The following is a 49,917-nucleotide window of genomic DNA, read 5'->3' as shown; positions in this document are numbered from 1 at the left end:
AAGCCAGATCAACAGCCAGATCAACAGCCAAGATCAACAGCCACATCAACAGCAGAGGGTTGGCTGTGCTGATCTTCGTCATTCCAACGCAGCGCCATTTCGCCTATTGTCGATGCTCCCTTCCCCAAACCATTGGCAAACCCATGGAGAACGTCATTGTCATCACCGGCGGCAGCCGCGGTATCGGCGCCGCCACTGCGCTGCTGGCCGCCCGCCAGGGCTACCGCATCTGCATTAACTATCACGCCGATGACCAGGCCGCCGAAGCCATCCTCAGCCAGGTCCGCGCCCTGGGCGCCGAGGCCATCGCGGTGCGCGCCGACGTCAGCGTCGAAGATGAAATCATCCAGCTATTCCTGCGCGTCGACGATGAGCTCGGCCCGGTCACCGCACTGGTCAACAACGCCGGCACCATCGGCCAGCAGAGCAGGGTCGAGGACATGTCCGAGTTCCGGCTGCTGAACGTCATGAAGACCAACGTCGTCGGCCCCATGCTCTGCGCCAAGCACGCCCTGCTGCGCATGGCGCGCCGGCATGGCGGGCAAGGCGGGGCCATCGTCAACGTATCATCGGTCGCCGCACGCCTGGGTTCGCCCAACGAGTATGTCGACTATGCCGCCTCCAAGGGCGCGCTTGACACCTTCACCATCGGCCTGGCCAAAGAAGTGGCAGGCGAGGGCGTGCGCGTCAATGGCGTACGACCAGGCTATATCCATACCGGTTTCCATGCGCTTTCGGGTGACCCGGATCGCGTCAGCAAGCTTGAACCTGGCTTGCCCATGGGCCGAGGAGGGCATCCCGAGGAAGTGGCCGAGGCCATCCTCTGGTTGCTTTCGGACAAAGCCTCCTATGCCACCGGCAGCTTCATCGACCTGGGCGGCGGGCGCTGAGCGCCCGTCAAGGTTCCAGCAGCTCGCGAACCCGCTCTGCCAGTGCTTCCAGTTCGAACGGCTTGGTCAACACCAACGTACCTTGCAGCGGTTGGCCGTCGCTGAGCGCCGCGCTCTCATCGTAGCCGGTGATCAACAGCACCTTGAGGTCCGGGTAGCGCTCACGGCAGCGTTCGGCTACCTGGCGGCCATTCAGGCCGCCAGGCAGGCCGACATCGCTCAGCAGCAAGTCTGGCCGTTCGCCGCTTTGCAGGTGGGTGAGGGCAGACGGACCGTTCTCGAAGGCGTCCACCCGATAGCCCAGCTCTTCCAACACTTCGCCGATCACCAGGCGCAAGGCAGTCTGGTCTTCAACCAACAGAATGCGTTTGGCAGCCTCGCTGCTTCTTTGCAAGGGCGCGCGCGGAGGTTTACTGACTGGCGCCTGGGCTTGCTCGTGGTGGCGGGGTAACAGCAGCTCGATGCGGGTACCCTCGCCAGGCGCCGACAGCACCCGTAATTGCCCACCCGACTGGCGCACGAAGCCATAGGTCATGGACAGACCCAGGCCGGTGCCCTGGCCCATCGGCTTGGTGGTGAAGAACGGCTCGACTGCGCGCTCGACAACTTCAGCCGACATGCCGCTACCGTTGTCGACGATGCTCAGCCGCACGAACTCGCTGGCCGGCAGTTCCATTGCCACGGCCTGCTCGTCGTCAAGCAGCAGGTTGTCGCCGATGATCTCGATCACACCCCCGGCAGGCATGGCATCGCGCGCGTTGATGCATAAGTTGAGCAAGGCGCTTTCCAGTTGGGGAGGGTCGATGAAGGTCGGCCACAGCTGGCTGGCGAAGCGGCTGCTCAGGGTAATCGCCGGGCCGATGGTGCGGCGCAGCAGGTCTTCCATGCCAGCCACCAAGGTGGCCACTTGCGTGGAGCAGGGTTGCAGGGTCTGCTGGCGGGAGAACGCCAGCAGCCGGTGCACCAGCGACGAGGCCCGCTGCGCCGCGCTGCTGGACAGCTCCAGCAAGGGCGCCAGGGCGTCGAAGCGTGACTGGTCCAGGCGTTGACGCATCAACTCCTGGGCGCCCAGGATGCCGCCCAGCAAATTGTTGAAGTCGTGGGCAATGCCGCCACTGAGCTGGCCTACGGCCTCCATCTTCTGTGCCTGGCGCAGCGCCGCTTCGGCCTTGGCCAAGCGTTCCTGCTCCTGCACTCGCTCACTGATGTCATAGGCGAACAGAAACGCGCCCTGTACCTCGCCTATGGGGTCGCGCAAGGCGTTGAAGCGCAACTCATAATGACGCACCGCGGGGGGCTTGCCGAAGGTGCCGATCTCGATGAACTGCTCGCCTGCCAGGGCGCGCTGCCACATCGGCAGAATAGGCGTCTGGCCGGCGGTGCCATCCTCGAACAACCCGGGCAGGTAGTCGCCGATTTCGGGTGTCCTCCCGTACAGCAGGTGGAAGTCATGCCTGGCTTGGCGATTGACAGCGAGCCAGCGCAGGTCCTTGTCGACCACATGCACATTGACCACACTGTGATCGACCAGCTCGGCAAACAAGCGTCGCTCCGCCAGTGCGGCATTCACCCGTTGTTCGAGCTCTTCGTTCAGGCGCTGCAGGGCCTGCTCTGCACGCCGGCGCTCGGTGACATCCTTGAACAATACCGCTACCTGGCGTTTCTCGGCAGGTTCTATGCGAAAAGTGGTCACCGACAGCACGTGGCCCGTGGCAATCAGTTCCTGCTCGAAGTGCAGCGGTTCGCCGGTGCGAAGCACCGCGCCATAGCGGGCCACCCAGTCATCCGCCTCATCGGGCACCATCTCGCGCAGTTTTTGCCCGACCACGTTGGGGATGCCGGCGTGTTTGGCATAGGCTGCGTTGGCCAGCACGTGCACGTAGTCACTCAGGGGGCCATGGGGGCCATCGAAGAACTCGATGATGCAGAAGCCTTCGTCCATGGTGTCGAACAGTGAGCGATAGAAGTCCTGGTCGTGCGCCTGGTGGCTTGCAAGCCGTTGCTCCAGCAGTGTGTTCTGTCGCTGGAGGTCTTCGACTTGTTGGCGCAGTGAGTTCAGATCACGAGAAGGCATGCCTGCGTCCGGCCAATGAAAAGTCCTGACTTTAACGTGTTCACCTGCAGGCGAATAGCCACTCAGGGTGACTGGGCGGTGCTCCCCAGCAGCCGTTCAAGCGCCTGGGCAAGTGCTTGCAGATCGAAGGGCTTGGCCAGCAGTTCGGTGCGCCGGTGGGGCCGCGCATTTGCCGTACTGTGCGCAAGGTCATAGCCTGTGATCAGCAGCACCGCGGCATGCGGTGCAATATCTCGACAGGCGTCCGCGAGTTGGTAGCCATCGATACCCCCGGGCAGGCCGACATCGGTGATCAGCAAGTCTGGCGCAGGGGCTTCCTGCAAGGCCTTGTATGCCTGGCGGCCATCTTCGAATGCTTGAACTTCATGGCCCTGGTCCAGCAATACCTCCAGCATGACCAGGCGCAGGGCCGGCTCGTCTTCCACCAGCATCACCTTGCACACGCGCTGCTGAAGTGAGACCGCAGGTGCAGTCCCCTCGACGTGGGGGCAGGGTGAAGCGGCGGCGACGCTTTCATCGCAGGGGAGATACAGGTTGATGGCGGTACCCTGGCCAGGCGTGCTGTCGATGACCAACTGGCCACCGGATTGCCGCACAAAGCCGTAGACCATGGACAACCCAAGGCCAGTGCCCTGGCCGAGCGGCTTGGTGGTGAAGAAGGGCTCAAGGGCGCGCTGCATCACTGCTTTGGACATACCCATGCCGGTGTCTTCAACGCGGATACGCAGAAACCGGCCAGCGGCCAGGCGCAGTTGCCTGGCTTCGGCGCCTTGCACTTCGACATTGGCGCAACCAATGCTCAAGGTGCCGCCAAGCGGCATGGCGTCTCGGGCGTTGATGCACAGGTTGAGCAGCGCATTTTCCAGTTGCTGTGCGTCAATTCGGATGGGCCATTGTCCGGCATGCGTCTGGTCGTGATAGTCGACATAGGGGCCGGTGGAGCTGCTGATCAGGTCGTGCATGCCGGCCACCAGTTGCTGTACATCGACCCGTTGCGGGACCAGCGTCTGCTGCCGTGAGAATGCCAGCAAGCGCTGCACCAAGGCTGCGGCGCGTTGGGCATTGTGCCGGCTGAGTTCAAGCAGCTGCGCGGTGTCCGCCAGGCGTTGCTGCACCAGACGTTGCCCGGCCAGTTCCAGGGCGCCAAGGATGCTGGCCAGCAGGTTGTTGAAGTCATGGGCAATCCCGCCGGTCAACTGGCCGACCGCCTCCATTTTCTGCGCCTGGCGCAGTGCTTCTTCGGCCTGCTGCAGGCGTTCCTGTTCGGTCACGCGCTGCGTGATGTCATAGGCGAACAGGTAGCCGCCCTGAATTCGCTGCTGAGCATCGAGCCACGGGTGGTAGCGAATTTCGTAGTGGCGTGGTGCGTCGTCCAGCCCGAAGGTGACGGTGTCGATGAACGCTTCCCCCGCCAGTATGCGCGGCCATATCGGGGCCAGGCGGCCCATGATGTCGGGTTGACCGGTCAGGAACTGGGGTACGTAGTCGCCAATCTGCGGCACGAAGCCTCGGTAACGCTCGAAGGTTTCGCGCGCCGTGCGGTTGATGGCCAACAGGCGCATCCTGCGGTCGGCAGCAAACACGTTGGCCGGGCTGTTGTCGAGCAGTTCTCCAAGCAGCCTGTCATGCGCCTGGACGCTGTCTTCGCGCTCTGCCAGGCGTGCTTCCAGTTCTGCGACACGCGCTTGCAATTGTGCAAAGGACGCAAGCGTATCTGGCTGCATGACGAAGGCCTGATGATCGGATCGAGCAACTATAGTTGCCCCTCGGGCCCCTCGCTATCAGAACGAGCGAATGATCCGCCCGAGGGTTTCCATGGCCTGTTCGGCGCCGTCATGCCAGGGGCTGCCGTAGTTCAGGCGGATGCAATTGCCGAAGCGTCGGGTGGGCGAAAAGATCGGCCCGGGCGCGATGCTGATGCCTTGGGCCAGGGCCATGTGGAACAGCTTGAGGGCGTCCATCTGCTCGGGCAGTTCCAGCCACAGGAAGTAGCCGCCGGAGGGCTGGCTGACCCGTGTCTGCGCCGGGAAGTGGCGGGCGATGGCTGCCAGCATGTTGGCCTGCTGGCCCTCCAGCGCGTAGCGCAGCTTGCGCAGGTGGCGGTCGTAGCCGCCGTGTTGCAGGTAGTCGGCGATGGCCGCCTGAGCCGGCATGGAGGCACACAGGGAGGTCATCAGTTTCAACCGCTCGATCTTCTGCGCAAAGCGCCCGGCGGCCACCCAGCCAATGCGATAGCCCGGTGCCAGGCTTTTGGCGAACGAGCCGCAGTGCATGACCAGGCCTTGGGTGTCGAAGGCCTTGGCGGGTTTGGGCGCCTGTTGCGAGTAGTACAGCTCGGCGTACACGTCGTCTTCGATCAACGGCACCTGATGGCGCGCCAGCAACTCCACCAGGGCCTGTTTCTTGGCCTCCGGCATGCTTGCACCTACCGGGTTCTGGAAGTTGGTCATGCACCACACGGCCTTTACCGGGTGCTTTTCCAGGGTCTGCGCCAGCACCCCCAGGTCCATGCCCTCGCGCGGGTGCACGGGGATTTCCACGGCCTTGAGCTTGAGCCGCTCCAGCACCTGCAGGCAGGCATAGAAGGCCGGGGCCTCGATGGCGACCAGGTCGCCCGGCTGGGTCACGGCCTGCAGGCACAGGTTCAGGGCCTCCAGTGCGCCGTTGGTGATCAGCAGCTCTTCCATCGGCAGCATCAGCCCACCGACCATGTAACGCAGGGCGATCTGCCGGCGCAGCTGCGGGTTGCCGGGGGACAGATCGGTCACCACCATGCGCGGGTCCATGCTGCGGCTGGCACTGGCCAGTGAGCGGGACAGGCGTTGCAGCGGGAACAGTTCAGGGCTGGGAAAGGCTGAGCCGAAGGCAATGGTGTTGGGGTCCTTGATCGAGTCGAGGATCGAAAATACCAAGGCGCTGACGTCGACATCGGTAGACTCGCTCACCGGTTGCAGCGCCTGCGGCTCGCTGAACTGACGCGGAACGTGGGCGTTGACGAAATACCCGGAGCGCGGCCGGGCGCGGATCAGCCCGCGCCGTTCCAGCAGGTAATAGGCCTGGAACACGGTAGACGGGCTGACCCCGTGGGTCTGGCTGGCGTAGCGCACGGACGGCACGCGCTGGCCGGGGCCCAGCACCCCGGAGCGGATCAGTTCGGCAATGTCATCGGCGAAGCGTTCGTAGCGTTTCATTCTGGCCTTCTGTCCAAGCCTGGCAGGCAAGGTGGCGTGAGTGTAAAGGATCAGCGGTTCATGGGGGCGACGAAGCGACTGTGCGCCACGCTGCGAATAGTGGGGTCGTCTCGCTCGCTGATTTCAAAGCTCAGCGTCTGCGAGCTGCTGCTCGGGCGCTCGGCGAGCATCGCCACCGACACCGGCAGTTCGCTCATTTCGCCAGCAGGGATGACCAGTGCGCTATTGCCCTGCAGGGTGAAACCGTCAGCGTCCAGCAGGCGCAATTGATAGTGCTGGGTACGTTCGGTCTTGTTGATGACTTTGAGCAGGTAAATGTTCTCGATCTGGCCTTGGGCGTTTTCGCGGAACAGGCCGCGGTCCTTGATCACATCCAGCGATACCATCGGGCGCATCTGCAGGGCCACCACCAGTGCCCCGATCATGACCAGCAGTGCGGCAGCGTAGCCCAACAGGCGCGGGCGCAGCCAGTGCGTGGTACCGCCTTGCAGGCTGTGCTCGGACTTGTAGCCAATCAGGCCGCGGGCGTAACCCATCTTGTCCATTACTCCGTCACAGGCGTCGATGCACGCGGCACAGCCGATGCAAGCCATCTGCAAGCCATCACGGATGTCGATGCCGGTGGGGCACACCTGCACGCATAGGGTGCAATCGATGCAGTCGCCCAGTCCCTGGGCACCGACGTCACTGCCTTTCTTGCGCGGACCACGGGCTTCGCCACGACGCGGGTCGTAAGCGACCGCCAGGGTGTCCTTGTCGAACATCACGCTCTGGAAGCGCGCATACGGGCACATGTGCAGGCACACCGCTTCACGCAGCAGGCCGGCATTGATGTAGGTAGCGGCCGTGAAGAACAGCACCCAGAACAGTGCCACACCGCCCAGTTGCAAGGTGAGCAATTCTGCGGCCAGTGGCCGGATCGGGGTGAAGTAGCCGACGAAGGTCAGCCCCGTGAGCACGCCAATGGCCAACCACAGGCTGTGTTTGAGCGTGCGACGGGCCAGTTTGTTCAGGCTCCAGGGCGCCGCGGCCAGCTTGATGCGCTGGTTGCGGTCCCCCTCGGTAACCTTTTCGCACCACATGAATAGCCAGGTCCAGGTGCTTTGCGGGCAACTGTAACCGCACCAGACGCGACCGGCGTAGACGGTGATGGCGAACAGGCCAAAGGCACAGATGATCAGCAGCGCCGACAGCAGGATGAAGTCCTGGGGCCAGAAGGTGGCGCCGAAGATGTGGAACTTGCTGTTTCCCAGGTCCCACAGTACGGCCTGGCGGCCGTTCCAGTTCAGCCAGGCCGTGCCGAAGAACAGCACGAACAGGGCGCCGGCAAAGCCGATGCGCAGGTTACGGTAAAGCCCGGTAAAGCTGCGGGTATGGATGCCGCTGTCGGTGCGTCGTGCTTGGATGCTGGCTGGGGCGGTGGCGATCTCTGTAAAAGGGATTCTATCGTTCATGGTTCGGTGCTCATCAGGCCTCGATCAGGCATGAGCACTATGGCGCTGAAGCTGTTATCAGCACAGGTTCAGATTTTACGATAAAAACCATATCAGATTTGCCGCATAGCCCCGGCAGGCCTCATATCACCGAGCCTGGCGCGCTGGCCTTCAGATGCCTGCGGCTATCCACCGCACCCGCCACGGTCAGTGCATCGGCCTCGGTTTCGGTAATGGGCACGCGTTGGCCGGCCAGTATGGCCACCGACATGCGCAACTGCTCGTCGGTGATGATCTCGATATCCGGGCCTTCGCCCTCGATGCGCAGGCCTTCGCCGATCAGCGTGCAGCGGCGGGTGGTTTCGTCGATTTCAATGGGCATGGTGAGGTCCTCCCGGGGTGATTACAGGGTGGACCACGGTCAGGGGCCAGTTGCTGCATCAGCAAGCTGAGCGGCACTTTGCAGTACGTGTGACGGTCAACCTTGCATAGGGCAGGCCTGCTGACGTGGCAGGCGGATTCATAAAGCTCAAGCAGGGGAAACAACTGCGATGGACGTCATCTGGCAAGCAATCCAGGCGGAATTCGCCGATGTCACCGATGAGCGCGAGGTGACGCAAATCCTTGTGCGCTTGCTGATGGCTGCTGTGCTTGGCGCAGTACTGGGCTTCGAGCGCGAACACAAGGGCAAGTCTGCCGGGGTGCGTACCCATATGCTGGTGTCGCTGGGGGCCGCCCTGTTCGTTCTGTCGCCCAGTATGGCGGGGTCCGACGAACAGGCACTCAGTCGGGTGATCCAGGGCATCGTTGCCGGTATCGGTTTTCTCGGTGCGGGTACCATTCTGAAGGGTAACGGCCAGGACACCAGCCATGTGAAGGGCCTGACGACCGCTGCCGGGCTATGGATGACCGCTGCCATCGGTACGGCGGCTGGCATGGGACGCGAAGCCACGGCGCTGATCAGCACGGTACTGGCCCTGCTGGTACTGGGCACGATGCCGTTGCTGGTGGAGAAGGTCGAAGGGCAGGATGAGGAGAAGCAGAAGGAGGAAGAGGGCAGGAAGCACTGAGGGGAGCCGAAGCTCCCCTCAAAGCGTTGTTGCCTGCTCTTTTTTTATTATTGGGACCGGCCTTTTGTTGTTTTTGTCGGCTTGTCCTGGTGTTGCGGGCGACCCCCATGCGGGGTCAAGAGCAAACGTATTTTTTTGAGCGCTGACCTGCTTTCATCATTGCTGATCCGAACCTGGCTGCCGCTACCTTGAGGTAGTTTTATTGTTCTGTGCCAGACCGCGGGGCGAACCCCTGAAAAGCGTGTCGACTCCAAAAAAATCTGCTTGCTACGCCTCTGCCGTGTTGTTCTTGTTATGTCAGAGCCGTTACCTGTTGTTTTTATTGGGTATCGCGTTTTTTTTGTTGTTGTACCAGAGATATAGCAGGGTGCGTGCCAACTTTTGGAAACCCTTTAAAATCAATGAGTTAAGAATATTGGTCGACACCACCCAGCCTGAAATTCTGCCGATTTGTTTCCCTGTTACCCGATTTTTTGCTGTGAAATGTGCGGGAGGTAACACTTCACCCACACCAATGTGACACCCGTGTGACCTATCGTGCGCTGCACGCCCGTGCTACCCGCGACCCGTTGTCGCGGCCCAGCACGTCGCTGATGCGCTGGCCGGCGGCTATCAGCCGGCCCAGGTCGATGCCGGTTTCAATGCCAAGCCCCTGCAGCAGGTACACAACGTCTTCGCTGGCGATATTGCCGGTAGCACCCTTGGCGTAAGGGCAGCCGCCCAGCCCGGCTACCGAGCTGTCGAATACGCTGATGCCTTCGAGCAGGCTGGCATAGACGTTGGCCAAGGCCTGGCCGTAAGTGTCATGGAAGTGTCCGGCCAACTGCTCGCGCGGTACCTGGGCCGACACCACCTCGAACAGGCGTCGGGTGTCGCCTGCGGTGCCGGTGCCAATGGTGTCACCCAGCGAGACCTCGTAGCAGCCCATGTCGTGCAGGGCGCGGGCCACCGGGGCCACCTGCTCGGCGCTGACCTTGCCCTCGTAAGGGCAGCCAAGCACACATGACACATACCCGCGCACGCGCACGCCGTGGCTGCGCGCAGCGTCCATGATGGGTTCGAAGCGCTTGAGGCTTTCGCTGATCGAGCAATTGATGTTGCGTTGCGAGAACGCTTCGGAGGCGGCAGCAAACACCGCTACTTCCTTGACCCCGGCAGCCAGGGCGTCCTCGAAACCGCGCAGGTTCGGCGCCAGTGCGGCATACGTCACACCGGGGCGCTGCTGGATGCCGGCGAACACCTCGGCAGAGCCGGCCATCTGTGGCACCCACTTGGGGGACACGAAACTGCCCACTTCTATATAGGCCAGGCCCGCTTCGGTGAGGTCGTTGACCAGGCGTACCTTGTCGGCGACGCTGATGGGCTGGGCTTCGTTCTGTAGGCCGTCGCGTGGGCCGACTTCAACCAGGCGGACGTGTTTGGGCAAGGACATGGCGGGTTTCCTGTGGCGTTCAGCGGTTGTCTTTGTTGTTCAGGGTGGCGGCCAGGGCTTGTTCGCAGCGTTCCTGGGCGGTGTCCAGTTCCAGTTGCATCTGGTGGATGTCCAGCATCTGCTGCTCCAGCTGGGCGCGGCGCTCGGCAATCTTCGCCAGCATGCTGTTGAGCTGTTTGAGGTTGCCGCTGGTGGGGTCGTACAGTTCGATCAACTCGCGGCACTCGGCCAGGGAAAAGCCGATGCGCTTGCCGCGCAGGATGAGCTTCAGGCTGACCTTGTCGCGCGGTGAGTAGATACGTTCCAGCCCGCGACGCTCAGGGCTGAGCAGGCCCTGTTCTTCGTAGAAGCGGATAGCGCGGGTGGTGATGTCCAGTTCGCGGGACAGGTCGGAGATGCTGTAGGTCTGAGTGCTCATGCTCGGGCTCGGCGTGGGGTATGCGGATATCCTGAGGGCAGGTTGACGTATACGTCAAGAAGAGGCCGCCAAGGATTATTCCGACAACCCTGATCTGCGATACGCATTGGGCGTTTGCCCACTCAAGCGCTTGAACCACCGGGCGAAGTAGGTCGGGTCGGTAAACCCCAGGCTATCCGACAACTGCCCAATGCTCATCCGCGTGTAAATAAGGTTGCGTCGCGCCTCCAGCAACAACCGCTGGTGCACCACCTGCAATGCAGTCTGACCGCTCAGTGCCCGGCACAGCTGGTTCAGTTGCAAACTCGGAATATTCAGCCGCGCGGCAAAGTCTTCAACCGACAGATGCTCGCGGTAATGCGCTTCGACCAGGCGCAAGTATTGCCCCAGCAACAGGCGGTCACGTTCATCACGGTTACGCGGTGCCTGCCCTTGCTGCTGACGGCGGCTGATCCACACCATCAGCGCGGTCACCAACGCTTCCAACATCGCGGCGCGTGCCGGGGCATTGCCTTGGTACTCCCGCTGCAAGGTGTCGACCAGGCTGCGCAGGTGCACGCGGTCATGGCCCAACGGATAACACGCAGGCTGTGCCAGCACCGTCAGTGGCGCGCCCAGGCGCTGTTCCAGGTTCGCTACAAGGGCAGTACCAAAGGTCAGGACATAGCCCTGGATATCGGCGCTGAAGCGAAAGCCATGCACGGTCATCGGTGGCACGACCTGGATCGCCGCTTCGCCGATGGCACTGCGCACCCCCTCGATCTCCACCTGGGCCTGGCCACGCTGTACATACAGCAGCTGGAACAGCTCGGCATGCTGGTGCGGCTTGATCTCCCAGTGATGCAGGCGGCTGCGTGCCGGGATCGACTCGCAGTGCAGCAGGTCGGTGCCGGGCCAGGCCTGATTTTCGCCATACAGCTTGAACAACGGGACGCCGGGGAGGGTGGATTTCATCTGGGTTGGCCTGTCCGTTAATCGAACGCTTTTCGTAAAAGTGCAGGTTTTTTATGGAATAGCACACTTAAACGGCGTTTTCTGCCAGTAAAAATGCAATGGCAAACCCTAACAGCAGATGCCGCCCCGCTGCCAGTCCCAGGCCGGTATCGTCCGAACAGAGACAACAACAATGAAAACTCAGGTTGCAATTATTGGTGCAGGTCCGTCTGGCCTGCTGCTGGGCCAGCTGCTGCACAAGGCCGGTATCGATAACATCATCGTCGAACGCCAGACCGCCGAGTACGTACTAGGCCGCATCCGCGCCGGGGTGCTGGAGCAAGGCACGGTCGACCTGCTGCGCGAGGCCGGCGTGGCCGAGCGCATGGACCGTGAAGGCCTGGTGCACGAGGGGGTCGAACTGCTGGTTGGCGGGCGCCGCCAGCGTCTGGATCTCAAAGCCCTGACCGGCGGCAAGACGGTGATGGTCTACGGCCAGACCGAAGTCACCCGTGACCTGATGCAGGCCCGCGAAGCCAGTGGTGCGCCGATCATTTATTCAGCCGCCAACGTTCAGCCGCATGAATTGAAAGGCGAAAAGCCCTACCTGACGTTCGAAAAGGATGGCCGGGTGCAGCGGATTGACTGCGACTATATCGCCGGCTGCGACGGCTTTCACGGCATCTCGCGGCAGAGCATCCCGGAGGGCGTGCTGAAACAGTATGAGCGGGTTTACCCGTTTGGCTGGCTGGGCCTGCTGTCGGACACACCGCCGGTCAATCACGAGCTGATCTACGCCCACCATGCGCGCGGTTTCGCGTTGTGTAGCCAACGCTCGCAAACACGCAGCCGCTACTACCTGCAGGTACCTTTGCAAGATCGGGTCGAGGAGTGGTCTGACGAGCGTTTCTGGGACGAACTGAAAGCCCGTTTGCCCGCCGAGGTGGCGGCGGACCTGGTCACAGGCCCCGCGTTGGAAAAAAGCATTGCGCCACTGCGTAGCCTGGTGGTCGAACCCATGCAGTATGGTCACCTGTTCCTGGTGGGTGACGCGGCGCACATCGTCCCCCCTACGGGTGCCAAAGGCCTTAACCTGGCGGCCTCGGACGTCAACTACCTGTACCGCATTCTGGTCAAGGTGTACCACGAAGGGCGCGTCGACCTGCTTGCGCAATACTCGCCGCTGGCCCTGCGCCGCGTGTGGAAGGGCGAGCGCTTCAGCTGGTTCATGACCCAACTGCTGCATGACTTCGGTAGCCACAAGGACGCTTGGGACCAGAAGATGCAGGAAGCTGACCGCGAGTACTTCCTGACCTCGCCGGCGGGGCTGGTGAACATTGCCGAGAACTATGTGGGGCTGCCGTTCGAAGAAGTGACCTGATCCGTCATTGCGCAAACCTGGCACTCATGCAGGGAGCAAGGGCTGCATTGGTCAGCGAATGGCTTGCCGGTAATTACACCAAGGCTTGAAGTCGAGACTGCGTATGACCGACAGTGCTTCGCTGAATAGGTGATGGCAGGATGCATGACGATGAAATATCCCACCCCGCTGATCGGCGCTCTGTGCCTGCTGGTTACCAGTAACTGGGCCGGTGCCGACCAGGTATTGCCCGCGCCACCGGAACTGGCCTCCGGCTACCGCAGCGGTTTGCAGCCTGTGCACGCCAGCCGGCACATGGTCGCCGCAGCCAACCCGCTGGCCAGTGAAGCGGGGCGGGCGATGTTGCGTGCCGGCGGCAGTGCGATTGACGCCGCCATCGCCATGCAGATGGTGCTGACACTGGTCGAGCCGCAGTCCAGTGGGATCGGCGGCGGGGCGTTCATCCTGTATTGGGATGGCAAGCGCGTGCAGGCATTCGACGGGCGTGAGGCAGCACCTGCGGCGGTGACGGAAAAGCTGTTCCTGCAAGCCGATGGCACACCCATGCCGTTTCGGGTGGCGCAGATCGGTGGGCGTTCGGTGGGCGTGCCCGGGGTGCTGCGTGCCCTGAAACAGGCCCACGAGCAGCACGGCAAGTTGCCCTGGCACGACCTGTTCGCCCCGGCCATCGCCCTGGCACGCAACGGCTTCGCGGTTTCCGAGCGCCTGCACACGCTACTGGCCGGGGACCCCTACATTGCCCGCTCACCCGCAATGGCTCGTTACTTCCTGGATGAACAGGGCAGGCCGCTGGCCGTGGGTACAATTCTGCGCAACCCTGAGTTGGCACAGACCTTCGAGCAGATCGCCGCACAGGGGCCCGAGGTGTTCTACAGCGGTGAAATTGCCGAAGCCATCGTCGCCAAGGTGCGTGGCCATGCCAATGCCGGGTATCTGTCGTTGCAGGACTTGCAGCGGTACCAGGCCAAGGAGCGCGAGCCGTTGTGCGGTCCCTACAAGGCCTGGCAGATCTGCGGCATGCCGCCGCCCTCATCGGGTGGGGTGACCGTCCTGCAAACCTTGGGCCTGCTCGAAGCCGTGCAGCGCACCGCGCCGCAACGCGACCTGGCAGCGCTGCGACCGCTGGCCACCTCGTCCCCGGCCCGCCTGGAAGCCCCGCCGTTGGCCGTGCACCTGATTGCCGAGGCCGAACGCCTGGCCTACGCCGACCGCGCTCAGTACCTGGCCGACAGCGACTACGTGCCCGTCCCGGTCAAGGCCCTGACCGATTCTGCTTACCTGGCCAGCCGCGCGGCGCTGATCGGCGAGCACAGCATGAAGCGCGCCCGCCCGGGCCAGCCGCAAGGGGCGGACCTGACGCTTGCGCCCGACCGCTCGCCACTGCGCATCTCAACCTCTCACCTCAGTGCGGTGGATGACAACGGCCAGGCCCTGGCCATGACCACCTCGGTGGAGGCCGCATTTGGCTCGCACCTGATGGTCAAGGGCTTCCTGCTCAACAATCAGCTGACCGACTTCTCGTTCATCCCCCACGAGCACGGCAAGCCGGTGGCCAATCGGGTGCAGCCGGGCAAACGGCCGCTGTCGGCCATGGCGCCGACGTTGGTGTTCTCGCGTGCCACGGGCGAGTTTGTCGCGAGCCTCGGTTCGCCGGGCGGCTCGCAGATCATCGGTTACGTGAACAAGGCGCTGGTCGGCCTGCTGGATTGGCGGCTCGACCCGCAGCAGGCCGCCGACCTGCCCAACTTCGGCAGCCGCAATGCCGGCACCGAAGTGGAAGCAGGGCTGAGCAGCCCGGCGCTGATCCGCCAGTTGGCAGCGTGGGGGCATGAGGTGACACCGATGACCATGACCAGCGGCATGCAGATCATCCAGCGCAGCGGCGAGGGTTGGTCAGGCGGTGCCGATCCCCGGCGGGAAGGAGTGGCCCTCGGTGACTAGCCGTGATAGAACGCAGACTTGCCATTCAGTCGTTGAATATCTAGATGTCTATCAGCGTGAAATCGAATAGAGCTCTGTTCGACCTCGACCTGCTGCGCGCCATTGTCGTGGTGGCAGACTGCGGCAGCTTCACCACCGCTGCCGCGCGGCTGCATTCGACCCAGTCGACGATCAGCCAGAAGGTGCGCCGCCTGGAAGACATGGTCGGCCACCGCCTGTTGGTGCGGGGCAACCGTGACGTACTGCCGACCGACGCCGGGCAGACCTTGCTCGGCTATGCCCGGCACATGCTGGCCCTGAACGATCAGATGCTTGAAGCCCTGGCCGGGGCGATGGTGGGCACCACGGTACGGCTTGGCGTGCCCGAGGACTTCGTGGGCGGGCGTACCACCAATGCGCTATCGGCATTCAGCCGGCTGCACCCACAGGTGAAGCTCGAAGTGACCAGTGGCTTGTGCCGTGACCTGAGCCAGGCCTATGACAATGGCGAACTTGACCTGGTGCTGCTCAAGCAGCGGCGCAACAGCCGTGAGGGCGTGGCCTGTTGGCCAGAGCGTCTGCAGTGGATCGACAGTGCGCGCACGCCCGCCTTCGAGCTGGACCCGATCCCGTTGGTCACCTTTCCGCCACGCGGCCTGTACCGCGAGGACATGATCAACGCCATCGAAGGCATGGGCCGGCGCTGGCGTATCAGCTTTACCAGCTCCAGCCTCAGTGGCATCCAGGCTGCGGTCGCCGATGGCATGGGTATCAGCCTGCTGCCACCCAGGGCGGCCACCGGCGAGCACAGGGTGTTGGGGGCCGGGCAAGGGCTGCCGGAGGTCGACAGCTATGAGATCGTCATCGTGCACCGGCCGACGGCGGATGTGATGGTCAAGGCGCTGGCTGAGGTGATGACGCAGTTGCTGGCGGGCGGTGGGATCTGACGATCTGTGGTCGATGCGCTTGTACATGACCCAAAGCCCACACACACTTTCGACCAACCCGATTCAATGTCAGGCAACCCGTCGGATACGCCTTTTGCCAGCGCGGTCTCGGGTGTGGCTGAACAGGTCTTTCGGGTCGTCCTCCACCCACGGCACCAGGTCGATCTTGGTGCCCATCCCGCGCTTTTCGGCTTGCTGTAGTACGTACCGTAGTACGGTGTAGTCTTCGAGGGCGAAGCCCACCGAATCGAATACAGTGACCTGGCTGTCGCTTTGGCGGCCCTCGGTTTCTCCGCGCAGCACGCGCCACAGGTCGACCACCGGAAAGTCCGCCGGCAGCTGCTGGATCTCACCTTCGATACGGGTTTGTGGCTCGTACTCGACGAACACCCGCGCGTTGCGCAGCACATCGGCGTGCAGCTCGGTTTTGCCAGGGCAGTCACCACCCACGGCGTTCAGGTGCATACCGGGCTCCAGCATGTCGGGGGTAATGATGGTGGCGCAGGCCTTGTCGGCCGTTACCGTGGTGATGATGTCCACGCCTTTCACTGCCTCGGCTACCGAGCTGGCCCGGCGGATGGTCAAGCCGCTGTATTCCTTGAGGTTGGCGATAAGCTTGGCGGTGGCCAGCGGGTCGGTGTCGTAGGCGACGATTTCTTCGATGCCCAGGTGCTTGTGGAAGGCCAGGGCCTGGAATTCGCTTTGCGCGCCGTTGCCGATCAGCGCCATCTTGCGCGCGTTCGGGCGGGCCAGTGCCTGGGCTGCCATCAGCGAAGTCGCTGCGGTGCGCAGGGCGGTGGCGATGGTCAGTTCGGACAGCAGCACCGGGTAACCGGTGTCGACATCGGCCAGCACACCGAAGGCCATCACCGTATGCAGGTCGCGTGCAGTGTTGGCCGGGTGGCCGTTGACGTATTTGAAGGCATAGCGGCTTTTGTCGGCGACCGGCATCAGTTCGATCACGCCTACTTCCGAGTGGTTGGCAACGCGCGCGGACTTGTCAAACGCCTGCCAGCGTTTGAAATCGTCCCTCAGGGCAGCGGCAAGCTCGCCAATAAACGGCGCTACGCCAATGTCATGCACCAAGTCCGACATGGTTGGAACATCAATGAAATACGTCATGCTCTTGCACCTTGTTATTGTGCGCTTGCCCAGCAGTGCGGGGTCAGCGCTTGAGATTATCGAAGTGAAGCCGCATGAACATTTTGATGACAGGTTGCGCCAATCGGAAGCATACAGGTTGTCAGTTTCGTCAGGCTTCTGGACAATCTGCCAACCCAACGTAGCAATCTGATTATTTGGCAGGCTTATGGACACGATCGATCGGGAACTGATTGCACTGTTGCGGGACAACGCACGTACCCCTGTGCTGACCCTGGCGAAGAAGCTGAAGGTGGCCAGGGCAACGGTGCATAACCGCATCACCCGGCTTGAAGAGCAGGGTGTGATCATCGGTTATACGGTGCGTCTGCGCTCCGATGCGCTGGACCAGGGGGTGCGGGCAATCACCAGCATCGGCATCAGCGGCCACCATGCCGCAGAGGTCAAGCACGCGCTGCGCGGGCATCCCAATGTGGTGGCCATCCACACCACCAATGGCCGCTGGGACTTGATGGCAGAGCTGCGCGCCGACACCCTCGAAGCGTTCGACCGGGCGCTGAACGCCATCCGCTCGATCCCGCATATCGAGAACACCGAGACCAGCATCCTGCTGTCGACCTACAAGATGTGACCGCTGAGCCAGGCCTTTTGCCAGGTGTATTGCATAAAAAGCTGCTGGCCCTGCTGCTGTCGGCCTATGGCCTGCCGGCACTTCAAGGTTGGCGCTCAGCCACCGCTCGCAACGTACGCAACGTCACCACCGGCGTATCCACCACAAACCGGTTGGCCAGCCACCCTGGCACATCCCCGGCAGGGGCGGCTTGCAACTGGTAGGTCACCTCGGTCACCCGGTCACCCAGCGGTTTCATCTGCCACACACCACTCAGGTGCTCTACCCGGATCAGGCCGTCAACCCTGGGGATCCTGTCGGGATCGGCGCTCAGGTGGCGCACCAGGGTACCGTCGACCAGGCGTTCGCTGGTCACTTTCAGCACAATGTCCCGTGGCCTCGCCGGCCAAGGCAGCTGAGTGGTCAGGTACACCCAGGTGTTGTCACCCTCCACATCCAGCAGTCGCATCTGGTCACAGGCGTACAGCCACTTGCAGGCCACCCGCAGGTTATCCTGCAGGTCAGTGAGCGTGCGCAGGCTGGCTTTCATGGTGCTGACACCACGAAATTGCTGGTAGGGCGAGTCGCCTGCATCTTTCAGGTACACGCGAATGCCTTCGCGGTCGTAGGCCAGGTGCCAGTCATCGGCGGCCAGGGCAGAGGCGCACAGCAGCAAGGCCGCGAGCAGCAGGCAGCGGTTCATGGCCGGTACCCTGCAGGGGTGGGTGTTTCAGTATGCGCGGCAAACAGAAAGCCCGCCAGGTTGGCGGGCTTGCGGGCATCAGCCTGGGCTTAGCGCTTAGGGTTCAGTGTCAGGTGTACGTGACGGTTCACGTCCTTGTACAGCAGGTAGCTGAAGTTGCCTGGGCCGCCGGCGTAGCAGGCTTGCGGGCAGAAGGCGCGCAGCCACATGAAGTCGCCGGCTTCCACTTCGACCCAGTCCTGGTTCAGGCGGTAAACTGCCTTGCCTTCCAGCACATACAGGCCGTGTTCCATCACGTGGGTTTCTGCGAACGGAATCACACCGCCCGGCTGGAAGGTGACGATGTTCACGTGCATGTCGTGGCGCATGTCGGCCATGTCGACAAAGCGGGTGGTTTTCCAGCGGCCTTCGGTGCCCGGCATCTCGATGACGGTGGCGTTGTCGCGGTGGGTGACGAAGGATTCCGGTACGTCCAGGCCTTCAACCTTCTGGTAGTGCTTGCGCAGCCAGTGGAAGGTGACGTTGGACTTGCTGTTGTTGCGCAGGCTCCACTCGGCGCCCGGGGCCAGGAAGGCGTAGCCACCAGGTACCAGGGTGTGGTGTTTGCCTTCGACGGTGATGTCCAGTTCGCCTTCGACGATGAACACCACGGCTTCCGCATCGGCGTCCAGCTCAGGGCGCTCGCTGCCGCCTTCCGGGGCCAGTTCGACGATGTACTGGGAGAATGTTTCGGCAAAACCGGTCAGCGGGCGGGCGATGACCCACATGCGCATCTTGTCCCAAAAGGGCAGGTGGCTGGTGACGATGTCACGCATCACGCCTTTGGGGATGACGGCATAGGCTTCGGTGAACATGGCACGGTCAGTCAGCAGCTCGGTTTGAGCCGGGTGCCCACCGTGGGGGGCGAAGTACGAATGGTTCGACATGGACGATCTCGACTTGTTGTTCTCTCCCCATGCCTTGAACCGCACCGGCCGGTGCGGCGCAGGGGATGTGGCCACAGAATAGGGTCGAGTGCGTGGCATCCACAAATTAAATGTTGGAATACCCGGTATTTGATCACTGAATGCTGACCTGACGTCCAACGTGCTGTTCGGGCAGCTGGCCGCCGCGGCCGAACAGCTTGTGGCGCAGGGGGCCCTCGGTGTAGCTCAGCGGGTAGCGGCCGCGCCGTTGCAGCTCGGGCACCAGCAGGTCGACTACATTGGCCAGGTCGTCCGGTTGCACGGCGTAGGTCAGGTTGAAACCGTCGATACCGGTATGGTCCAGCCAGGTTTCCAGCTGGTCGGCCACCTCGCTGGCAGCGCCGATCAGCACGGGGCCGCGACCGCCCAGGCCAACGAACTCGGCGGCTTCGCGTACGGTCCAGCGGCGAGTGGGGTCGGCGGCGGTAAAGGCTGCCAGGGCAGCACGGCCAGCATCGTTCTCGACGTACTCGATCGGTGCATCGGGGTCGAGGCCGGCGAAGTCGATACCGGTCCAGCCTGACAGCAGCGCCAGGGCAGCGTCCAGGTCGACATAGCGGCGATAGTCGTTAAAGCGGGCCTCGGCCTCTTCCCGCGTGGGGGCGACGATCAACAGCGCCTGGGCGTAGATCAGCACTTCGTCACGGCCCCGCCCGGCCGCTTCGCAGGCCTGGCGGATGCCGTCGGCGTAGCGGCGCAACACCGTTGGCGTTGGCCCGCTGATGAACACGCATTCGGCATGCCGTGCGGCAAACTGCTGACCGCGTGCCGACGCACCGGCCTGGAACAACACCGGGGTGCGTTGCGGCGACGGCTGGCACAGGTGCATGCCGGGCACCTGGAAGTGCTCGCCCACATGGTTGATCGGGTGTACCCGCGAGGGTTCGATGTAGCGCCCACTTTCACGCTCCAGCAGCACGGCGTCGTCGTCCCAGCTTTTCTCCCACAGTTTGTACAGCACCTGCAGGTATTCCTCGGCCAGGTCGTAGCGTTGGTCGTGGCCCAGTTGACGCGCCAGGCCGAGGTTGCGCGCAGCGCTGTCCAGATACCCGGTGACGATGTTCCAGCCGACCCGGCCATTGCTCAGGTGGTCGAGCGTGGACATGCGCCGGGCGAAGGGGTAGGGGTGTTCGTAGGTCAGCGAAAAGGTGACACCGAAACCCAGGTGCTCGGTCACCCCGGCCATTGCCGGCACCAGCAGCAGCGGATCATTGACCGGCACCTGCACGCCACCGCGCAGGGCGGCTTGCGGGCTGCCTTGATAGACGTCGTAGATGCCCAGCACATCGGCGATGAACAGGGCGTCGAACAGGCCGCGTTCGAGCAGGCGGGCCAGGTCGGTCCAGTAGCTCAGGCGGTTGAACGCCACACTGGTGTTGCGCGGATGGCGCCACAGCCCAGGGGACTGGTGGCTGGCAGCGTTCATGCTGAAGGCGTTGAAGCGGATCGGGCGAGGCATGGTCAGCGCGCTCCGTTCAAGGCAACACAGAGGCCGGGTAGACCGCTTCGGCCACCTGTAGCTTGCGTGGAATCAGGCCCAGGCCCTGGAAGGTGTCAGCCAGCTTCTGTTGTTCGGCAACGATCTGCGGGGTGATAGCGACGGCGTTGTAGTTGCGCCGTTCGCTGGCCACTTCCAGCACCTGGGTGCTGATCCCCAGCTGCGGTGCCAGCAGCGCGGCCACTTCGGCAGGCTTGGCGTTGGCCCACTGGCTGACCTTGCCCAGCTCGGCAAAGAAGGTTTTCAGCAGAGCACGGTGCTGGTCGGCAAAGCTGGCTGTGGACAGGTAGAAGGTGCGGTTGTTGGACAGGCCGCTGCCGTCGCGCAGGTTCTTCAGCCCTGGCTGGCTTTCTGCGGCGGCGAGGAACGGGTCCCAAAGGGTTACGGCCTGCACGCTGCCCGATTGCAGGGCGGCCACGGCATCGGCGGCATTGTTGACGTAGGCGGGAGTAATGTCCTTGTAACTGAGCCCAGCCTGCTGCAGGGCGACGGCCAGCAGGTACTGGGCATTCCATCCGCGGCCGGTGGCCACGCGCTTGCCTTTCAGGTCCTGCACACTGGCCAGGTGGTCCTGCTCGCGCACGACCAGGCCGATGCCGCGTGGGTAGGGTTGTTCGGCGGCCAGATAGACCACAGGCTTGCCTGCGGCCTGGGCGAACACCGAGGGGGCATCGGCTGCGTGGCCGAGGTCGATGGCGCCGGTGCTCAGTGCCTCCAGGAGCTGGGGGCCGGCGGCGAACTCATGCCAGCTGACCTTCACACCTTGCGGTGCCAGGGCCTTCTCCAGGGCGCCGCTGCCTTTGAGGATGTTGATGCTGTTGAATTTCTGGTAGCCGATGCGCAGTGTCGTGGCGTCGTCGGCAATGGCTTCGGACCAAGGCAGCAGGGCGCTGGCGACGCTGGCCAGCAAGCCGCCGATCAGCAGGCGGCGTAGCGGGGAGAAAGCATGTTTGGGCATGGGCATTGCTCCTTGAATCGGGTGAGAGGCGATCTGCCCAGACTAAGGAGGTGGCGTTTGGCTTTCAATTTATATATTCCAGTTTGTTAGATTGTTTTGTTATTTTTATATCCTTTTGTTTGTATGGGCTTGGCGTCTATCCTTGCGGGAGCGGCCATGAACCGAGAAAGGCTTGCCGATGGCCAAGGCATGATGGCTACCCGACCAACAGCGTGCTTCCCTGCATGGCCGCGCTAACGGATAATCCCCCGCATTCCAATAAACAGCCTGTGAGTGGGTATGAGTGATTCCGTAGTCGGCCTCGGCCAGCCTGAAACCGAAGGGGTGCGCAAAACGCGCAAGAACAACCCTGAGAAAACACGCGAGGACATCCTCCAGGCCGCCATCAGCGAGTTCGTTCAGCAAGGGCTGGCCGGCGCCCGCGTCGACGCCATTGCCGAACGCACCGCCACTTCCAAGCGCATGATCTACTACTACTTCGGCAGCAAGGAGCAGCTGTATTGCGAGTGCCTGGTGAAGTTGTACGGGGATATCCGCAAGACCGAGCAGAGCCTGGACCTGGAGTCGTTGCCGGCTGAGCAGGCGATCCGCCGGCTGGTGGAGTTCACCTTCGATCACCATGACCGCAACGTCGATTTCGTGCGCATCATCTGCACCGAAAACATCCACTATGGCGAGTACGTCAAGCAGTCGCCGGCCATTCGCGAAATGAGCAGCCTGGTGCTGGAGGCCTTGGGCAACACCCTGCGCCGTGGCGTTCAGGAAGGCGTGTTCCGCGCTGGCATCGAGGTCATCGACCTGCACATGCTGATGAGCTCGTTCTGCTTCTACCGGGTGTCGAACCGCCATACGTTTGGCGAGATCTTCCAGATCGACCTGTCTGATGAGCAAATAAAGCTGCGCCACAAAGCCATGATCTGTGATGCGGTGTTGCGGTATATCCAGCTCGAGCCTCGTACCTGAGATTGCTCGAGCGCCTGGGCTGACTCGAAGCCTGGGTCACTCGCCCAGCCGTTGCTCGCGCGACGGCGGGTAGCCGAAATACGCTGCATAGCACTTGCTGAAGTGCGACACCGAGACAAACCCGCAGGCCACTGCCACCTCCATCACCGACAGGTCGGAATACTGCAGCAGCCGGCGGCTCTTGGTGATGCGCAGCTCCATGTAGTAGCGCCGGGGCGACGTGCCCAGCTGGGCCTGGAACAGGCGGTCGATCTGCCGCCGCGAGCGCCCGCTATAGGCGGCCAGCTGATCGAGGCTGAGGGTTTCCTCCAGGTTGTTCTCCATCAGCTCGACAATGGTGCGCAGGTGCAGGCTCATGGACTTCTTCGCTCCAGGACCCACCTGGCGGTAGCGCGCACCGGAGAATGACAGGATTTCCTCGACGCCTTCGGCCAGGCCATCACCATACAGCCGGCGCACCAGGCCCAGCATCAGCTCCATGGCGCCATTGGGGCTGGCGGCGCTGAGGCGGTCACGGTCGAGGGTGAAACTGGCCGGGGTGATGCGGGTTTGCGGGCTGCGCTCCGACAGGCTGGCCCGTTGCTCGGGGTGGATGCTGCAACCGTAGTCGTCCAGCACCCCGGCACGGCCAAGGAACCAGGCGCCGTTCCACAAGCCGCCCAAGGCCATGCCGTGGGCCGCGCAATCGTCCAGCAGGCGATCGAGTTCCGGGTACTTCAGGGGGGTGCGCAAGCCGCCACAGACCACCAACAGGTCCAGCTCCTTCAGCGCCGCGGCGGACAGCTCGGTGGCCACCAGTTCCAGCCCCAGGTCGCTGAGCACCCGGTCGCCGTCCAGCGACAGCGGGGTGAACTGGAAGCTGTCGGCACGTAGCAGGTTGGCCGTGACCAGTACGTCCATGGCCACCGTGAAACTGGCCATCGAGAAGTGTTCGAGCAGGATGAAGTCGACCCGATAGGGCGCCTGGGCATTGGCGCTGCTTGTTTTGAGCCGTAGCATGTTGCTGGTGCTGGTCTTTTGGCTGAACTGGCGTGGCGTGGGCACTCTGGACTCCGCTTCCTGGCTGGCCCGCAGAGTGTGGACGGTGCCCGGAGGAAAGACAATCTCCCCGGTGGCTGTGTCGTATTACAGGTCGTGTTCAGGCAAACCAGCCTGTCCTGGTGCTTTACCGCTATGCTGACCTCCCGTCATTGAGGATGCCGCTGATGAGATATGCCGCTGTAGTGTTGCTTAGCCTGTTGCCGTTGCTGGCCAACGCCCTGGAGCAGGGCGACAGGCTCGCCCCGTTCACGCTGCTCGACCAGTACGACCAGGCCTACAGCCTTGCTGCCGACACGCAGATTCTGCTGGTGGCGCGTGATATGGACGGTGCCAAGCTGGTCAAGGCGGCACTGGCCGAGCAGCCCAAGGGCTACCTGGAAGCACGGGCCGCTGTATTCGTGGCCGACATTCAGCGCATGCCTGCGCTGATCAGCAAACTGTTCGCGGTCCCGGCCATGCGCGATTACAGCTACCGGGTGCTGCTCGACCGTGATGGGCGAGTGGCCAGCCGTTACCCCGGGCAGGAGGGCCAGGTGCAGTGGTTGCAACTGCAGCAGGGCGTGCTGGTCAGCCAACGGGCGTTTACCGATGCAGCGGCGTTGAAGGCTGCACTGGAGAATGCACCACGGCAATGAGGCCCTATCGCCGCGCCTGCAAAGAGGCGCGGTGAGTCAAATCAATCTGAACCCTCAGCGCTTGCAGCAACCCAACCCAATACATGCCATTGGGAGAGCGCTCATGGAAATCGGTACGATCTGGATCATCATCGCGGCCTTGGTCATCCTGCTGGAGATCTGGGCCATCTGGCACATCATCGGCAGTGAACGGCGCGCCGAGCGCAAGATGCTGTGGATCGTTTTCGTGGTCTACGCCCCATTCCCCGGTTTGCTGTTCTGGGCCTGGCGCGGGCCGCGGGCGGTGAAGGGCAGGGCGGTGCTGCAGGAAAAATGACGGTTTGCGGCCTCGGGCGCGGGGGCGCCTGAGGCCGTCGAGGTTCATTTGGGCAGGATGTCGAAGCGTATGGCCGGCCCCAGCCCGTCCACCATCAGGCAGCCGTAGAACTTCACGGTGGACAGTACGCGCAGTTCCTTGAGCGCGTCATGGATGTAGTCGCGGACCAGCTTTTCAGCTTCCCGCTTGCGGTCAGCGAGGGTGGTGCCATTGAGCGTGATCATGCCAAGCAGCGTGGTTTCAATGTGCTCGACGGAGTCCAGGCCGAGCTTTTCCCGCAGGTGCAGACGTGCCTGTGCCGCATCGGTTTCATCGCGTGGAGCGTTGTGCGGCTTGATGGTATAGGCCAGCTGAAAATCAAATTTGCTCATCGGTTTTTCCTTGTTGGTTAAAGGCCTCCATGCCGGGCTTTGCAATCTTGGCTCTGTACGAAAAGCCCTGATACTTGTTCATGCTGCGTTGAAAACAGCCTCGGAATGCTCATGTACTCCAGTACAGTCGGGCGCGACCCCGGCCGTTCCTCGGCTGTTTTCGCCTTGCCTGACCTGCGTCTCAAGACTTTTCGTACAGAGCCTACGGCCTTACAGCCACTGCGCAAACACACGCGTGGTTTTGACATGACGATGCCTTGTACGAAATTTCCTACTTTATGCTTGACCTCGAGTTAGCTTAAGGTCCGATACTCCGGCGCTCTTTCAACCGAGCGAGGGCTTGTCGTGACCCCATCAAGCGCATTCCAGCTGAGCAACCCCGAAGGCCTCTACGACCCCAGTGGCAACGCCTACTCCCATGTCGCCGAAGTGCGCGCTGACAGCCGTCTGCTGTTCATCGCCGGTCAGGGTGGGGAGGATAGCCAGGGCCAGTTGTCACCCGTGTTCGCCGAACAGGCCCGGCAGGCGCTGGCCAACCTGGAGCGGGCCCTGGCGTCGAAAGGTGCCAGCCTGGCCCAGGTGTTCAAGCTGACCCTGCTGATTGTCGAGCACTCCGAAGCGCGCCTGCACCAATGGGTGGCTGAGGCCGACAGGGCCTGGGGAGCGCACATGAAACCGACCTGCACGCTGATACCGGTGCCCCGGCTGGCACTGGACGGCATGCTGGTGGAGATCGAAGCAGTAGCCGCCGTCTTGCTCAAAACCTGAAAAGCCGACGCGGTCGCCCGTAGGAGCGGGTTTACCCGCGAACACCGGCGTAGCCGGTGCCATCCTCACGGTGGTTCTTCCTTGTATATCGGTGCCGGTCCTGACTAAATGCCGCTATAACAACAATCCCACTCAGAGGTGACCACACCATGAGTACAGGCACGACCACGCTTACTGACCGCAAGACCAGCGCCTGGCTTTGGCCTGCTCTTTTCAGCCTGGTGGCGTTTGCCGCCAACTCGGTGTTCTGCCGGCTGGCGCTGAAGGACGGGGCGATCGACCCGGTATCCTTTACCGTGGTACGTCTGGCCAGTGGTGCGCTGTTTCTGCTGTTGCTGATTCGCCTGCGCAAGCCGGTGCAGGCCATGGGCGGCAGTTGGTGGGGCGGCCTGGCCCTGTTCCTGTACGCGTTCCTGTTTTCTGCGGCGTACCTGCAACTGGGCGCAGGTGCAGGGGCGTTGTTGCTGTTCGGTGCCGTGCAGATCACCATGTTCGGCTTTGCGTGGTACAGGGGCGAACACATCACTGTACGCATGCTGCTGGGCATGCTGATTGCCTTTGCCGGCCTGCTGGTGCTGTTGTTGCCTGGCGTCTCGGCGCCGCCGTTGGCCAGTGCCTTGCTGATGGCCCTGTCCGGTGTGGCCTGGGGGGTGTATACGCTACTGGGCAAAGGCTCGCCCAGGCCGCTGGCCGACACTGCCGGCAATTTTGCCCGTAGCTTGCCGTGCCTGGTGCTGCTGCTACCGATGCTGTTGCTGGGTGCCGGCCCGCACCTCACGCCACTTGGCTTGTTGTATGCCTTGGGTTCCGGTGTGCTGGCTTCTGGCGCAGGCTATGCCGTTTGGTATGGCGTGGTCAGGCAGATCAGAGCGCAACAGGCGGCGACCCTGCAACTGAGTGTGCCGGTGATTGCCGCACTGGGTGGGGTTGCGCTGATTGGCGAACCGGTGTCGTTGCGTTTGTTGATCGCCTGTGTGGTGGTGTTGGGCGGTATTGCCCTGGCGCTGGCGCCGCGCCGTTAAAAAAAACTGCGCTGGGCCTTGAGTGTGACCACGCTGTCGCAATAGGTATTGATGCCCGAATAGGCATCGCAGCTCGCGCCACTCAGGCTGGAGTTGCTGTAGATCAGGTTCAGGTCGATGCCCAGCCAGGGCCGCGACAGCTCCAGTGACCAATCGGAAAAGGTATTCACCTGGCTGCCATCGCCAATGGTGAACGGCGTGCCCAAGCGGTGGTGGGCGAGCTTGACGGTGAAGTCGACGTCGAACATCGGCAGATGGCCGAAGTCGGCGAACAGCGTGCCCGTGCGGTTGTCGGGGTTGTCGCGCAGCGCCCCGCCGAAGCGGCTGCCCAGCACCGAAATACCCCCATACAGGGCGTAGCTGTCGGGGCCTGCGATATTGGGCTGACTGTAATGGATCAACCCTACCTCATAGCCCAGGCTGCTGTCGAAATGGTGCTTGTAGCCCAGGTAGCTGTCCAGGCGCAGGGTCGAGTCGGGGGTGACGCCCATGCTTGGGGCGTACTGGCCCAGGTACCAGCCACTGGGGTGGCTGAGGTCGAGCCCGCCATGGAATGCGCCAACGGCACTGGGTGAGATAAGCCCTTGCGCCATACTGCGTGAGGGGGTGGTGCCGAGTGTGAAGTCGAAATCGCCCAGTTGGCGTTTCATCTGCTGGGCTTGCGACGCGGGGCTTAAAAGCAGTGCAGCACTCAGCAACAGAAGGGGCCTGATCATGGTCTCCGTCCTGGAAGGCTTGCGGTTGAGCGGTAGAGGATACCTGCGCAAGTGGAGGGAGGGAACCGCCGGTTAGCCCGTTCAGCCTTTGGTCGAAGGTTCAGCGTCGGCAGCCTCGGTCACGACAGGCAGGTTACCGGCACGCAGGATCACCCGCCGTTGCTGCTCGTAATTGTCCAGCGACAGGCCGCGGCGCTGTAAGGCTTCCAGTTGCAACTGGCGGGTTTCCTCGGCGGTGTACGGGCGCAGTTCAGGGTGGCTGGCACAGCCGCTGATCACGGCGATGGCAAAAACGACAAGGGTGGCGGACAGCTGGCGGGCCAAGGTATTCATCGGTTAGCTCCAGGGCAGTCTAGGAGGCATCGTGGGGATGACGCTAGGTTATGCGGCCACAGCGTTCGGTAGAAATTGCCCTGCTCGATAGTGACTATCGACGGTTCCGGCGAAGTCCACCTATAGACTCGAACGCATCAACCATCCCACCGTTGAAGCGCGAAAAGTTTGCGTCCCCTCGTCTGGTCAAAAGCACCGCCATTGCTACCCTTAACCCACGCGGTCTGACCTCATGGGGATAAGCGATGCGCATGCCATTGTTTGCTGTCCTGTCGGCACTGCTTTGCCTGAGCGCTGCCCCGGGCCTGGTGCTGGCCGAAGACGTGCCCGCGCCGGATCCGGCGCCTTCCGCTGCCACGCCCGTAGCCAAGGACCCGGTGTTCTCCCAGGAGCAACTGGACCAGATGCTTGCCCCCATTGCCTTGTACCCCGATCAGTTGCTGGCTCAGGTGCTGATGGCGTCAACCTACCCGGGGCAGGTCAATGAAGCCGTGACCTGGTCCAAGGCCAACCCCAAGGCCACCGGTGACGATGCAGTCAGGCAAGTGGCCAAGCAGCCCTGGGACCCTAGCGTACAGGCACTGGTGGCCTTCCCGCAGGTGCTGGCAACGCTTGGCCAGGACCCGGTCTGGGTGCAGCGCCTGGGCGATGCTTTCCTAGCCCAGCCCGATGATGTCATGGGCAGCGTGCAGCGTTTGCGCCACCAGGCGCAGGCCGCCGGCAATCTGCAGAGCAGCCAGTACCAGAACGTAACCGTGCAGACCGCACCTGTGCCAGCCGCCAGCGGCAGTAGCACCCAAGGGGCAGCGGCCAGCAGCCCGCCCACCACCATCGTCATCGAGCCGGCCGACCCGCAAGTGGTGTATGTGCCCAGCTATAACCCGACCACCACCTATGGCACTTGGGCCTACCCGGCCTCGCCGCCGGTGTATTACCCGCCGCCGCCCATGTACTACCCCGGTTCCGCGCTGGTGGCCGGCCTGGCCTTCGGTACCGGCGTGGCGATCGTCGCCTCGCTGTGGGGCGATTGCGACTGGGACAACAATGACATCGACATTGACGTCAACCGCTACAACAACCTCAACGTGAACAACCGCATCACCAACAACCAGAACAAATGGCAGCACAATGCCGCCAACCGCGACGGTGTGCCATACCGTGATTCTCGCAGCCGTCAGCAGTACGGCCGCCAGCTGGACGGTGCCACTCAGCGCACCGCGTTCCGCGGCGACGACGCCCAACGGGCCCAGGCCCGAGACAAAGCCCGGGCATCGATGGACCGCGCAGGTATCGAACGGCCGGCTACCAGTAACCGTCAGGCCCGCGAGCAAATGCGCGAGGCCAAGGCAGGCAATCCTGACGGCAACCGCATGCCGTCCCGTGATGATGGCGCGCGGGCGACTGACCGTCGGCAGGAAACCCGCAATGACCAAGTCCGCCAGCAGAACGGCAACCTGGCCAATCAACGCCGGCAGGGCGACGGCCAGGTGCGGCAGCCGGCGCAGAGCCGTCCTGCCAATACGGCAGGCCGTGCCCGCAACAATGCCTTCGACGGTGTGCGCTCGCCGTCGCGCACCAGCGTGCAGGCCAACCGCGGCCGTACCAGCCAGTCGTTCGCTCAGCGGCCCGGTGCGTCGCGTGCCGCCGGGCACCCGATCTCCCGGCCCAGTGCGCCCGCGCGTCGCGGCGCAGGAGGCCGTCGATGAAGCGCCCAACACTGGCTGCATTGCTGCTGACGGCAGGTCTGGCCTGGTCGTTCATGGCCGCTGCCCAGCAAGCCTTCCCAACGCCGGAGAAGGCCGTGGAAGCCTTTGTCGCGGCGCTGGGCCAGGAAAAACCTGATGAAGCCCGTCTGGCCCAGTTGCTGGGCGATGACTGGCGCACCTATATACCGCGCGGTGGTGTGCAACGCAGCGATGTGGATACCTTTCTCGAGCAGTATCGCGCACAGCACAGCATCGACATGTCAGGCGAGGGCAAGGCCATCCTGGCGGTGGGCACCGGTCACTGGACCTTGCCCATACCGCTGACCAGGAGCAGCCAGGGCTGGCGCTTCGACCTCAAGGCGGGCAGTGCCGAAATCCGCGCCCGTCGTATCGGGCGCAACGAGCTGGGTGTCCTGCAGTCGCTGCTGGCCTATCACGATGCGCAAATGGACTACGCCACCCAGGACCATAACGGCAATGGTGCGCTGGAGTACGCACAGAAGATTTTCAGCGAGCCGGGCAAGCATGACGGGTTGTATTGGGATGACGATGGCGACGGTGACGTCAGCCCGTTGGGCCCGCTGTTCGGCCAGGATGTGGTCGGTGACGCCTGGTATGGCTACCACTTCCGCATCCTGGATGCACAGGGCCCATCCGCCCCGGGCGGTGCCTACAGCTACCTGATCGGCAACCAGATGAGCCGTGGCTTCGCCATGGTCGCCTGGCCGGCCAAGTACGACGACACCGGGGTGATGAGCTTCATGATCAGCCATGACGGCCAAGTGTTCGAGAAAGACCTCGGGCCGCATGGCGACAGGCTGGCGAAGGAGATGAAACGCTTCGACCCGGATGACAGCTGGAAAGTGGTGGATGTGGCGGCGGGGGATTGAGCCCGCCAAGCCAACGCGACCGCGCCCCTTGTGAGCGCGGGCAATTTTCCGTTGTTGTGATCAGTGCGTACGCGTAGCCCGCACCTCGCTCGCCGTGCACCCATACTGCTGGCGGAACGCTCGGGTGAACTGCGCCTGATCGGCAAAGCCCCAGCGAAATGCCAGTTCGCCGATCGCCAGGTGGCAATGCGGGTCAAGCAGTTGCCGGTGCACGGCCTCCAGGCGTTGACGGCGTACCCACTCGCCAAGGGTGTAGGGCGTGATCGCGAACAACTTGTGCAGATAACGCAGCGACAGCCCACAGGCGCTGGCGATGGTTTGTGGCGACAGCTCGGGGTCACCCAGGTTTTGCTGCACGTACTGCTCGACCCGCGTCAGGTGCAGGGTGCTGAGGTTGCTGCCTTCGCTGCCCAGCACGCGCTCATCCTGTTGCAAGGCCAGCAGCAGGGTGGCGGAGGCCTGTTCCAGCAGTAAATGCCGGGCTGCCGGGGGGCTGGTGTCGAAATGGCGGGCACACAGGTCGAGTTGCTCGACGAAGATACGCCCCAGGCCCTGACGGGCATCGAAGCAATGCCGGGTATAGCGCTTGTGCCCCAGCAGGTTGGCCTTGAGCGCGCGCTCGGGCAGCTTGAGCACCCACAAGTCGTTCTGCGTGCCGTAGTGGAAGCGGTAGGGTGCATCGCCGCGCTCGACGATGAAACCGCCCGGGCTGCAACTGATCTGGTGGCCGTCCTGTTCAAAGTGCACCTCGCTGCCATGCGGCACGGTCACCAGGTAGAACGCTTCATGGTCCTGGCCGATGTGCGCTTTGCTGCGCGAGTAACCCAGCTGGCTGGACCGCAGGCGCGACAGGCTGAGCGGTGTGCTCGGCGTACTCCAGCGCTGCAGGTGGCCATCGAACGGCTGTCCGGCAGCAAATTCAAGGCTTAGCGGAAAATAGGTGTCACTGATGGCTTCGGCCCAGCGTACCTGGCGCTCTGGCTGTGGCCAGCCGTGGGTCGAGAGTTCTGTGGGCATGGTGGGTCCTTTTTCAAAGAGGGCAGCATTGAAAAAAGGAACTGCAGGCAAGCTACTCAAGCAGCTCTTGTTATTGTACGAACCGCCCGGCAGCGCAAAACTGCCGGGCGGTTGTCAGGCCCATGATCGGCGCGCGCCGACCCCAAGATCAACCCCCGCGTGTCACCCGGTAGGTGGCCGAAGGCTCCAGGCGCGCCTGCCAGCCGGGTGGCAGGACAATGTTGGTGGTGTCTTCCTCGATCACACAGGGGCCATGCACGGTCTGCCCTGGCAACAGGTGGTTACCGTTGAACACCGGTGTGGGCTGCCATTCACCGTCGGCACTGAACAGCATCGGGCGGACGGATTGCGCGGTGGGGGCGGGGGGCTCGGCCGGCCCCTGCAGCTCGGGTTGCGGCGGGCGTGGCAGGTGGCCGATCACCGAGCACTCCAGGTTCACCAGCTCCACCGGGCTGTCGGGTTCGCTGTACGAGTACAGGGTCTGGTGGCGGCTGTGGAAGCGGCTGACCAGCGCGGCCAGCCCTGCCTCATCCAGGCTGTGCTGCTGCAGGTCCACACTGCACTCATGAATCTGCCCCAGGTAGCGCATCTCCAGGGTGTAGTGGCAGCTGCTGGCCTGGTCGCCAAAACCGTCTTCGCGCAGGTTGGCCAGGCCTTGCTCACGCAGTTCGGTGAGGGTCTGGTTGAGTTGCGCCAGGTCGACGTGCCCGGCGTCCAGGCGCATCGACAGGCTGGTGAGCTGGTCGTAGCGCACGTCGGACAGGATCTGGCCGAACGCACACAAGCCCGAGGCCACTTTGGGGATCAGCACGGTGTGCATGCCGATTTCTTCGGCCAGGCGCACCACGTGCATGCCCGCCGCACCGCCTGCGCCGATCAGGGCGAAGTCACGCGGGTCGTGACCGCGCTCGATCGATACGCGGCGGATGCCGTTGACCATGTTCAGGTTGACCAGGGTGGTGATGCCGAATGCCGCGCGTTCCACACTGATGCCCAACGGTTCGGCGACCTTGCTCCGGATGGCGTCCAGCGCGGCCTGGCGGTTCAGGCGGATACTGCCGCCCAGCAGTGCGCCGTCGGGCAGGTAGCCAAGAGCCAGGTTGGCGTCGGTGACCGTGGGTTCGCGGCCACCCTTGCCGTAGCACACCGGCCCAGGCATGGCGCCGGCGCTGCGCGGTCCGACCTGGAGCATGCCAAACTCGTCCAGGTGGGCGATGGAGCCACCGCCGGCACCCAGGGTCTCCACCTGAATCATCGGCACGCCGATGCGCTGGCGCAGGAAGTCCACGTCCTTGCTGAAGTTGGTGCGTCCGGCGTTGGTCAGGGTGATGTCGAACGAGGTGCCGCCCATGTCCACGGTAATGACGTTGTCGATACCGAACGGCCTCGCTACCGCCAACCCGGCTTGTGGTGCTGAGGCCGGACCGGAGTTGATCGCGTTGACGGCGCGCTCACGCATCAGGTGCCCGGGCGCCAGCCCGCCATTGGACTGGAAGTAGCGTACTGGCTGCTGTGCGCCAAGCTCCTGGAACAGGCTGTCGATGCGCGCCACGTAACGTGCCATTACCGGGCTGAGGTAGGCATTGACCACGGTGGTGGAGGTGCGGGTGTATTCGCGGATCTGCGGGAACACCTCGCAGCCGGTGCAGACGAATACCTCGGGCAGGGCAGCCCGTACCAGTTCGGCGGCCCGCTGTTCGTGGCTGGGGTTGCGTACCGACCACAGGAAGGAAATAGCCACGGCCTGCACGCCTTCGGCACGGAAGTAGTCGATGGCGGCATGGATGGCGGCTTCGTCCAGCGGGCTGTGCTCACGACCATCGCCAAGGATTCGGCCACCGATCGGGCGGCGCAGGTGGCGTGGGGCAAGCATGTGTGCCGGCGGGTAGTGGGCGTCGTAGCGGTGGCCTTCTTCCTTGTGGCCCAGGCGGATTTCCAGGCTGTCCTCGTGCCCCTCGGTGCACAGCAGGCCCACCTTGACCCCGGTGCGCTCGATCAGCGCGTTGAGGGCCACGGTGGTGCCGTTGATGCACAGGTCACAGTTGGCGATCAGTTCGGCCGGGCTGCGCCCGGTGGCGTCGGCGATCTGTGCCAGGCCGGCGCGAATGGCCAGGGTGCCGTCCTGGGGCGTGGACGGGGCCTTGAACAGCTGCACGCCGCCGTCGCGATCGGCCAGGATGAAATCGGTGAAAGTGCCGCCGGCGTCTACGCCCAGGCGATATTGGTTACGCATGCGTGTTCTCCGGTTAGCGCGGGGCGCGGGCAAGGCGGGTGGCTGTTTCGTCCAGTTGGCCATCGGCATCGAGGACCACGCCATATTCCAGGGCTGCGCCTTGTGGCGAGACCAGGCCGTTGCGCACGTCCTCCAGTACTGCTGCGACCCGACGGCGCAGCGGGTCGCCGTAGCCACCACCCCCTGGGTTGATGTTGATGATGCGTTCGCCGGGTTGCAGGGTGAGCATGGGGTTCTGTGTGTAGTGGTCTTCGCGGCCATCGGCGTGGCGATGGATCAGCCGGCCCAGTTTGGGCTCAAGCAGGGCATTGCGAGCCCCGGCGGCACCGGCGGTGGGCAACTGGCGGCCCTCGCCGAAGCCGACCACGGTCATGGCGTGGTCCAGCGGTTCGATCTCCAGGCGGGTGCCCGAACCCCCGCGCAACTCACCGGCGCCACCACTGTCGGCCATCAGGCTGTAGCGGTGGATCAGCACCGGATACGCGTGTTCGAGCAGCTCGATGTCACCGCTCATCAGGGCCCCGAAGCAGCACAGCGGGCCGCAGGCGTGCCAGCCATCCATCACCTTGTTGGCACCGGCACCGGAAATGATCGAGGCCAGCACCATCGTCACGTACTCGCTATTGCCGTTGCGCGGGTCGCGGCCGGCAATGTTGATGCCGCTGGTATGCCCCCAGGAGGCCGTTACCCGCTGTGGCGAGGCCTGTTCCAGTGCCGTGCGCACGGCATCGGCGAGGGTTTCCATCGGCGTGGTGGTGCAATTGACGTGAGGCGCGGGTTCCTCGGCATTGCACAGCGTACCCCTGGGGCCGACATCGACCGTTACGCAGCGATACAGGCCTTCGTTGTAAGGCGGCGCCACCTGGGCGAACATCATCAGCCCCAGGTACACCCCGGATACCGAGTTGCCCTCATAGGAATTGATGAAGTACGGCACCTGCGGCGGGCTTTCGATGCGCACATGGGCCTGGTCGCCACGGATCTGCACATGGGCGGTGATGGCCAGTTCACCCAGGCCGTGGCCGGCATCTTCGAGCACGGCGGTGCCGCTGTAGTCACCATCCGGCACATCGCGCAACAGCGCCCGCATGTGTCGGTCGGCCATGTTCTTCAGTTCGGCGATGCAGGCACGCACCTGTGCCACGCCGTACTTGTCCAGCAGCTCCAGCAAGTGCCGCTCGCCGACCTTGCAGGCGCCATACTGGGCATTGAGGTCGCCTTCCTGATAGGGGCGGGCGCGCATGTTGGTGAGCATGAAGTTGATCACGTCCTCACGACGCTTGCCCTTTTCCCACAGCTTGACCGGTGGAATGCGCAGGCCCTCGGCGTAGATCTCCTTGGCATCGGGGTTGTAGCCCGCCGGCACCGGGCCGCCGATGTCGGTCAGGTGGCCCTTGCAAACGGTCCAGAACACCAGCTCGCCTTGGTAATACACCGGTTTGTACATGCAGCAGTCGAGAATATGGCTGCCCTTGTAGGCGGGGTCGTTGTGGTAGATCACGTCGCCTTCGGCGATGTCGTCGCCGAAGAACTCGGCCACGCACTTCATGGCCGGGATCAGCGAGCCCAGGTGGATGGGAATGTCCTGGCCCTGCAGGATCATTTCCGGCAAGTGGTCGAACAGCGAGTTGGAATAGTCGTGGGCCAGGTTGAACACACTGGAGCGCCCGGTCTTTTCCAGGGTCAGGGTCATTTCGCGTTGCGCTGTCTCCAGCGCACCCCGGACAACCGCAAGGGTGATCGGATCTACTGTCTGCATAGGTCACCAACGTTTGTTCTTGTGCTTTTTGGGTGCGTGCCGCAGCGGGGCGGCGCGTGGTGACAGGCTAAGGGGCGGGGTGGGGGGAAGGCTTGTCGCTGGGTGTACCGGTTGTTGTGTCTGGGCGCACTTCAAGTTCGGGCAGGCGACACAACTATTGCCCCAACATCTGTCGCACCAGCCATTGCCCGGCCGGCCCCAAGGCACGCCGGCTCGACCAGGCCACATCCATATCCACCCGCCGGGGGTAACCCGCTATCTGCAACTCCACCAGCTCGTTGCCAAACCGTTTAACCAGTGCCCTGGGCAGTTCGGCCCAGCCAAACCCGCGCACGGCGAACTCCAGCAGGGTCAGGTAATCCGGTGCCGACCACGCTTGGCCACGGCCATGGTGCAGGCTGGGGGCATAGGTCTTGATATACAGCTGTCGGGCGTTCTCCAGATGCTGCGCCTGTACCTGCGCCAGGCTCGCCAGCGGATGCTCGCTGGCGACATATACGCCGAACTCTGCCTGCTCCGGCAAGCGCGCCACGGCCACGTCGGCGGGGTAGCCGGGCTGTGTGGCAAGGATGCCGACATGGGCCAGGCCCTGCTGGACCATCTCGATCACATCAGCGTCCTCCGCCGGGCCGCAGCGTAGCTCGGTATGGGGGTAGTGCTGGGCGAAACGAGTCATCACCGCCCCTTGGAACGTTACGCTGTAGCTGTCCGACATCACCACAGATACCAGCGCCTCTACATTTTGCGCCAGTCGCACTGCCAGCGCATCGAGCTGGGCGCTGGCATCGAGAATCGCCTCGACATGGCTCAGCACCTGCCTGCCCGCTTCATTGAGCGTGGGGTGGCGGCCATTGCGGTCAAATAGCGGACAGCCAATATCGGCCTCGAAATTGGCGATGGCGATGCTGACAGTGGACTGGCTTTTGCGCAGCTTGCGCGCCGCCGCAGAAAACGAACCTAGCGAGGCGGCTTCGGTAAAGGCGACCAGAGCTTCGGGAGAGTAACGCATGGTATTGATAAAACCGATGGTAGCTATATCGCGAGTATCAGTTCTATCAAAGAGAATGGGAAGCACGACTCACGCAATGGATGGGATTTGCAATGAAAAACGTGTCTTTCACCGAACGCCTGGTCCACGCCGTTGGCTATGAAGTTTTTGCGGTACTGCTGTGTGCGCCGCTGCTGTCCTGGATCATGGGCAAGTCGTTGGCAACGGCGGGCGCGCTGGCGGTGACCCTGTCGGTGATCGCCATGCTGTGGAACATGGTCTACAACGCACTGGTCGATCGCTGGGTGCAAACCGAACGCATCAACTGGAAGGCCAGTACGCGTTTCGTGCACGGTCTTGGCTTCGAAGCCGGTCTGGTGGTGTGGTGCCTGCCGGTGGCGGCTTGGATGCTGGAGGTTTCGCTGCTGCAGGCGTTCATGGTGGAGCTGGGCTTCTTCGTGATCATCCTGCCCTACACCGTGGTGTACAACTGGGCGTTCGACAAAGCCCGGCACCTGCTGGTGCAGCGGCGCCTGGCATGATTCGGCCACCCGGCGCGGTTCATTGATCAGGGGGGACACAGGTCGGTGGTTGAGCACAGGCCGTCGTGTAGGAGCGGGTTCACCCGCGAAAGGGCCGGCCCTGCTGGCCAATTTCCACCCGCAGTTCACCGTTGCCGCCACTACCGTATTCGCGGGTAAACCCGCTCCTACCACGGTGGTGGTCACACGTCGGGGATTGGGCGCAGGCCGTCGTGTAGGAGCGGGTTCACCCGCGAAAGGGCCGGCCCTGCTGGCCAATTTCACCAGCCGTTCACCGTTGCCGCCGCTACCGTATTCGCGGGTAAACCCGCTCCTACCACGGTGGTGAACACACATCGTGGGTTGTGCACAGGCCGTCGTAGGAGCGGGTTCACCCGCGAAAGGGCCGGCCCTGCTGGCCAATTTCACCAGCCGTTCACCGTCGCTGCCGCCACCGTATTCGCGGGTAAACCCGCACCTCAAGGTGGCTGCGAAAACCCAAGAAAAACGGGGCATGCCATCGCTGGCATGCCCCGTTTTCATACAGCTGATGCGCCTCAGGCGACCTTGACGATCCAGCCTGCCGGTGCCTCTACATCGCCGCTCTGGATACCGGTCAGCTCGTTGTAGAGCTTCTGGGTAACCGGGCCGACCTTTTCCAGGTCGTGGAACACGTGCAGCTTGCCGTTGTACTCGATGCCGCCGATCGGGGTGATCACGGCTGCGGTGCCGCAGGCACCGGCTTCGACGAAGCGGTCCAGCTTGCTGATCTCGACATCGCCTTCGATCACGGTCAGGCCCAGACGCGATTGCGCCAGTTCCATCAGCGAGAGGCGGGTGATGCCGGGCAGTACCGAGGCCGATTTCGGGGTGACGAACTCGTTGTTGGCGGTGATGCCGAAGAAGTTGGCCGAACCGACTTCCTCGATCTTGGTGTGGGTCAGCGGGTCGAGGTAGATGGCGTCGGCGAAGTTGGCCTTCTTCGCTTCAGCGCCCGGCTGCAGGCTGGCAGCGTAGTTGCCACCGACCTTGGCCGCACCGGTGCCCTGCGGGGCAGCACGGTCGAAGCTGGAAATCTGGAAGTTGTGCGGCTTCATGCCGCCCTTGAAGTACGAACCAACCGGGATGGCGAACACCGAGAAGATGAACTCGGGGGCGGTGCGCACGCCAATGTTGTCGCCGGTGCCGATCACGAACGGGCGCAGGTACAGGGCGCCTTTGCCGTGCGGTGGCACGAACTTTTCGTTGGCCTTGACCACTTGCTTGCACGCTTCGATGAACACATCGGTCGGCACGTGCGGCATCAGCAGGCGTGCGCAACTGCGCTGCATGCGGGCCGCGTTCTGGTCCGGGCGGAACAGGTTGATCGAGCCGTCCTTGCAACGGTAGGCCTTCAGGCCTTCGAAGCACTGCTGGCCATAGTGCAGGGCCGTGGAGCCTTCACTGATGTGCAGTACGTTGTCTTCAGTCAGGGTGCCCTTGTCCCACTCGCCATTGCGCCATACGGACAGGTAGCGTTTGTCGGTCTTGATGTAGTCGAAACCCAGCTTGTCCCAATTAATGCTTTCGTTGCTCATGACACCCTCATTGTCTTGCAAGTGCCCGATCGCTCGGGCTGCTGTTATATGCGCACCATGCCACCTTAATACATCCTTGGCGGATCGGGAACGGCCAGTCACGAATTGATAGGCTGCGATGCTTTTTTTTCGGTTTCTACAACAGCAAGTACTCATCCAGCGCCAGGTTTTCCAGCAATACCACATCATGGGACGCCACTATCAGCGCCCCGCGAAACTGCCCAAGCATGCGTTCCAGTGCTGTCAGCGATGGCAGGTCCAGGTGGTTGCCGGGTTCGTCAAGCAGCAACAGGTCGAGCGGCCGTTCACGATACAGCACGGCGGCCAGCGCCGCCTTCATACGCTCGCCGCCGCTAAGTAGGCCACTGGGCAGTTCGATACGGGCCGCATCCAGGCCCAGTTGCGCCAGGCGGCTGCGCAATTTTCCCTGGGCCAGCGTCGGGTTGGCTTGGCGCAGGTGTTCGAGCACGCTGCGGTTGCCTGCCAGTGCGCTGCAGTGCTGGTCGAGTAAGGCGGTCTCGCCACTGAGGCGCACATTGTCGGGCGATGCCGGCAATTCCCCATTCAGCAGCCTGAGCAGGGTGGACTTGCCACTGCCATTGGCGCCGATCAGCCCTACGCGTTGGCCCAGGCACAAGCGCAGGTCAAGCGCTTTGCGGGTGCCATGGGGCAAGCAAAGTGCCTGCAAGGCCAACACTTCACGGCCCGGATGACGCTGAGGTGTGGGCGCGTGCAAGGTAATAGCGCTGTCTTGCTCCACCTCGCGGGCGGCGTCACGCACTTTGCCCAATAGCGTTTGCCGAGCATCGCGATGGTCGCGGCGCTGCTTGCCAGCAGTGGCCTGGCTGCGCTCCTGCTTGCGGTCGACCAGAATCTTGGCCTGGTTGGCGTGCTTGGCTTGGCGCCCGGCCCGGGCTTGATGGCGCTCCAGGTCTTCGCGTTGGCGCTGCAGTTCACGGGCCTGGCGTTGCTGCTCCTGCTTCAGCCGGGCAAGTTGCTGCTGGGCCTGCGCCGTCTGGTTGGCTTTTTGCGCACTATAGAGGCTGTAGTTGCCACCATAGGCCTGCAAGCCCAGGCTGGATAATTCGACAATGCGTGCCATGTGCGCCAGTAGACTGCGGTCGTGGCTGATCACCAGCAAGCCACGGTCCCAGGCTTCGATCATGCTCAGCAGCTGGGCACGGGCGTTGCTGTCCAGGTGATTGCTTGGCTCGTCGAGGATCAGGTAATCGGCATCGCTGAGCCACGCGCCAATCAATGCCACGCGCATGGCTTGGCCACCGCTCAGGGTTCGTGCGGGCTGGCGCCAGTCGAGTTGACCCAGGCCATGGCCCTGAAGCTGTAGCTGCAATTGCTCGCGCATATCCCAGCGCTCGCCAACGGTGTCGAAATCCTGGGGCTTGATGCTGCCTTGCTCGATGCGCTCCAGCGCCGCAATCACCGGCCCCACTTGGGCCAGGTCGGCCAGCGTGGCGCTGCGCGCGATGACTTGCTGGTCCAGCAAATGGACAGGCCCGAGGCGCCGACAATGGCCGCTGCTCGGTTCACGCCGGCCGGCAAGAATCTGCCCTAGCAGGCTTTTGCCCACGCCATTGCGCCCGACCAGGCCGGTGCTGCGTTGGTCGAAGGTTTCGTTGAGGTTGCTAAACAGCGGCCTGCCATCAGGCAAGGCCAAGGAGACGCTGTCCAGCGTCAGAATCGACGTGTTCGTCATGCACAACTCCACAAATGCCGCGACATCTCCGGAACGAACCGGAGGCTGAAGACTGGCCGTCGAACGGACGGCGGCATCAATGGCGCATTGGACGAACACCTCGTCATTTAGAGAATGCGTAGCCTAACGGACCGTCTGGGGCCGGGTAAAGCACCGGCTGCCGGTTGGGGCTCAGCGCTGCGTCTGCAAGCGCTTGGCCCAGTCTCCGCCGTGGCCGTGCGCGCAGGCTTCTTCACTGTCGAATCGCACATGCCAGGCCGGATGGTCCAGCTCAATGCCGGCTTGCTCCAGCGCCAGAGCGCTAAGTGCCAGCATGCGCGCCTTCGCATCACCGACCACGGCCGCTGCCTTGTCGGCCTCTTGCTCGAATACCCAGGTAATACGCAGGCTGCTCGGAAAGTCCTCCGGGTTGAGGCGATGGGTTAGCCAACAGAAGCCGACAATCTCCGCCTTGGCGGTTTCGCAGGCATCGGTCAGGCATGCCACCAACTCCCGCTCCAGGCGGCCTATTTCGCGTTTGCCCAGTGCCTTCATGGGTTGGCCTCGTCATCGATCTGCTGGCAAAAGCGCAGGTGGTTGTCTAACGGGGCCTGACCCTGCACCTGCAGACAATCCAGGTAGAAAGCCTTGGCCCTGTCGGCCGAGAACATGCGCAGTACCGGTAGGGCGGGGGCGAGGGGCATGGGGCGTCCTTGTCCGTTGAAAAGGTGCCACTGTAGCGCAGTTGCTCCCCTTATGGTCGACCAGCCGGCAGCAATGGTTGACCACCCGCCAGCCACTGCGTAGCCTTGCCCACTTCGAGGTTCTTCGGCCTGGCCGAAGCTAAGACGGGAACGCGGTACAAGCCGCGGCTGCCCCCGCAACTGTAAGCACCGACAACGGATCGACACAGCCACTGCGCCAGCGCGCGGGAAGGCGTCATCCCGCCAGCCCGCTGTTCGACTGAACGGGGACATGGAACGGTGCAAGCCAGGAGACCTGCCTCGTCACGTTTTCGACTTTCAACCGGGCGGGGTGATCCGGTGGCGAACAAGCCCGGCCGGCCTGGCCTGCGGCTGTCGTCCTGCATGCCCGCGCCACACTGCCAAGGGCAATGCGACATGAAAACACTGGCCAAGCTCCCCGTCACCATCGTCACCGGCTTCCTCGGATCGGGCAAGACCACCTTGCTGCGCCACATGCTCGACAACGCCCAGGGGCGCCGCATTGCGGTCATCGTCAACGAATTCGGCGAACTGGGCATCGATGGTGAAATCCTCAAGCAGTGCAGCATCGGTTGCACCGAGGAAGAAGCCAGCGGCCGCGTCTACGAGCTGGCCAACGGCTGCCTGTGCTGCACCGTGCAGGAAGAATTCTTCCCGGTGATGCGCGAGCTGGTAGCCCGCCGTGGCGACCTCGACCACATCCTCATCGAAACCAGCGGCCTGGCCCTGCCCAAGCCATTGGTACAAGCGTTCCAGTGGCCGGAAATCCGCAACGCCTGCACCGTCGATGCGGTCATCACCGTGGTCGACAGCCCGGCCGTGGCCGCTGGTACCTTTGCCGCCTACCCGGATCAGGTCGATGCCCAGCGCAAGCTCGACCCTAACCTTGACCATGAATCGCCCCTGCACGAGCTGTTCGCTGACCAGCTGGCCAGCGCCGACCTGGTGGTGTTAAACAAGGCCGACCTGATCGACGCCGAAGGCCTGGCCAAGGTGCGTGCCGAGGTGGCCGAAGAACTGCCGCCGGCGGTGAAAGTGATCGAGGCCAGCAGCGGCAAGCTGCCACTGGAGGTGCTGCTGGGCGTGGGTGCCGAGTCCGAGGCGCATATCGATGGCCGCCGAACCCACCACGATTCGCACCACGATGGCGACGATCATGACGATCATGACCACGACGCTTTCGACTCCATCTCCATCGACCTGCCTGAAGCCGACGAAAGCCTGCTGCTCGATGCATTGACCCAGTTGGTGGTGGAGTTCGGTATCCTGCGCGCCAAAGGCTTCGCCGCCATCCCGGGCAAGCCGATGCGCCTGCTGGTACAAGGCGTGGGCACCCGTTTCGACAAGCACTTCGACCGCGCCTGGCGCGCCGACGAGCCGCGCATCACCCGCCTGGTGCTGATCGGCCAGGACCTCGATGCTGCCCAGCTGGAAGCGCGCCTGCGCCAGGCGCTGGGCGCCTGACCCATGCACCTGCTGCGGACCCAGCCCGGTGGTTTCGTACCGGATGACAGCATTGCCGACCTCGGCCAGACACCCGCCGAGCTGGTGATTCTCTGCAGCGGCGATTCACACCTGGCATTGCTCGCCGACACCGCCGAGCAATTGCCCGAAGACTTTCCCAGCCTGCGCCTGGCCAACCCGATGCAGGTGCAGAACCATGCCTCGGTCGACCTGTATGTCGACCAGGTGCTGCGCCACGCCAAGGTCATCCTGGTGTCGCTGCACGGTGGCGTTGGCTACTGGCGCTACGGCGTCGAACAACTGGTCGAGCTGGCCGCCCGTGGCGTGCAGCTGATTCTGGTGCCGGGCGATGACCGCCCGGACCCGGAGCTGACAAGCCTGGGCAACGTCCGCGGTGAGCAGGCCGAGCGGCTTTGGCATTACCTGCGCCAGGGCGGCAAGGCCAACGCCATCAACCTGTTCAACTGCCTGGCCAGCCAGTGGCTGGGCCGCGACTATGCCTGGGACGAGCCGCAGCCTTTGCCGCGCACGGCGGTCTATCACCCCGCCAAGGGCAGCGCGACACTCGAGGACTGGTACCCGCACTGGCACCCCGAGCAGCCAGTGGCGCCGCTGCTGTTCTACCGTTCGCACCTGCAAGCGGCCAATACCGCCTTCATCGACGTGTTCTGCCAGCGCCTGCAGGCTGCCGGCCTGAACCCGTTGCCGATCGCCGTGGCCAGCCTCAAGGAAAGCGCCTGCCTGGAACAGGTCGAAGCCTGGCTGGACGAGGTCGGCGCCGAAGTGCTGGTCAATACCACCGGTTTCGCCTTGTCCAGCCCCGAGCGCCCCAACCTGCGCCCGTTCCGCCGCGACATCCCGGTGCTGCAGGCCATCTGCGCGCAGGACAACCAGCCAGGCTGGGAAGCCAGCGAGCAGGGCCTGGGCGCGCGCGACCTGGCCATGCACATTGCATTGCCGGAGCTGGACGGGCGCATCATCACGCGCCCGGTCAGCTTCAAGGACATGGCCTGGCGCAGCGAGCGCAGCCAATCCGACGTTGTCTGCTACCGCGCCCACCCCGAGCGCATGGACTTTGTCGCCGAGCTGGCCCGCCGCTGGGTCGAGCTGGCCCGCCTGCCCAATGCCCAGAAGCGCGTGGCATTGGTGCTGGCCAACTACCCGACTCGCGATGGCCGCATTGGCAATGGCGTCGGCCTGGACACGCCCGCCGCCGCACTCAACATCCTCAAGGCGCTGCAGGCCGAAGGCTACCCGCTGGCCGAACTGCCGGGCAGCGGTACGCAACTGATCCACCAGTTGCTCGGTGGCGTGACCAACGACCTCGACCACCTCGACCAGCGCCCCTGTGCCCAGAGCCTGAGCCTGGCCGATTACCAGGTGGCCTTCGAGCGCCTGCCGCAGGCCAACCGCCAGGCAGTGCTGGAACGCTGGGGGCCGCCCGAACAGGATCCGATGTACCGCAGCGGCCGGCTGATGGTTGCCGGCCTGCGCTTTGGCTTGACCTTCGTCGGTATCCAGCCGGCGCGGGGCTACCAGATGGACCCCAGCGCGGTGTATCACGACCCTGACCTGGTGCCGCCGCACGGCTACCTGGCATTTCACTTCTGGTTGCGTCACGCATTTGCCGCCGATGCGGTGATCCACGTCGGCAAGCATGGCAACCTCGAATGGCTGCCCGGCAAAGGCGTCGGGCTGTCGGCGCAGTGCTGGCCGGACGCGCTGCTGGGTCCGCTGCCGAACATCTACCCGTTCATCGTCAACGACCCGGGCGAAGGTGCCCAGGCCAAGCGCCGCACCCAGGCGGTGATCATCGACCACCTGATGCCGCCGCTGACCCGTGCCGAAACCTATGGCCCGCTGCGCCACCTGGAACAACTGGCCGACGAGTTCTATGAAGCGCAGTTGCTCGACCCTCGACGTGCCCGCGAGTTGCAGCGTGACATCCTCGAGCTGGTCAAGGCCAACCACATCGACCGTGAATTGCAACTGGAAGGGCAACTGGACGATGCGGCGCTATGGCTGCCGCGCCTGGATACCTACCTGTGCGACCTGAAGGAGTCGCAAATTCGTGATGGCCTGCACGTGTTTGGTCAGTCACCTGAGGGGCGGCTACGCCTGGATACGCTGCTGGCGTTGTTGCGGGTCGAGCGTGGCGACGGCCGTGGCGGTAATGCCAGCCTGCTGCGAGCTTTGGCCAAAGCACTGGTGCCGGGCTGGGACCCGCTCGATTGCGACCTTGGGCAGCCGTGGCAGGGCATACGCCCTGAACAGCTGCTGGCCATGAGCAATGAACCTTGGCGCACCTGTGGCGACACCCGCGAGCGCCTTGAGCTGCTGGCACTGCAGGTGATCGGGCAGGCGCTGGAAGGCACAGCACAGTTACCCGACCTGAGTGAGTGGCAACCGGTGCACTCTGTAGTGCAGGCCCTGCGTGAAGCGGTCGCACCCAGCCTTGACGCCTGCGGCACGGCGGAAGTGCATGGCCTGCTGGCGGCACTGGCCGGGCGCTTCGTGCCCGCCGGCCCCAGTGGTGCGCCTAGCCGAGGGCGCCTCGATGTGCTGCCCACCGGCCGCAACTTCTATACCGTGGACGTGCGCAACCTGCCTACCACCACAGCCTGGCGCCTGGGCTTCGCCTCGGCCAGCCTGATCCTCGAACGCCATCTGCAGGACCACGGCGATCACTTGCGTCAGCTCGGCCTGTCGGTGTGGGGCACGGCGACCATGCGCACTGGCGGCGACGACATCGCGCAGGCCATGGCGCTGATGGGCGTGCGGCCTGTCTGGGCCACCGGCAGCCAGCGCGTCGACGACTTCGAAATCTTGCCGTTGAGCCTGCTCGACCGCCCCCGGGTGGATGTGACCTTGCGCGTTTCCGGCTTCTTCCGAGATGCCTTCGGTAACCTGATCCGCCTGTTCGACGCCGCCGTGCAGGCCGTGGCCGCGCTGGACGAGCCGGACGACCTCAACCCCCTGGCCGCCCGTGTGCGCAGCGAGCGGGCCGCGCTGCAGGCTCAAGGCGTTGATGCCGAGCAGGCTGCACGTCAGGCCGGCTGGCGGGTGTTCGGTGCCAAACCCGGCGCATACGGTGCCGGGGTGCAGAACGCCATCGACGGGCGTTTGTGGCATAGCCGCGACGACCTGGCAGAGGTCTACCTCAACCACGGCGGCTATGCCTATGGCGGCAGCGACGACGGCACCCCGGCCCGCGCCCAGTTCGCCCAGCGCCTGGCCAAGGTGCAGGCGGTGCTGCAGAACCAGGACAACCACGAGCACGACCTGCTCGATTCCAACGATTACTACCAGTTCCAGGGCGGCATGCTGGCGGCCTCGGAAACCCTGTCCGGGGCGGTGGTGGCCAGCTACCATGGCGACCACAGCCAGGCCGACCGACCGCGCATCCGTACCCTCAAGGAAGAGCTGAACCGGGTGATCCGTGCCCGTGCGCTCAACCCCAAGTGGATCGACGGGGTCAAGCGTCACGGTTACAAGGGTGCCTTCGAGATGGCCGCGACAGTCGACAACCTGTTCGCCTTCGACGCCACCACGCACCTGATCGACGACCATCATTACCAGGGGCTGGCCGATGCCTATGTGCTCGACCCGGCGACCCGCGATTTCATGCGCGAGCACAACCCCGAGGCCCTTCGCGACCTCACCGAGCGCCTGCTGGAGGCCCAGCAGCGCGGCTTGTGGCAGGCGCCGGGCGACTACCGCGAAGCCCTTGAGGACCAACTGCTCGATGGCGAGGAACAGGCTTGAAATGAGTGAACCCGTACAATTTCCGCTGGCGGCCGTGGTCGGTGCAGACGACCTCAAGCTGGCGCTGTGCTTGACCGCTATCGACCCCAGGATCGGTGGTGTGTTGATCGAAGGGCCGCGTGGCATGGCCAAGAGCACCCTGGCCCGTGGCCTGGCCGACCTGCTTGGCGAAGGCCCGTTCGTCACTTTGCCATTGGGCGCCAGTGAAGAGCGGCTGGTCGGCACCCTCGACCTGGATGCCGCGCTGGGGCAGGGCAAGGCGCAGTTTTCCCCGGGCGTGCTGGCCCAGGCCGACGGCGGCGTGCTGTATGTCGATGAGGTCAACCTGCTGCCCGACACCTTGGTCGATCTGTTGCTTGACGTGGCTGCCAGCGGCACAAACCGCATCGAGCGTGACGGTATCTCGCATCGGCACAGCGCCCGCTTCGTACTGATCGGCACCATGAACCCGGAAGAGGGCGAACTGCGCCCGCAGTTGCTCGACCGGTTTGGCCTGAACGTGGCGCTGGAGGGCTTGCCGGAGCCCGAGGCCCGGCAGCAGATCATTCGCCGCCGCCTGGCCTTCGACAGTGACCCTCAGGCGTTCTGCGCACACTGGGCCCAGGCCCAGGCGCAACTGCGCGAGCGCTGCCACGCGGCGCGCCAGGCCCTGGCCGACATTGCCCTGGATGACCAAGCGCTGGCCTGGATTACCGAGCGCTGCTACGCCGCCGGCGTGGACGGCCTGCGCGCCGACCTGGTGTGGCTGCGCGCTGCGCGCGCCCACTGTGCCTGGCGGGGGGCTGCAGCTATCGAAGAAGTGGATGTCGAGGCGGTGGCCGAATTCGCCTTGCGCCATCGCCGCCGTATGACGCCCCAGGCCAACCCGCCGTCGGCGCCACAGCCGCCTGACCAGCAGCCTGGTGCCGGCAACCCGGGTGAACGGGGCGGGCAGGGCGACTGGGGGGCATTACCGGCACAGCCGGTGGCCAGCGGCGCCCGCCGTGAGGTGCCGAACTGGGCAAAAAAGCCCTGAGCATCCCCCAGCCACCAGCCAAAGGGGCGGATGCCAGAGCGGGCATAGGCAAGCAGAACGGTACCCGCCGTGGCCTCGTGCGAAATGCGGCGGCCGGCCGGGTAGCCTGGCTGCCGACCTTGCTCAAAGGGCGGCCACGCCAGCGACAGGACCTGTGCTGGCAGCAGCGCCAAGGCAGTCCGGCAGAATTGTGGCTGGTGATCGTCGATGCCTCGGCTTCAACCCGGCGGCATCAGGCGCTGGCACAGACCAAAGGGCTGCTGGCGGCATTGTTCGACCAGGCCTATCGCCAGCGCGCCCGCCTGGCCCTGCTGACTGCCAGCGGGCGCACACCACAGTGGCAGCGCCACGGGCTGAAGGCATCCGCTGCCTTGCAACCCTGGCTGCAGGCCTTGGGGGCAGGTGGGGGCACGCCGCTGATCGCCGCACTGGAACAGGCGCGGCACTGGCTACAGGCGCGGCAGCGAGCCCATCCGCAAGAGGCCTTGCGTTGCCTGGTGTTCACCGACGGTCGCCTGCAGCACAGCAATACCGTGCAGCCGATGCCGTGCGCCACGTTGTTGGTCGATATGGAACTGGCGCCCGTGCGCCTGGGACGCGCGCAGCGTCTGGCAGAACAATTGCAGGCTGATTACCAGCACTTGCAACAATTCAGGGTGATGGATTGAACTGGCAGGTTGCGACACTTTGTCGCAATTGGGAAAGTTGCCACAACAGCAACAGAGAAGTTGTACAAGTGCGTGACCATGCACGCACTTGTTGTGCTGGCCAATATTACTTCGGCATCGACCACGGTTGCAGGTCGTAGCCCTTTTCACACAATTCGGCGCGCACTTCTTCGATCAGGCTGGCCCACTGGGCCGGGTCGGAGTAGATGCGCGACGACACTTGCTTGGCGCCGATGCGGGTGCTGGTCCGGTCGATCACTGCCAGGCTCAGTTCACCAGTACCGTTGGGTGCATCCCAGGCTACGCACTGGAAAGGTTCGAAGGCGTGGTCGGCAATCAGCAGTGCTTCGTTGACACGGAGCGGGGCATTCATGGTTCGGTCTCTCTATGGTCCCAAACATCGAAGTGAAGTCCGCGTTGCTTCAAAGTCGCCTCATTGATCGCGAAGTGCAGCGCGGGGTTATGTCTACTGATGCTCGTTGTTCGTGGGTAAGTCACACATTGGCTGTAAATTTTTTTTCAGGGTTGACGCTGTTCTTGCCTGCGCCGCCATGGGATGTCGATAAAGTGCGAAAATTCCCATGGCGGTTTGTAAAAAAATGATTCGGCAGACAGACGGTACTGGGCACCGTCAACTTCGTTGCTACTGTTAAACGGGCGCCACAACTTGCTGTTTTATTTCAAAAAACCAAAAACTGGCGCCAAGGATCGGTCATGCAGCAGCCTGCCGCTCAACGCCGTTTGCTTATCGTCGACCCCTGCGACGATTGTCACCGCTTGCTACCTGGCCTGCGCAACGCAGGCTGGGATGTGGACAGCTGTATGCTCGGGGCCGCGTTGGACCACACGTGCGATGTCGGGCTATTGCGCTTGCAGGCTTCGCACCTGAGGCACCCGGACGCGGTCAAGGACATGATCAAGCGCAGCAACACCGAATGGATTGCCGTGCTCAGCGCCGACCAGCTGCGCATGCCGGCGTTCGGTGATTTTGTGTGTGAGTGGTTCTTCGACTTCCATACCCTGCCGTTCGACGTCTCCCGCGTGCAGGTAACCCTGGGCCGGGCCTTTGGCATGGCGCGCCTGCGCGGCAAGGGGGCCGTCAAGGTCGATGAGGCGACCCATGAGTTGCTCGGCGAAAGCCGGCCTATCCGCGAGTTGCGTAAGTTGCTGGGTAAACTGGCACCCACCGAATCGCCTGTGCTGATCCGCGGAGAAAGCGGCACTGGCAAAGAGTTGGTGGCGCGCACCTTGCACCGCCAGTCGCAACGCAGCGAGCAGCCGTTCATCGCGATCAACTGCGGGGCGATCCCCGAGCACTTGATCCAGTCCGAACTGTTCGGCCATGAGAAGGGCGCCTTTACCGGTGCCCACCAGCGCAAGGCCGGGCGTATCGAAGCGGCCGACGGCGGCACGTTGTTCCTCGATGAAATCGGCGACCTGCCGTTGGAGTTGCAGGCCAACTTGCTGCGTTTCTTGCAGGAGAAGCACATCGAGCGGGTGGGGGGCAGCCAGCCCATACCGGTGGATGTACGGGTGTTGGCGGCCACCCATGTGGACCTCGAGCGGGCCATTGAGCAAGGGCGTTTCCGCGAAGACCTGTACTACCGCCTGAACGTCTTGCAGGTGGTGACCGCGCCGTTGCGCGACCGGCATGGTGACCTGTCGATGCTGGCCAACCATTTTGCCCATTTCTACAGCGTGGAGACCGGGCGTCGGCCACGGTCGTTCAGCGACCATGCCCTGGCGGCGATGGGGCGGCATGACTGGCCGGGCAATGTGCGCGAGCTGGCCAACCGCGTGCGCCGCGGGTTGGTGCTGGCCGAAGGGCGGCAGATCGAGGCGCAGGACCTGGGGTTGCAGCTGCTCGACCCGGAACAACAGCCGCTGGGCACGCTGGAAGAATACAAGCAGCGCGCCGAGCGCCAGGCACTGTGCGATGTGCTCAACCGGCACAGCGACAACCTGAGCGTGGCGGCCAAGGTGCTGGGCATTTCACGGCCGACGTTCTATCGGTTGCTGCACAAGCACCAGATACGTTGAGCGGCGTTGAGGTACGCGTGCGCCGTTCTTTGAAGCCGCTCCTACACAAGCCCGTGTAGGAGCGGGTTCACCCGCGAAAGGGCCGGGCCTGCTGGCCAATTTCCACCTGCCGTTCGCCGTTGTCGCGGCTACCGTATTCGCGGGTAAACCCGCTCCTACAGGGCCTG

Annotated in this window: 45 protein-coding genes and 1 riboswitch; of the genes, 19 read left to right on the top strand and 26 right to left on the bottom strand. The window is 63.6% G+C overall.

The genetic code is table 11. The features are described 5' to 3' along the window. Window positions 1-143: 143 nt before the first annotated feature. Window positions 144-890, top strand: coding sequence for an SDR family oxidoreductase (locus N5D53_RS22565; protein ID WP_088512710.1), 747 nt, complete (start codon window positions 144-146; stop codon window positions 888-890). Window positions 891-897: 7 nt separating this feature from the next. On the opposite strand, the gene N5D53_RS22560 is transcribed toward N5D53_RS22565, so the two are convergent. The 5 genes from N5D53_RS22560 to N5D53_RS22540 all read right to left on the bottom strand — a co-directional run bounded on the left by N5D53_RS22560 (window position 898) and on the right by N5D53_RS22540 (window position 7,970). Next, complete coding sequence (locus N5D53_RS22560; protein ID WP_064493365.1) at window positions 898-2,964, bottom strand: PAS domain-containing protein; 2,067 nt, start codon at window positions 2,962-2,964, stop codon at window positions 898-900. A 62-nt stretch (window positions 2,965-3,026) separates the two neighbouring features. Then, the gene (locus N5D53_RS22555) at window positions 3,027-4,688 is read right to left on the bottom strand and encodes a PAS domain-containing sensor histidine kinase (RefSeq protein ID WP_198748101.1); all 1,662 of its coding nucleotides are present in this window, start codon (window positions 4,686-4,688) and stop codon (window positions 3,027-3,029) included. A 57-nt stretch (window positions 4,689-4,745) separates the two neighbouring features. Beyond that, on the bottom strand, window positions 4,746-6,155 hold the full coding sequence (mapR, locus tag N5D53_RS22550) for a GntR family transcriptional regulator MpaR (RefSeq protein ID WP_003247831.1): 1,410 nt from the start codon (window positions 6,153-6,155) through the stop codon (window positions 4,746-4,748). 50 nt (window positions 6,156-6,205) lie between these two features. After that, entirely contained in the window at window positions 6,206-7,609 is a 1,404-nt protein-coding gene (ccoG, locus tag N5D53_RS22545; RefSeq protein WP_064493367.1) for a cytochrome c oxidase accessory protein CcoG, read from the bottom strand. Between the two features lie 121 nt (window positions 7,610-7,730). Beyond that, a complete protein-coding gene (locus N5D53_RS22540; protein ID WP_003247835.1) occupies window positions 7,731-7,970 on the bottom strand; it encodes a DUF3203 family protein in 240 nt (79 codons plus the stop codon). A 169-nt stretch (window positions 7,971-8,139) separates the two neighbouring features. On the opposite strand from N5D53_RS22540, the gene N5D53_RS22535 reads away from it, so the two are divergent. Next, window positions 8,140-8,658, top strand: a complete 519-nt coding sequence (locus N5D53_RS22535; RefSeq protein ID WP_014590733.1) for an MgtC/SapB family protein — start codon at window positions 8,140-8,142, stop codon at window positions 8,656-8,658. 532 nt (window positions 8,659-9,190) lie between these two features. On the opposite strand, the gene N5D53_RS22530 is transcribed toward N5D53_RS22535, so the two are convergent. The 3 genes from N5D53_RS22530 to N5D53_RS22520 all read right to left on the bottom strand — a co-directional run bounded on the left by N5D53_RS22530 (window position 9,191) and on the right by N5D53_RS22520 (window position 11,462). Further along, a complete protein-coding gene (locus N5D53_RS22530; protein WP_020191380.1) occupies window positions 9,191-10,090 on the bottom strand; it encodes a hydroxymethylglutaryl-CoA lyase in 900 nt (299 codons plus the stop codon). A 19-nt stretch (window positions 10,091-10,109) separates the two neighbouring features. After that, a complete protein-coding gene (locus N5D53_RS22525; RefSeq protein ID WP_003247847.1) occupies window positions 10,110-10,508 on the bottom strand; it encodes a MerR family DNA-binding transcriptional regulator in 399 nt (132 codons plus the stop codon). Window positions 10,509-10,583: 75 nt separating this feature from the next. After that, window positions 10,584-11,462: a helix-turn-helix domain-containing protein gene (locus tag N5D53_RS22520; RefSeq protein WP_003247849.1), complete on the bottom strand. Its 879-nt coding sequence runs from the start codon at window positions 11,460-11,462 to the stop codon at window positions 10,584-10,586. 172 nt (window positions 11,463-11,634) lie between these two features. Here N5D53_RS22520 and pobA point away from each other — a divergent pair, with 172 nt between their 5' ends. The 3 genes from pobA (at window position 11,635) to N5D53_RS22505 (ending at window position 15,689) form a co-directional block, all read left to right on the top strand. Beyond that, window positions 11,635-12,822, top strand: a complete 1,188-nt coding sequence (gene pobA / locus N5D53_RS22515; RefSeq protein ID WP_279840853.1) for a 4-hydroxybenzoate 3-monooxygenase — start codon at window positions 11,635-11,637, stop codon at window positions 12,820-12,822. Between the two features lie 150 nt (window positions 12,823-12,972). Then, window positions 12,973-14,763 (top strand): gamma-glutamyltransferase, encoded by a 1,791-nt coding sequence (gene ggt / locus N5D53_RS22510; RefSeq protein WP_279840850.1) that lies wholly within the window; start codon window positions 12,973-12,975, stop codon window positions 14,761-14,763. Window positions 14,764-14,807: 44 nt separating this feature from the next. Next, window positions 14,808-15,689: a LysR substrate-binding domain-containing protein gene (locus N5D53_RS22505; protein WP_010954391.1), complete on the top strand. Its 882-nt coding sequence runs from the start codon at window positions 14,808-14,810 to the stop codon at window positions 15,687-15,689. 69 nt (window positions 15,690-15,758) lie between these two features. On the opposite strand, the gene N5D53_RS22500 is transcribed toward N5D53_RS22505, so the two are convergent. Continuing rightward, complete coding sequence (locus N5D53_RS22500; RefSeq protein ID WP_279840849.1) at window positions 15,759-16,811, bottom strand: ornithine cyclodeaminase; 1,053 nt, start codon at window positions 16,809-16,811, stop codon at window positions 15,759-15,761. A 187-nt stretch (window positions 16,812-16,998) separates the two neighbouring features. On the opposite strand from N5D53_RS22500, the gene N5D53_RS22495 reads away from it, so the two are divergent. Further along, the gene (locus N5D53_RS22495) at window positions 16,999-17,421 is read left to right on the top strand and encodes an Lrp/AsnC family transcriptional regulator (RefSeq protein ID WP_010954389.1); all 423 of its coding nucleotides are present in this window, start codon (window positions 16,999-17,001) and stop codon (window positions 17,419-17,421) included. Window positions 17,422-17,503: 82 nt separating this feature from the next. Here the strand turns inward: N5D53_RS22495 and N5D53_RS22490 are convergent, their stop codons facing one another. The 4 genes from N5D53_RS22490 to N5D53_RS22475 form a co-directional block, all read right to left on the bottom strand. Further along, entirely contained in the window at window positions 17,504-18,103 is a 600-nt protein-coding gene (locus tag N5D53_RS22490) for an START domain-containing protein (RefSeq protein ID WP_279840848.1), read from the bottom strand. Between the two features lie 89 nt (window positions 18,104-18,192). Further along, complete coding sequence (locus tag N5D53_RS22485) at window positions 18,193-19,029, bottom strand: bifunctional allantoicase/(S)-ureidoglycine aminohydrolase (RefSeq protein ID WP_003247865.1); 837 nt, start codon at window positions 19,027-19,029, stop codon at window positions 18,193-18,195. Between the two features lie 133 nt (window positions 19,030-19,162). Continuing rightward, entirely contained in the window at window positions 19,163-20,527 is a 1,365-nt protein-coding gene (locus N5D53_RS22480) for an LLM class flavin-dependent oxidoreductase (protein ID WP_104961511.1), read from the bottom strand. Window positions 20,528-20,543: 16 nt separating this feature from the next. After that, complete coding sequence (locus N5D53_RS22475) at window positions 20,544-21,524, bottom strand: aliphatic sulfonate ABC transporter substrate-binding protein (protein ID WP_129933019.1); 981 nt, start codon at window positions 21,522-21,524, stop codon at window positions 20,544-20,546. Window positions 21,525-21,803: 279 nt separating this feature from the next. Here N5D53_RS22475 and N5D53_RS22470 point away from each other — a divergent pair, with 279 nt between their 5' ends. After that, window positions 21,804-22,487 carry a TetR/AcrR family transcriptional regulator gene (locus N5D53_RS22470; protein ID WP_014590743.1) on the top strand — a complete coding sequence of 228 codons (684 nt, stop codon included), beginning with the start codon at window positions 21,804-21,806 and terminating at the stop codon, window positions 22,485-22,487. Window positions 22,488-22,523: 36 nt separating this feature from the next. Here N5D53_RS22470 and N5D53_RS22465 read toward each other — a convergent pair whose 3' ends face one another. Continuing rightward, window positions 22,524-23,531, bottom strand: a complete 1,008-nt coding sequence (locus tag N5D53_RS22465) for a GlxA family transcriptional regulator (RefSeq protein ID WP_003247873.1) — start codon at window positions 23,529-23,531, stop codon at window positions 22,524-22,526. A gap of 161 nt (window positions 23,532-23,692) precedes the next feature. Here N5D53_RS22465 and N5D53_RS22460 point away from each other — a divergent pair, with 161 nt between their 5' ends. Together N5D53_RS22460 and N5D53_RS22455 are read left to right on the top strand one after the other, a co-directional pair. Next, window positions 23,693-24,163, top strand: coding sequence for an FAD/FMN-containing dehydrogenase (locus N5D53_RS22460; protein ID WP_230064351.1), 471 nt, complete (start codon window positions 23,693-23,695; stop codon window positions 24,161-24,163). 103 nt (window positions 24,164-24,266) lie between these two features. Then, window positions 24,267-24,479: a PLDc N-terminal domain-containing protein gene (locus tag N5D53_RS22455; RefSeq protein WP_003247877.1), complete on the top strand. Its 213-nt coding sequence runs from the start codon at window positions 24,267-24,269 to the stop codon at window positions 24,477-24,479. A 44-nt stretch (window positions 24,480-24,523) separates the two neighbouring features. Here the strand turns inward: N5D53_RS22455 and N5D53_RS22450 are convergent, their stop codons facing one another. Further along, entirely contained in the window at window positions 24,524-24,850 is a 327-nt protein-coding gene (locus N5D53_RS22450; RefSeq protein ID WP_279840845.1) for a hypothetical protein, read from the bottom strand. Window positions 24,851-25,195: 345 nt separating this feature from the next. On the opposite strand from N5D53_RS22450, the gene N5D53_RS22445 reads away from it, so the two are divergent. Together N5D53_RS22445 and N5D53_RS22440 are read left to right on the top strand one after the other, a co-directional pair. Next, window positions 25,196-25,618: a RidA family protein gene (locus N5D53_RS22445; RefSeq protein WP_010954380.1), complete on the top strand. Its 423-nt coding sequence runs from the start codon at window positions 25,196-25,198 to the stop codon at window positions 25,616-25,618. A 149-nt stretch (window positions 25,619-25,767) separates the two neighbouring features. Next, entirely contained in the window at window positions 25,768-26,640 is an 873-nt protein-coding gene (locus N5D53_RS22440) for a DMT family transporter (protein ID WP_121161584.1), read from the top strand. On the opposite strand, the gene N5D53_RS22435 is transcribed toward N5D53_RS22440, so the two are convergent. Next, window positions 26,637-27,356 carry a TorF family putative porin gene (locus N5D53_RS22435; protein WP_104961513.1) on the bottom strand — a complete coding sequence of 240 codons (720 nt, stop codon included), beginning with the start codon at window positions 27,354-27,356 and terminating at the stop codon, window positions 26,637-26,639. The genes N5D53_RS22440 and N5D53_RS22435 overlap by 4 nt on opposite strands. Before the next feature lie 81 nt (window positions 27,357-27,437). Next, window positions 27,438-27,689, bottom strand: a complete 252-nt coding sequence (locus tag N5D53_RS22430; RefSeq protein WP_064614264.1) for a hypothetical protein — start codon at window positions 27,687-27,689, stop codon at window positions 27,438-27,440. 245 nt (window positions 27,690-27,934) lie between these two features. Between N5D53_RS22430 and N5D53_RS22425 the strand changes: the two genes are divergently transcribed. Together N5D53_RS22425 and N5D53_RS22420 are read left to right on the top strand one after the other, a co-directional pair. Next, window positions 27,935-29,395: a DUF3300 domain-containing protein gene (locus N5D53_RS22425; protein ID WP_279840844.1), complete on the top strand. Its 1,461-nt coding sequence runs from the start codon at window positions 27,935-27,937 to the stop codon at window positions 29,393-29,395. Further along, a complete protein-coding gene (locus tag N5D53_RS22420) occupies window positions 29,392-30,285 on the top strand; it encodes a DUF2950 domain-containing protein (protein ID WP_279840843.1) in 894 nt (297 codons plus the stop codon). The genes N5D53_RS22425 and N5D53_RS22420 overlap by 4 nt, the downstream gene beginning before the upstream one ends. Before the next feature lie 60 nt (window positions 30,286-30,345). Here the strand turns inward: N5D53_RS22420 and N5D53_RS22415 are convergent, their stop codons facing one another. The 4 genes from N5D53_RS22415 to N5D53_RS22400 all read right to left on the bottom strand — a co-directional run bounded on the left by N5D53_RS22415 (window position 30,346) and on the right by N5D53_RS22400 (window position 36,303). Next, window positions 30,346-31,302: a helix-turn-helix domain-containing protein gene (locus N5D53_RS22415; protein ID WP_104961516.1), complete on the bottom strand. Its 957-nt coding sequence runs from the start codon at window positions 31,300-31,302 to the stop codon at window positions 30,346-30,348. A gap of 148 nt (window positions 31,303-31,450) precedes the next feature. Beyond that, a complete protein-coding gene (locus tag N5D53_RS22410) occupies window positions 31,451-33,535 on the bottom strand; it encodes a hydantoinase/oxoprolinase family protein (RefSeq protein ID WP_279840842.1) in 2,085 nt (694 codons plus the stop codon). A gap of 13 nt (window positions 33,536-33,548) precedes the next feature. Beyond that, window positions 33,549-35,294 carry a hydantoinase B/oxoprolinase family protein gene (locus N5D53_RS22405; protein ID WP_012052132.1) on the bottom strand — a complete coding sequence of 582 codons (1,746 nt, stop codon included), beginning with the start codon at window positions 35,292-35,294 and terminating at the stop codon, window positions 33,549-33,551. A gap of 154 nt (window positions 35,295-35,448) precedes the next feature. Further along, a complete protein-coding gene (locus tag N5D53_RS22400; protein ID WP_104887739.1) occupies window positions 35,449-36,303 on the bottom strand; it encodes a LysR family transcriptional regulator in 855 nt (284 codons plus the stop codon). A gap of 92 nt (window positions 36,304-36,395) precedes the next feature. Here N5D53_RS22400 and N5D53_RS22395 point away from each other — a divergent pair, with 92 nt between their 5' ends. Continuing rightward, the gene (locus N5D53_RS22395; RefSeq protein WP_064493384.1) at window positions 36,396-36,824 is read left to right on the top strand and encodes a multidrug/biocide efflux PACE transporter; all 429 of its coding nucleotides are present in this window, start codon (window positions 36,396-36,398) and stop codon (window positions 36,822-36,824) included. A 536-nt stretch (window positions 36,825-37,360) separates the two neighbouring features. Here the strand turns inward: N5D53_RS22395 and N5D53_RS22390 are convergent. The 4 genes from N5D53_RS22390 to N5D53_RS22375 form a co-directional block, all read right to left on the bottom strand. After that, on the bottom strand, window positions 37,361-38,380 hold the full coding sequence (locus tag N5D53_RS22390; RefSeq protein WP_003247906.1) for a branched-chain amino acid aminotransferase: 1,020 nt from the start codon (window positions 38,378-38,380) through the stop codon (window positions 37,361-37,363). A 136-nt stretch (window positions 38,381-38,516) separates the two neighbouring features. Next, entirely contained in the window at window positions 38,517-40,094 is a 1,578-nt protein-coding gene (locus N5D53_RS22385; RefSeq protein ID WP_279840839.1) for an ATP-binding cassette domain-containing protein, read from the bottom strand. 171 nt (window positions 40,095-40,265) lie between these two features. Next, entirely contained in the window at window positions 40,266-40,628 is a 363-nt protein-coding gene (locus tag N5D53_RS22380; RefSeq protein ID WP_279840838.1) for a hypothetical protein, read from the bottom strand. Then, the gene (locus tag N5D53_RS22375) at window positions 40,625-40,777 is read right to left on the bottom strand and encodes a hypothetical protein (protein ID WP_177429894.1); all 153 of its coding nucleotides are present in this window, start codon (window positions 40,775-40,777) and stop codon (window positions 40,625-40,627) included. The genes N5D53_RS22380 and N5D53_RS22375 overlap by 4 nt, the downstream gene beginning before the upstream one ends. 100 nt (window positions 40,778-40,877) lie before the next feature. Next, window positions 40,878-41,095: riboswitch (cobalamin riboswitch) on the top strand. A gap of 99 nt (window positions 41,096-41,194) precedes the next feature. Here N5D53_RS22375 and cobW point away from each other — a divergent pair. The 4 genes from cobW (at window position 41,195) to N5D53_RS22355 (ending at window position 47,710) form a co-directional block, all read left to right on the top strand. Beyond that, a complete protein-coding gene (gene cobW, locus N5D53_RS22370) occupies window positions 41,195-42,262 on the top strand; it encodes a cobalamin biosynthesis protein CobW (RefSeq protein WP_003247913.1) in 1,068 nt (355 codons plus the stop codon). 3 nt (window positions 42,263-42,265) lie between these two features. Continuing rightward, window positions 42,266-46,027 carry a cobaltochelatase subunit CobN gene (gene cobN, locus N5D53_RS22365; protein ID WP_279840837.1) on the top strand — a complete coding sequence of 1,254 codons (3,762 nt, stop codon included), beginning with the start codon at window positions 42,266-42,268 and terminating at the stop codon, window positions 46,025-46,027. A 1-nt stretch (window position 46,028) separates the two neighbouring features. Beyond that, window positions 46,029-47,042: an AAA family ATPase gene (locus N5D53_RS22360; protein WP_104961521.1), complete on the top strand. Its 1,014-nt coding sequence runs from the start codon at window positions 46,029-46,031 to the stop codon at window positions 47,040-47,042. A gap of 77 nt (window positions 47,043-47,119) precedes the next feature. Continuing rightward, window positions 47,120-47,710: a VWA domain-containing protein gene (locus tag N5D53_RS22355; protein ID WP_064490983.1), complete on the top strand. Its 591-nt coding sequence runs from the start codon at window positions 47,120-47,122 to the stop codon at window positions 47,708-47,710. A 106-nt stretch (window positions 47,711-47,816) separates the two neighbouring features. Here the strand turns inward: N5D53_RS22355 and N5D53_RS22350 are convergent, their stop codons facing one another. Then, window positions 47,817-48,083: a hypothetical protein gene (locus N5D53_RS22350; RefSeq protein ID WP_003247923.1), complete on the bottom strand. Its 267-nt coding sequence runs from the start codon at window positions 48,081-48,083 to the stop codon at window positions 47,817-47,819. A 341-nt stretch (window positions 48,084-48,424) separates the two neighbouring features. Here N5D53_RS22350 and N5D53_RS22345 point away from each other — a divergent pair, with 341 nt between their 5' ends. Then, window positions 48,425-49,750, top strand: a complete 1,326-nt coding sequence (locus N5D53_RS22345) for a sigma-54 dependent transcriptional regulator (protein ID WP_104961522.1) — start codon at window positions 48,425-48,427, stop codon at window positions 49,748-49,750. The last annotated feature ends 167 nt before the right edge of the window (window positions 49,751-49,917 follow it).

Origin of the sequence: Pseudomonas sp. GD03862 (assembly GCF_029840855.1) — a bacterium.
Lineage (GTDB): Bacteria > Pseudomonadota > Gammaproteobacteria > Pseudomonadales > Pseudomonadaceae > Aquipseudomonas > Aquipseudomonas alloputida.
Note: the sequence above shows the minus strand (reverse complement) of the source record. Positions and strands in the feature narration are given on the sequence as shown.

Bases quoted from the DNA above. Each gene is read 5' to 3' on its own strand.
- N5D53_RS22565 (WP_088512710.1), top strand. From the start codon at position 144: ATGGAGAACGTCATTGTCATCACCGGCGGCAGCCGCGGTATCGGCGCC.
- N5D53_RS22560 (WP_064493365.1), bottom strand. From the start codon at position 2,964: ATGCCTTCTCGTGATCTGAACTCACTGCGCCAACAAGTCGAAGACCTC.
- N5D53_RS22555 (WP_198748101.1), bottom strand. From the start codon at position 4,688: ATGCAGCCAGATACGCTTGCGTCCTTTGCACAATTGCAAGCGCGTGTC.
- mapR (WP_003247831.1), bottom strand. From the start codon at position 6,155: ATGAAACGCTACGAACGCTTCGCCGATGACATTGCCGAACTGATCCGC.
- ccoG (WP_064493367.1), bottom strand. From the start codon at position 7,609: ATGAACGATAGAATCCCTTTTACAGAGATCGCCACCGCCCCAGCCAGC.
- N5D53_RS22540 (WP_003247835.1), bottom strand. From the start codon at position 7,970: ATGCCCATTGAAATCGACGAAACCACCCGCCGCTGCACGCTGATCGGC.
- N5D53_RS22535 (WP_014590733.1), top strand. From the start codon at position 8,140: ATGGACGTCATCTGGCAAGCAATCCAGGCGGAATTCGCCGATGTCACC.
- N5D53_RS22530 (WP_020191380.1), bottom strand. From the start codon at position 10,090: ATGTCCTTGCCCAAACACGTCCGCCTGGTTGAAGTCGGCCCACGCGAC.
- N5D53_RS22525 (WP_003247847.1), bottom strand. From the start codon at position 10,508: ATGAGCACTCAGACCTACAGCATCTCCGACCTGTCCCGCGAACTGGAC.
- N5D53_RS22520 (WP_003247849.1), bottom strand. From the start codon at position 11,462: ATGAAATCCACCCTCCCCGGCGTCCCGTTGTTCAAGCTGTATGGCGAA.
- pobA (WP_279840853.1), top strand. From the start codon at position 11,635: ATGAAAACTCAGGTTGCAATTATTGGTGCAGGTCCGTCTGGCCTGCTG.
- ggt (WP_279840850.1), top strand. From the start codon at position 12,973: ATGAAATATCCCACCCCGCTGATCGGCGCTCTGTGCCTGCTGGTTACC.
- N5D53_RS22505 (WP_010954391.1), top strand. From the start codon at position 14,808: ATGTCTATCAGCGTGAAATCGAATAGAGCTCTGTTCGACCTCGACCTG.
- N5D53_RS22500 (WP_279840849.1), bottom strand. From the start codon at position 16,811: ATGACGTATTTCATTGATGTTCCAACCATGTCGGACTTGGTGCATGAC.
- N5D53_RS22495 (WP_010954389.1), top strand. From the start codon at position 16,999: ATGGACACGATCGATCGGGAACTGATTGCACTGTTGCGGGACAACGCA.
- N5D53_RS22490 (WP_279840848.1), bottom strand. From the start codon at position 18,103: ATGAACCGCTGCCTGCTGCTCGCGGCCTTGCTGCTGTGCGCCTCTGCC.
- N5D53_RS22485 (WP_003247865.1), bottom strand. From the start codon at position 19,029: ATGTCGAACCATTCGTACTTCGCCCCCCACGGTGGGCACCCGGCTCAA.
- N5D53_RS22480 (WP_104961511.1), bottom strand. From the start codon at position 20,527: ATGCCTCGCCCGATCCGCTTCAACGCCTTCAGCATGAACGCTGCCAGC.
- N5D53_RS22475 (WP_129933019.1), bottom strand. From the start codon at position 21,524: ATGCCCAAACATGCTTTCTCCCCGCTACGCCGCCTGCTGATCGGCGGC.
- N5D53_RS22470 (WP_014590743.1), top strand. From the start codon at position 21,804: ATGAGTGATTCCGTAGTCGGCCTCGGCCAGCCTGAAACCGAAGGGGTG.
- N5D53_RS22460 (WP_230064351.1), top strand. From the start codon at position 23,693: ATGAGATATGCCGCTGTAGTGTTGCTTAGCCTGTTGCCGTTGCTGGCC.
- N5D53_RS22455 (WP_003247877.1), top strand. From the start codon at position 24,267: ATGGAAATCGGTACGATCTGGATCATCATCGCGGCCTTGGTCATCCTG.
- N5D53_RS22450 (WP_279840845.1), bottom strand. From the start codon at position 24,850: ATGAGCAAATTTGATTTTCAGCTGGCCTATACCATCAAGCCGCACAAC.
- N5D53_RS22440 (WP_121161584.1), top strand. From the start codon at position 25,768: ATGAGTACAGGCACGACCACGCTTACTGACCGCAAGACCAGCGCCTGG.
- N5D53_RS22435 (WP_104961513.1), bottom strand. From the start codon at position 27,356: ATGATCAGGCCCCTTCTGTTGCTGAGTGCTGCACTGCTTTTAAGCCCC.
- N5D53_RS22430 (WP_064614264.1), bottom strand. From the start codon at position 27,689: ATGAATACCTTGGCCCGCCAGCTGTCCGCCACCCTTGTCGTTTTTGCC.
- N5D53_RS22425 (WP_279840844.1), top strand. From the start codon at position 27,935: ATGCGCATGCCATTGTTTGCTGTCCTGTCGGCACTGCTTTGCCTGAGC.
- N5D53_RS22420 (WP_279840843.1), top strand. From the start codon at position 29,392: ATGAAGCGCCCAACACTGGCTGCATTGCTGCTGACGGCAGGTCTGGCC.
- N5D53_RS22415 (WP_104961516.1), bottom strand. From the start codon at position 31,302: ATGCCCACAGAACTCTCGACCCACGGCTGGCCACAGCCAGAGCGCCAG.
- N5D53_RS22410 (WP_279840842.1), bottom strand. From the start codon at position 33,535: ATGCGTAACCAATATCGCCTGGGCGTAGACGCCGGCGGCACTTTCACC.
- N5D53_RS22405 (WP_012052132.1), bottom strand. From the start codon at position 35,294: ATGCAGACAGTAGATCCGATCACCCTTGCGGTTGTCCGGGGTGCGCTG.
- N5D53_RS22400 (WP_104887739.1), bottom strand. From the start codon at position 36,303: ATGCGTTACTCTCCCGAAGCTCTGGTCGCCTTTACCGAAGCCGCCTCG.
- N5D53_RS22395 (WP_064493384.1), top strand. From the start codon at position 36,396: ATGAAAAACGTGTCTTTCACCGAACGCCTGGTCCACGCCGTTGGCTAT.
- N5D53_RS22390 (WP_003247906.1), bottom strand. From the start codon at position 38,380: ATGAGCAACGAAAGCATTAATTGGGACAAGCTGGGTTTCGACTACATC.
- N5D53_RS22385 (WP_279840839.1), bottom strand. From the start codon at position 40,094: ATGACGAACACGTCGATTCTGACGCTGGACAGCGTCTCCTTGGCCTTG.
- N5D53_RS22380 (WP_279840838.1), bottom strand. From the start codon at position 40,628: ATGAAGGCACTGGGCAAACGCGAAATAGGCCGCCTGGAGCGGGAGTTG.
- N5D53_RS22375 (WP_177429894.1), bottom strand. From the start codon at position 40,777: ATGCCCCTCGCCCCCGCCCTACCGGTACTGCGCATGTTCTCGGCCGAC.
- cobW (WP_003247913.1), top strand. From the start codon at position 41,195: ATGAAAACACTGGCCAAGCTCCCCGTCACCATCGTCACCGGCTTCCTC.
- cobN (WP_279840837.1), top strand. From the start codon at position 42,266: ATGCACCTGCTGCGGACCCAGCCCGGTGGTTTCGTACCGGATGACAGC.
- N5D53_RS22360 (WP_104961521.1), top strand. From the start codon at position 46,029: ATGAGTGAACCCGTACAATTTCCGCTGGCGGCCGTGGTCGGTGCAGAC.
- N5D53_RS22350 (WP_003247923.1), bottom strand. From the start codon at position 48,083: ATGAATGCCCCGCTCCGTGTCAACGAAGCACTGCTGATTGCCGACCAC.
- N5D53_RS22345 (WP_104961522.1), top strand. From the start codon at position 48,425: ATGCAGCAGCCTGCCGCTCAACGCCGTTTGCTTATCGTCGACCCCTGC.